The sequence below is a fragment of the Tessaracoccus aquimaris genome, from assembly GCF_001997345.1.
Classification (GTDB): Bacteria; Actinomycetota; Actinomycetes; order Propionibacteriales; family Propionibacteriaceae; genus Arachnia; species Arachnia aquimaris.
This window is the reverse complement of sequence record NZ_CP019606.1, coordinates 2,106,603-2,163,509: the sequence shown is the minus strand read 5'-3', so window position 1 is coordinate 2,163,509 and position 56,907 is coordinate 2,106,603. Positions and strand designations below refer to the sequence as shown.

At 70.4% G+C, this 56,907-nt stretch carries 47 protein-coding genes, 2 pseudogenes and 1 riboswitch (2 of these 50 running past the window's edge); of the genes and pseudogenes, 27 read left to right on the top strand and 22 right to left on the bottom strand.

Going from position 1 to position 56,907, the window contains the following annotated elements:
- The 10 genes from BW730_RS10090 to BW730_RS10045 all read left to right on the top strand — a co-directional run.
- Nucleotides 1-1,980 carry the 3' portion of a DEAD/DEAH box helicase gene (locus BW730_RS10090; protein ID WP_077686133.1) on the top strand. It extends 219 nt beyond the left edge of the window, so only the last 1,980 of its 2,199 coding nucleotides appear in the window; the start codon falls outside the window, past its left edge; it ends in the stop codon at nucleotides 1,978-1,980.
- A 13-nt stretch (nucleotides 1,981-1,993) separates the two neighbouring features.
- Nucleotides 1,994-2,914, top strand: a complete 921-nt coding sequence (gene tsaE / locus BW730_RS10085; RefSeq protein ID WP_077686132.1) for a tRNA (adenosine(37)-N6)-threonylcarbamoyltransferase complex ATPase subunit type 1 TsaE — start codon at nucleotides 1,994-1,996, stop codon at nucleotides 2,912-2,914.
- On the top strand, nucleotides 2,911-3,555 hold the full coding sequence (gene tsaB, locus BW730_RS10080) for a tRNA (adenosine(37)-N6)-threonylcarbamoyltransferase complex dimerization subunit type 1 TsaB (protein WP_077686131.1): 645 nt from the start codon (nucleotides 2,911-2,913) through the stop codon (nucleotides 3,553-3,555). The genes tsaE and tsaB overlap by 4 nt, the downstream gene beginning before the upstream one ends.
- On the top strand, nucleotides 3,552-4,037 hold the full coding sequence (locus BW730_RS10075) for a GNAT family N-acetyltransferase (RefSeq protein WP_158522590.1): 486 nt from the start codon (nucleotides 3,552-3,554) through the stop codon (nucleotides 4,035-4,037). Before tsaB ends, BW730_RS10075 begins: the two co-directional genes overlap by 4 nt.
- Entirely contained in the window at nucleotides 4,030-5,073 is a 1,044-nt protein-coding gene (gene tsaD / locus BW730_RS10070; RefSeq protein WP_077686129.1) for a tRNA (adenosine(37)-N6)-threonylcarbamoyltransferase complex transferase subunit TsaD, read from the top strand. Before BW730_RS10075 ends, tsaD begins: the two co-directional genes overlap by 8 nt.
- Nucleotides 5,074-5,221: 148 nt before the next feature.
- On the top strand, nucleotides 5,222-7,087 hold the full coding sequence (locus tag BW730_RS10065; protein ID WP_077686128.1) for an ABC transporter family substrate-binding protein: 1,866 nt from the start codon (nucleotides 5,222-5,224) through the stop codon (nucleotides 7,085-7,087).
- 162 nt (nucleotides 7,088-7,249) lie between these two features.
- Nucleotides 7,250-8,770 (top strand): ABC transporter permease, encoded by a 1,521-nt coding sequence (locus BW730_RS10060; protein WP_077686127.1) that lies wholly within the window; start codon nucleotides 7,250-7,252, stop codon nucleotides 8,768-8,770.
- A 9-nt stretch (nucleotides 8,771-8,779) separates the two neighbouring features.
- Nucleotides 8,780-9,760 (top strand): ABC transporter permease, encoded by a 981-nt coding sequence (locus tag BW730_RS10055; protein WP_077686126.1) that lies wholly within the window; start codon nucleotides 8,780-8,782, stop codon nucleotides 9,758-9,760.
- A gap of 9 nt (nucleotides 9,761-9,769) precedes the next feature.
- Nucleotides 9,770-11,494, top strand: coding sequence for an ABC transporter ATP-binding protein (locus BW730_RS10050; RefSeq protein WP_077686125.1), 1,725 nt, complete (start codon nucleotides 9,770-9,772; stop codon nucleotides 11,492-11,494).
- A gap of 577 nt (nucleotides 11,495-12,071) precedes the next feature.
- Nucleotides 12,072-13,190, top strand: coding sequence for a class I SAM-dependent methyltransferase (locus BW730_RS10045; protein WP_077686124.1), 1,119 nt, complete (start codon nucleotides 12,072-12,074; stop codon nucleotides 13,188-13,190).
- On the opposite strand, the gene BW730_RS10040 is transcribed toward BW730_RS10045, so the two are convergent.
- Nucleotides 13,180-13,533, bottom strand: a complete 354-nt coding sequence (locus BW730_RS10040; RefSeq protein WP_145952803.1) for a hypothetical protein — start codon at nucleotides 13,531-13,533, stop codon at nucleotides 13,180-13,182. The genes BW730_RS10045 and BW730_RS10040 overlap by 11 nt on opposite strands.
- A gap of 128 nt (nucleotides 13,534-13,661) precedes the next feature.
- Between BW730_RS10040 and BW730_RS10035 the strand changes: the two genes are divergently transcribed.
- The gene (locus tag BW730_RS10035) at nucleotides 13,662-14,144 is read left to right on the top strand and encodes an NUDIX hydrolase (protein ID WP_077686122.1); all 483 of its coding nucleotides are present in this window, start codon (nucleotides 13,662-13,664) and stop codon (nucleotides 14,142-14,144) included.
- Between the two features lie 235 nt (nucleotides 14,145-14,379).
- On the top strand, nucleotides 14,380-16,005 hold the full coding sequence (locus BW730_RS10030; protein ID WP_077686121.1) for a hypothetical protein: 1,626 nt from the start codon (nucleotides 14,380-14,382) through the stop codon (nucleotides 16,003-16,005).
- A 460-nt stretch (nucleotides 16,006-16,465) separates the two neighbouring features.
- Here BW730_RS10030 and BW730_RS10025 read toward each other — a convergent pair whose 3' ends face one another.
- From BW730_RS10025 to BW730_RS10010, 4 genes are read right to left on the bottom strand one after another with little or no spacing between them, the layout of a single operon-like run.
- A complete protein-coding gene (locus BW730_RS10025) occupies nucleotides 16,466-17,230 on the bottom strand; it encodes an ECF transporter S component (protein ID WP_077687608.1) in 765 nt (254 codons plus the stop codon).
- Nucleotides 17,231-17,259: 29 nt separating this feature from the next.
- Nucleotides 17,260-18,882, bottom strand: a complete 1,623-nt coding sequence (locus BW730_RS10020) for an ABC transporter ATP-binding protein (protein WP_077686120.1) — start codon at nucleotides 18,880-18,882, stop codon at nucleotides 17,260-17,262.
- Nucleotides 18,879-20,042 (bottom strand): CbiQ family ECF transporter T component, encoded by a 1,164-nt coding sequence (locus BW730_RS10015; protein ID WP_077686119.1) that lies wholly within the window; start codon nucleotides 20,040-20,042, stop codon nucleotides 18,879-18,881. Before BW730_RS10015 ends, BW730_RS10020 begins: the two co-directional genes overlap by 4 nt.
- A 5-nt stretch (nucleotides 20,043-20,047) precedes the next feature.
- Nucleotides 20,048-20,797 (bottom strand): hypothetical protein, encoded by a 750-nt coding sequence (locus BW730_RS10010; protein ID WP_077686118.1) that lies wholly within the window; start codon nucleotides 20,795-20,797, stop codon nucleotides 20,048-20,050.
- A gap of 89 nt (nucleotides 20,798-20,886) precedes the next feature.
- A riboswitch (cobalamin riboswitch) is annotated at nucleotides 20,887-21,006 on the bottom strand.
- 57 nt (nucleotides 21,007-21,063) lie between these two features.
- Here BW730_RS10010 and BW730_RS10005 point away from each other — a divergent pair.
- Together BW730_RS10005 and BW730_RS10000 are read left to right on the top strand one after the other, a co-directional pair.
- Nucleotides 21,064-21,885: a LamB/YcsF family protein gene (locus BW730_RS10005; RefSeq protein WP_077687607.1), complete on the top strand. Its 822-nt coding sequence runs from the start codon at nucleotides 21,064-21,066 to the stop codon at nucleotides 21,883-21,885.
- Nucleotides 21,882-23,444, top strand: a complete 1,563-nt coding sequence (locus BW730_RS10000) for a 5-oxoprolinase subunit B/C family protein (RefSeq protein ID WP_077686117.1) — start codon at nucleotides 21,882-21,884, stop codon at nucleotides 23,442-23,444. The genes BW730_RS10005 and BW730_RS10000 overlap by 4 nt, the downstream gene beginning before the upstream one ends.
- Here the strand turns inward: BW730_RS10000 and BW730_RS09995 are convergent.
- Complete coding sequence (locus BW730_RS09995) at nucleotides 23,422-24,141, bottom strand: hypothetical protein (protein ID WP_077686116.1); 720 nt, start codon at nucleotides 24,139-24,141, stop codon at nucleotides 23,422-23,424. The genes BW730_RS10000 and BW730_RS09995 overlap by 23 nt on opposite strands.
- A 251-nt stretch (nucleotides 24,142-24,392) precedes the next feature.
- Here BW730_RS09995 and groES point away from each other — a divergent pair, with 251 nt between their 5' ends.
- From groES to BW730_RS09980, 3 genes are all read left to right on the top strand, one after another.
- On the top strand, nucleotides 24,393-24,689 hold the full coding sequence (gene groES / locus BW730_RS09990) for a co-chaperone GroES (protein WP_077686115.1): 297 nt from the start codon (nucleotides 24,393-24,395) through the stop codon (nucleotides 24,687-24,689).
- A gap of 11 nt (nucleotides 24,690-24,700) precedes the next feature.
- Nucleotides 24,701-26,290, top strand: a complete 1,590-nt coding sequence (gene groL, locus BW730_RS09985; RefSeq protein ID WP_077686114.1) for a chaperonin GroEL — start codon at nucleotides 24,701-24,703, stop codon at nucleotides 26,288-26,290.
- Between the two features lie 553 nt (nucleotides 26,291-26,843).
- Complete coding sequence (locus BW730_RS09980) at nucleotides 26,844-28,856, top strand: ATP-dependent helicase (RefSeq protein WP_077686113.1); 2,013 nt, start codon at nucleotides 26,844-26,846, stop codon at nucleotides 28,854-28,856.
- Between the two features lie 654 nt (nucleotides 28,857-29,510).
- Here the strand turns inward: BW730_RS09980 and BW730_RS09975 are convergent.
- The 5 genes from BW730_RS09975 to BW730_RS09955 all read right to left on the bottom strand — a co-directional run bounded on the left by BW730_RS09975 (nucleotide 29,511) and on the right by BW730_RS09955 (nucleotide 40,018).
- On the bottom strand, nucleotides 29,511-34,172 hold the full coding sequence (locus BW730_RS09975; RefSeq protein WP_145952802.1) for a hypothetical protein: 4,662 nt from the start codon (nucleotides 34,170-34,172) through the stop codon (nucleotides 29,511-29,513).
- A gap of 9 nt (nucleotides 34,173-34,181) precedes the next feature.
- The gene (locus BW730_RS09970) at nucleotides 34,182-37,397 is read right to left on the bottom strand and encodes a hypothetical protein (protein ID WP_077686111.1); all 3,216 of its coding nucleotides are present in this window, start codon (nucleotides 37,395-37,397) and stop codon (nucleotides 34,182-34,184) included.
- A gap of 304 nt (nucleotides 37,398-37,701) precedes the next feature.
- On the bottom strand, nucleotides 37,702-38,784 hold the full coding sequence (locus BW730_RS09965) for a branched-chain amino acid aminotransferase (protein WP_077686110.1): 1,083 nt from the start codon (nucleotides 38,782-38,784) through the stop codon (nucleotides 37,702-37,704).
- A 49-nt stretch (nucleotides 38,785-38,833) separates the two neighbouring features.
- On the bottom strand, nucleotides 38,834-39,598 hold the full coding sequence (locus BW730_RS09960) for an SDR family oxidoreductase (protein WP_077686109.1): 765 nt from the start codon (nucleotides 39,596-39,598) through the stop codon (nucleotides 38,834-38,836).
- 12 nt (nucleotides 39,599-39,610) lie between these two features.
- Nucleotides 39,611-40,018: a carboxymuconolactone decarboxylase family protein gene (locus tag BW730_RS09955; protein WP_077686108.1), complete on the bottom strand. Its 408-nt coding sequence runs from the start codon at nucleotides 40,016-40,018 to the stop codon at nucleotides 39,611-39,613.
- A 198-nt stretch (nucleotides 40,019-40,216) separates the two neighbouring features.
- On the opposite strand from BW730_RS09955, the gene BW730_RS09950 reads away from it, so the two are divergent.
- A complete protein-coding gene (locus BW730_RS09950) occupies nucleotides 40,217-41,125 on the top strand; it encodes a hypothetical protein (RefSeq protein WP_077686107.1) in 909 nt (302 codons plus the stop codon).
- Here BW730_RS09950 and BW730_RS09945 read toward each other — a convergent pair.
- The 3 genes from BW730_RS09945 to BW730_RS09935 all read right to left on the bottom strand — a co-directional run bounded on the left by BW730_RS09945 (nucleotide 41,110) and on the right by BW730_RS09935 (nucleotide 42,332).
- On the bottom strand, nucleotides 41,110-41,385 hold the full coding sequence (locus BW730_RS09945; protein WP_077686106.1) for a DUF1540 domain-containing protein: 276 nt from the start codon (nucleotides 41,383-41,385) through the stop codon (nucleotides 41,110-41,112). The two genes, BW730_RS09950 and BW730_RS09945, sit on opposite strands and share 16 nt — an antisense overlap.
- 163 nt (nucleotides 41,386-41,548) lie before the next feature.
- Nucleotides 41,549-41,683, bottom strand: coding sequence for a hypothetical protein (locus BW730_RS20055; protein WP_257787344.1), 135 nt, complete (start codon nucleotides 41,681-41,683; stop codon nucleotides 41,549-41,551).
- 37 nt (nucleotides 41,684-41,720) lie between these two features.
- Entirely contained in the window at nucleotides 41,721-42,332 is a 612-nt protein-coding gene (locus BW730_RS09935; RefSeq protein WP_077686104.1) for a cyclase family protein, read from the bottom strand.
- A 525-nt stretch (nucleotides 42,333-42,857) separates the two neighbouring features.
- Between BW730_RS09935 and guaB the strand changes: the two genes are divergently transcribed.
- Genes guaB through BW730_RS09920 form a run of 3 tightly spaced genes read left to right on the top strand, consistent with a single transcriptional unit; the run spans nucleotide 42,858 to nucleotide 45,778 of the window.
- Nucleotides 42,858-44,363 carry an IMP dehydrogenase gene (guaB, locus tag BW730_RS09930; protein ID WP_077687606.1) on the top strand — a complete coding sequence of 502 codons (1,506 nt, stop codon included), beginning with the start codon at nucleotides 42,858-42,860 and terminating at the stop codon, nucleotides 44,361-44,363.
- A gap of 9 nt (nucleotides 44,364-44,372) precedes the next feature.
- Nucleotides 44,373-45,473: a GuaB3 family IMP dehydrogenase-related protein gene (locus BW730_RS09925; protein ID WP_077686103.1), complete on the top strand. Its 1,101-nt coding sequence runs from the start codon at nucleotides 44,373-44,375 to the stop codon at nucleotides 45,471-45,473.
- A gap of 2 nt (nucleotides 45,474-45,475) precedes the next feature.
- The gene (locus tag BW730_RS09920; protein WP_077687605.1) at nucleotides 45,476-45,778 is read left to right on the top strand and encodes a chorismate mutase; all 303 of its coding nucleotides are present in this window, start codon (nucleotides 45,476-45,478) and stop codon (nucleotides 45,776-45,778) included.
- A 219-nt stretch (nucleotides 45,779-45,997) separates the two neighbouring features.
- Here the strand turns inward: BW730_RS09920 and BW730_RS09915 are convergent, their stop codons facing one another.
- From BW730_RS09915 to BW730_RS09905, 3 genes are all read right to left on the bottom strand, one after another.
- Nucleotides 45,998-46,372, bottom strand: coding sequence for an META domain-containing protein (locus BW730_RS09915; protein WP_077686102.1), 375 nt, complete (start codon nucleotides 46,370-46,372; stop codon nucleotides 45,998-46,000).
- Between the two features lie 119 nt (nucleotides 46,373-46,491).
- Entirely contained in the window at nucleotides 46,492-46,881 is a 390-nt protein-coding gene (locus BW730_RS09910) for a globin (RefSeq protein ID WP_077686101.1), read from the bottom strand.
- The gene (locus BW730_RS09905) at nucleotides 46,878-47,717 is read right to left on the bottom strand and encodes an NAD-dependent epimerase/dehydratase family protein (RefSeq protein ID WP_226996688.1); all 840 of its coding nucleotides are present in this window, start codon (nucleotides 47,715-47,717) and stop codon (nucleotides 46,878-46,880) included. Before BW730_RS09905 ends, BW730_RS09910 begins: the two co-directional genes overlap by 4 nt.
- Before the next feature lie 91 nt (nucleotides 47,718-47,808).
- Here BW730_RS09905 and BW730_RS20360 point away from each other — a divergent pair.
- From BW730_RS20360 to BW730_RS09890, 4 genes and pseudogenes are all read left to right on the top strand, one after another.
- Nucleotides 47,809-47,946 (top strand): annotated as a pseudogene (locus tag BW730_RS20360) (hypothetical protein); the annotation flags it as partial.
- A 27-nt stretch (nucleotides 47,947-47,973) separates the two neighbouring features.
- Complete coding sequence (locus tag BW730_RS09900) at nucleotides 47,974-48,480, top strand: TetR/AcrR family transcriptional regulator (RefSeq protein ID WP_158522588.1); 507 nt, start codon at nucleotides 47,974-47,976, stop codon at nucleotides 48,478-48,480.
- Complete coding sequence (locus tag BW730_RS09895; protein ID WP_077686098.1) at nucleotides 48,461-49,345, top strand: ABC transporter ATP-binding protein; 885 nt, start codon at nucleotides 48,461-48,463, stop codon at nucleotides 49,343-49,345. Before BW730_RS09900 ends, BW730_RS09895 begins: the two co-directional genes overlap by 20 nt.
- Entirely contained in the window at nucleotides 49,342-50,982 is a 1,641-nt protein-coding gene (locus tag BW730_RS09890) for an ABC transporter permease subunit (protein ID WP_077686097.1), read from the top strand. The genes BW730_RS09895 and BW730_RS09890 overlap by 4 nt, the downstream gene beginning before the upstream one ends.
- A gap of 25 nt (nucleotides 50,983-51,007) precedes the next feature.
- On the opposite strand, the gene BW730_RS09885 is transcribed toward BW730_RS09890, so the two are convergent.
- The gene (locus BW730_RS09885) at nucleotides 51,008-51,562 is read right to left on the bottom strand and encodes a hypothetical protein (protein WP_077686096.1); all 555 of its coding nucleotides are present in this window, start codon (nucleotides 51,560-51,562) and stop codon (nucleotides 51,008-51,010) included.
- A gap of 153 nt (nucleotides 51,563-51,715) precedes the next feature.
- Entirely contained in the window at nucleotides 51,716-52,645 is a 930-nt protein-coding gene (cysK, locus tag BW730_RS09880; protein WP_077686095.1) for a cysteine synthase A, read from the bottom strand.
- A 131-nt stretch (nucleotides 52,646-52,776) separates the two neighbouring features.
- On the opposite strand from cysK, the pseudogene guaA reads away from it, so the two are divergent.
- A pseudogene (gene guaA, locus BW730_RS09875) lies at nucleotides 52,777-54,326 on the top strand (glutamine-hydrolyzing GMP synthase).
- Nucleotides 54,327-54,384: 58 nt separating this feature from the next.
- Here the strand turns inward: guaA and BW730_RS09870 are convergent.
- The 3 genes from BW730_RS09870 to BW730_RS09860 are packed head-to-tail and all read right to left on the bottom strand — an operon-like array spanning nucleotide 54,385 to nucleotide 55,960.
- Nucleotides 54,385-54,645 carry a PspC domain-containing protein gene (locus BW730_RS09870; protein ID WP_077686094.1) on the bottom strand — a complete coding sequence of 87 codons (261 nt, stop codon included), beginning with the start codon at nucleotides 54,643-54,645 and terminating at the stop codon, nucleotides 54,385-54,387.
- Nucleotides 54,642-54,839: a hypothetical protein gene (locus BW730_RS09865; protein ID WP_077686093.1), complete on the bottom strand. Its 198-nt coding sequence runs from the start codon at nucleotides 54,837-54,839 to the stop codon at nucleotides 54,642-54,644. Before BW730_RS09865 ends, BW730_RS09870 begins: the two co-directional genes overlap by 4 nt.
- Entirely contained in the window at nucleotides 54,836-55,960 is a 1,125-nt protein-coding gene (locus tag BW730_RS09860; RefSeq protein WP_077686092.1) for a PspC domain-containing protein, read from the bottom strand. Before BW730_RS09860 ends, BW730_RS09865 begins: the two co-directional genes overlap by 4 nt.
- Nucleotides 55,961-56,074: 114 nt before the next feature.
- Here BW730_RS09860 and BW730_RS09855 point away from each other — a divergent pair, with 114 nt between their 5' ends.
- Nucleotides 56,075-56,907: the 5' portion of an ATP-binding protein gene (locus tag BW730_RS09855; RefSeq protein ID WP_077686091.1), read on the top strand. 421 nt of this gene lie beyond the right edge of the window; only the first 833 of its 1,254 coding nucleotides appear in the window; it begins with the start codon at nucleotides 56,075-56,077; its stop codon lies off the right edge, out of view.

The following is a 56,907-nucleotide window of genomic DNA, read 5'->3' as shown; positions in this document are numbered from 1 at the left end:
GACCGTCGTGACGACCGGGGCGAGCGCGACGGTGGACGCGGCGACGATCGCCGTGGCCGCGACGACCGCTACTCGAGCCGCGGTCGCGACGACCGGTTCTCGGGTCGTGGCCGCGACGACCGTTTCTCGCGCGACGACCGCGGCCGTGGCCGCGACGATCGCTCCTCCGGGTTCCGCGACGACCGTGGGCGCGATGATCGCTCCTCCGACAGCAGGGGCCGTGACGACCGGTTCTCGGGTGGTCGCGACGACCGCTACTCCAGCAACCGGGGCCGCGATGACCGCTTCCAGGGCCGCCGCGACGACCGTAACTTCGACGACCGCCGCCGTGACGACCGCTTCTCGGGTGGTCGCGACGACCGCTACTCCAGCAACCGGGGCCGCGACGACCGCTACTCGGGTGGCCGCGACGACCGGTACTCGGGCAACCGCGATGACAGGTACAAGCGCGATGACCGGTTCCAGGACCGTCGCGAGGGCGGCGACGACCGCCGCGAGGGCGGCTACCGCCACGAGCGTGGCGAGCGTCGCGCCTCCGACCGTCCCCGCTTCGACACCCGCCGCAACCACGAGCCGCGCGGTCGCGAGGACCGCCGCCGCGACGACCGCAGGGGCAACGACTTCGAGGCGCAGGGCTTCGAGTCCGAGGCCGACCAGATGAGCTGGAGCGCCACGACCGTCGAGGGCGTCCAGGGCGACGTCGCGTCCGGCTTCTTCGAACTGGGTGTCGCCGAGCCGCTGGTGCGCGTCCTCGCCAGCCAGGGCATCACCGAGCCCTTCCCGATCCAGTCGGCCACCATCGGCGACGCGCTCGCCGGCCACGACGTGCTCGGCCGCGGCCGCACCGGCTCCGGCAAGACGCTCGCCTTCGGCCTTCCGCTGCTCACCAGGCTCGCCCAGGGCACCGCCGTCGGCTCGCCGCGCGCCATGATCCTGACGCCGACCCGCGAGTTGGCCCTGCAGATCGCCGACAACCTTTCTCCGCTGGCCGCCGCCGTCGGCATCGACCTGACGCTGATCGCCGGTGGCATGTCCTACGGCCCGCAGTTGCGCGCCTTCGAGCGCGGCGTCGACGTCGTAGTGGCGACCCCCGGTCGCCTGATCGACCTGCTCGAGCAGGGTGCCGCCGACCTCAGCCAGGTCGAGATCACCGTGCTCGACGAGGCCGACCACATGGCCGACCTCGGCTTCATGACCGACGTCCGCACGCTGCTCGACGCCACCGGCGAGGGCCAGAAGCTGCTGTTCTCGGCGACCCTTGACGACGCCGTCGACAAGCTCGTCAGGCAGTACCTGCACGACCCGGTCACCCGCGAGGTCGACTCCGAGAAGGCATCGGTGACCACCATGGTGCACCGCCCGCTGCTCGTGAAGCCGCACCACAAGAACCAGGTCACGGCCGAGATCGCCAACCGCGAGGGTCGCACCGTCCTGTTCGCCCGCACCCAGATGGGCACCGACCGCATCGCCGCCCAGCTCCGCGAGGCGGGTGTGATGGCAGGCGCGCTGCACGGCGGCCTGACGCAGGGCGCCCGCGCCCGCATCCTGACGGCGTTCCGCGAGGGAAGCGTCCCCGTGCTGGTGGCCACCGATGTCGCGGCCCGCGGCATCCACGTCGACGACGTGACGCTCGTGCTGCAGGTCGACCCGCCGCACGACTCGAAGGACTACCTGCACCGCGCCGGCCGCACCGCCCGCGCAGGCCACGAGGGTGTCGTGGCGACCGTCGTGCTTCCGCACCAGCGCAAGCTTGCCCGCCGCCTGCTCGGCCAGGCCGGGGTCGGCGCCGAGCCGATCGACGTCGAGCCGGGCACGCCCGAACTGCGCGACGCGACCGGCGCCCGCCCCACGTCGGGGGTCTCGATCGCCGAAGAGGACTACCAGCGCCTGATCGCCCCGAAGCAGCAGCAGCGCCGCCGTCCCGACGGCCAGCGTGGCCGCGGTGGTTACCGCCCGCAGCGCAGGGGCCCGCGCTACTAAGATCGCGTGCGCTATGGAATCTGCTGAACTCACCGTGCGGGTGGCAACGCCCGCCGACGCCGCCGAACTGCTGCGCGTCATCCGGGAGGCGTTCTCGGCCCGCAGGCCGGTCGACCCGCCCGCCGACGCGCTCTCCGACGAGGTCGCCGACATCGAGCGCGACCTCGTCGAGGGCACGGGCGTCGTGGTGGAGGCAGACGGCAGGATGGTCGCAGGCGTGCTGCTGGAACTCGACGGCGACACCGTCACGCTCCGCAGGGTGTCGGTGGTGCCTGAGGCGGCCGGCCACGGAGTCGCGCGCGACATGATCGCCTCGGCGCTCACCGTCGCGGCCGACCTGGGCGCCCGCCGCGCCAGGCTCGTCGCCAGGACCGAGTTCCCCGAGCTGATCGGCTGGTGGACCGAGCACGGCTTCGAGGTCCTCGAGCCTGCGCCCCACGGGGTGTGGATGGGCCGGGACCTGCCGGTCGTGCTCGACGTGCCAACCGCCGACGACATGCGCGACCTCGGCCGTCGGCTGGCGGGCCTGCTGCGCGCCGGTGACGTGATCGTCGCCACCGGCGACCTCGGCGCAGGCAAGACGACGCTCACGCAGGGCATCGGGGAGGGGCTCGACGTGCAGGGCCCCGTCATCTCGCCCACCTTCGTCATCTCCCGCGTCCACCCGCCCAAGGCTGCTGGTCCTGCGCTGGTGCACGTCGACGCGTACCGGCTCGGCGCCGCCTCCGAACTGGCCGACATCGACCTCGACGCGTCGCTGTCCGACGCCGTCACCCTCATCGAGTGGGGAAGCGGGCTGGCCGAATGGCTGGCTGATGACCGGTTGGAAATCGACATCCTGCGGGGGCAGAGCAGCGACGAGCGCACCGTTTTCCTGACCGGCGTGGGCCCACGCTGGGCCGGGGCGCTGGACGACCTGAGGAGGCAGCCGTGAGGTGGACCCTTGGCATCGACACGAGCCACTACGTCGCCGTCGGGTTGGCACACGGCGGGAAGATCGCCGCGCGCGAGATCGTCGCGGACACCCGCGCCCACGTCGAGGAACTGCTGCCGCTCGTGCTCAAGGCGTGTGACTCCGTCGGCATCGCGCTGACCGACATCGACGAGTTCGCCGTCGGGATGGGCCCAGGCCCGTTCACGGGGCTGCGCGTCGGCGTCGCCACCGCCTGGACCCTCGCCTACGCCGCGGGCCGCACGCCGCACGGCGTCTGCTCCCTCGACGTCGTCGCCCGGCAGTTCGCCGACTTTGGCGCCCCCGAGGCCTTCGTGGTCGCGGCCGACGCGCGCCGCAAGGAGTTGTACTGGCGCAGCTACTCGGCCGACGGCACGCCGCAGGGCGCCCCGCAGGTCAGCGCGCCCGAGGCGCTGCCGAAGCTTCCGGTGGCGGGCGCCGTCCCCGAGGCCTACCGCGGCCTGTTCGACCTGCAGGGCCCCGATGCGCTCGACCCGGGCGTGCTCGCGTCCCAATGGAGCAACCTGGAGGCCGCGGGCGACGAGCCCTACTATCTGCGCCCCGCCGACGCGGCGGTGCCGGGCAAGCCGAAGTCGGCCCTGCCGCGGTTGCGGGCGCGATGATCGTCGAGCCCGCGAAGGTCTCCGACCTCGCCGCCATCCTCGATCTCGAGTCGAGCTTCGACGTGCGCTGGTCCGACGAGTCGTGGCGCCGCGAACTCGAGGGCGACGGGCGGTTCGTGCTGATCGCCCGGCGCGAGTCGGGGGAGACGGTAGGCGTGGCCTGTTTCCAACTGGTCGATGACGTCGCCGACCTGCACCGCATCGTGGTCGCGCCCGATCAGCGTCGCCTCGGCTTCGCCCGCGTGATGCTCGTGTCCGGGCTGCAGTGGGCGATCTGCAAGGGTGCCACCCGGATGTTGCTCGAGGTCGAACACACCAACGAGCCCGCCATCACGCTGTACCGCGGCTACGGCTTCCGTGAGGTCGCCCGCCGCGCCGACTACTACGGCCCCGGGGCCCACGCGCTCGTGCTTGAGCGCTGCCTCGAGGGCGTCGACGCCGACTCCGTCGGCATGTGGGACATGGAGGACATGGATGACTGAGCCGCTGGTTCTCGGACTCGAAAGCTCCTGCGACGAGACGGGCGTCGGCATCGTGCGCGGCCGCACGCTGCTCGCGAACGAGGTCGCCAGTTCCGTCGACCTGCACGTCCGCTTCGGGGGCGTCGTTCCCGAGGTCGCCAGCCGCGCCCACCTGTCCGCGCTGGTGCCTGCCCTCGAGCGCGCCGCGGCGACCGCGGACGTCGACCTCGCCGACCTCGACGCCGTCGCCGTAACGGCCGGTCCCGGCCTGATGGGGGCGCTCGTCGTCGGGATCGCGTCCGCGAAGGCGCTCTCCGCCTATCTCAACAAGCCCCTCTACGGCGTCAACCACCTCGTCGGGCACGTCGCCGTCGACCTGCTCGACCACGGGCCGCTGCCGATGCCGTCGCTCGCGCTGCTCGTCTCGGGCGGCCACACGTCGCTGCTCCACGTCGAGGACATCGCCACCAACATCACCGAGGTCGGCTCGACCATCGACGACGCGGCGGGCGAGGCCTACGACAAGGTGGCCCGCATCCTCGGCCTTCCCTACCCGGGCGGCCCGGTGATCGACAAGGCGGCCACCGACGGCGACCCGACGGCGATCCGCTTCCCACGTGGGCTGACGGCCCGCCACGACATGGAGAAGCACCGCTTCGACTTCTCCTTCTCCGGCCTCAAGACGGCCGTCGCCAGGTGGGTCGAGCAGCGCCGCCTCGACGGCCTGGACGTGCCGGTCAACGACGTCGCGGCAAGCTTCCAGGAGGCCGTCTGCGATGTCCTGACGGCCAAGACGGTCGACGCCGCGCAGCACCTCGGCGTCAACTCGATCCTGATCGGCGGGGGAGTGGCGGCCAACTCCCGGCTCCGCGCGCTGCTCGAGGAGCGCGCAACTGCGGTGGGCATCGAACTGCGCCGCCCGCGCCCCGCGCTCTGCACCGACAACGGCGCCATGATCGCCGCAGTGGCCAGCGAGGCGATCGCCTCCGGCGTCGGTCCTTCCGGGGTCGGATTCTCGGCGAATTCTGGCCTTCCAGTGTCGACGATCGTCGTCTAGCACGACCCCTGGTCGGGCAACAACTCGGTAACGATATGGTGTCAAATCGCCTGAGCCCTTTCGGATTTGAACGTGAACTCGCTAAGGTCCAGAATCACGATGGCCCGTTGAGTGGCCCCTTTCCGTCGGTCTACGACAAGGAGATTCAATGAAGTTCAGGCGAACGAGCGCAGGACTCGGCCTCGTGCTGAGCAGCGCGCTGCTGCTGGGCGCATGCACCAGCCCTGAAACGGACGACACCCCGGCTCCCGGCAACTCGCCCGCCGCGACCCAGAGCCCCACCGGCGGCGGTGGCGGCGAGGCCGCAGGCCCCGCGTCCTGCCTCCAGGACGTCGGCATCACCGAGACCAAGGATGGGGATATCGGCTACACCGGTGGCCCCGGCGACTGGAACGGCTACAACTCGGTCACCTCGAAGACCTACTCGACGTACAACTCGGGCGTTGCCGCCCACATGTTCTCGAGCTTCATCTACTTCGGCACCGATGGCACCATCTGCGACAACACCGAGTTCGGCTCCTACAAGGTGACCTCTGAGGACCCGCTGACCGTCGAGTACACCATCTCCGATAAGGCCGTGTGGTCGGACGGCACCCCCGTCACCATCAACGACTACCTCCTCGACTGGGCCGCCCAGAACCCCGAGTTCCTGGCCCCCGGCTACGCCAACGGCGAGAACCCCGACGCGGCGCCGGTCTTCGACCACGTCTCCTCGTCGTTCGCCGAGTTCGTGCTCGAGGGCCCCGAGGGCGAGGTCGGCTCCAAGACCTTCAAGGTCGTCTACAAGGAGAAGTACCCCGACTTCAAGCTGCTGATCGGCTCCGCCCTTCCGGCACACGTCGCCGCCACGAAGTCCGGCCTCGAGCCCGATGCGCTGGCCAAGGCGATCCTGGATCGCGACGCCGCCACCGTCAAGAAGGTCGCCGAGTTCTGGAACACCGGCTGGATGTTCGAGGGTGGCCAGCTGCCCGACGCCTCCGAGATTCCCTCCTCGGGCCCCTACAAGCTGAAGGAAGGCGGCTGGCAGGCCGGCAACTCCCTCACGCTCGAGGCCAACGACAAGTTCTGGGGCACCCCTGCGGGCACCAAGAACCTGATCTTCCGCTTCATCGAGGACGCGCAGATGGCTCAGGCCCTGCAGAACGGTGAGGTTCAGGTCATCGGCCCGCAGCCCACCGTCGACACCCTCGGTCAGCTTCAGGCCATCGGCGACACCGTCAAGGTCGAGACCTACGACACCCTGACCTGGGAGCACCTGGACTTCAACTTCCGTCCGAACAACGTGTTCTCCGACGGTGAGGGCATGGGCGGCCTCGCCCTTCGCCAGGCGTTCGCCTACTGCGTTCCCCGCCAGGAGATCGTCGACAACCTGATCAAGCCGATCAACGAGAACTCGGTCGTCATGAACGCCCGCGAGGTCTTCCCGTTCCAGGAGCCCAAGTACGACGAGGTCGTCAAGGCTGCCTACAACGGCGAGTACGACAAGGTCGACATCGAGAAGTCCAAGGCCAAGATCGCCGAGTCCGGCGTGAAGACCCCGATCGACGTCCGCATCGGTTACCGCGCTGGCAACCAGCGTCGCGCCGACCAGGTCGCCCAGATCGCGGCCTCCTGCAAGGACGCCGGCTTCAACGTCATCGACTCCAACTCGGCCACCTTCTTCGACAAGGAGATGCCGAACGGTGACTACGAGGTCGCGCTGTTCGCTTGGGCTGGCTCCGGCCAGATCGCCTCGGGCCAGAACATCTACGCCACCAACAAGGCGCAGAACTACGGCGAGTACTCCAACAAGACCGTCGACGAGGCGTGGGGCAAGCTCGCCGCGACGCTCGACGAGAAGGAGCAGACCGAGCAGACCAAGATCATCGAGAAGGAACTGTGGGACACGCTGTTCGGCATCCCGCTGTTCGCTCACCCGGGTCTGTCGGCCGCTGACGCCAAGGTCCAGAACATCCGTCCCACCTCGACGCAGGACCAGATCGTCTGGAACGCGCCGCAGTGGGTGATGAGCTGATCTCTGACTCCATGAGTCAGTGACACGCGTGGGGGCAGGTGGCACGAGCCACCTGCCCCCTCGCGTTTCGGCTCGTCACCTCACCTCACCTGGCGTATGATCGGCCAACGATTGGCCTGCCGCTAGCCGTGGGGCCGTCTTCTGTTATCCGAAGGACCACTAGTGATCAGATACATCGCGAAACGCCTGGGGATCTCCTTGTTGATCCTCGTGCTCGGCTCGCTGTTGATGTTCGTGCTCACGATCAACTCGGGCGACCCGCTCGCCGAGTATCGGGAGTCGAACGCCCCCAACCGCGACAACCTCATCAAGCAGCGCATCGCCCATATGGGCCTCGACAAGCCGTGGTATGAGCGCTACTGGGATTGGCTCAGCGGAGTCGGCAAGTGCTTCACGGGCAGTTGCGACCTCGGTCAGGACATCAAGGGTCGCAACGTCGGCGACCTGGTGCAGCAGGCGGCAGGCTCAACGCTGAGGCTCGTCGTCATCGCCACGATCCTCGCGATCGTGATCGGCATCTCGCTCGGTATCCTCACTGCGATCCGCCAGTACAGCGGCTTCGACTACGCGGTCACCTTCATGGCCTTCGTGTTCTTCTCGCTCCCAGTCTTCTGGGCTGCGGTGCTGCTGAAGCACTACGCGGCCATCGAGTTCAACAACTGGATCGTCAAGGCCCAATTCACACCATTACAAGTCATCGGCATATCGGTCGTGCTGGCGTTCATCCTCGCGGCCGCGGCAGGTGGCTCGTGGAAGCGCCGTCTCGCAAGCTTCGGCATCGCCGCCGCCGTCTTCGCGGGCGCCCTGTTCTACTTCTCTGCCGTGCAGTGGTTCCGGCGCCCGATGCTCGGCATTCCGCTGTACGCGGTGCTCGTGATCGCCGCGGCCGTCATCGTGCTGATGCTGACCTCAGGCCCGCAGAACAAGCGGGTCCGCAACGCGATCGGCGCGACAGCGATTGTCGCCATCGCCGGCTACGCCATCATGCGGGGCTTCCTGATGAAGACCCCATCCACCCCGATGCTGCTGCTGTGCTTCCTCGCGGCCATCCTGCTTGCGGTCGCCTGCGGCCTTGTATTCGGCGGATTCTCCAGGAAGCAGGCGATCACCGCCTCCGTCGCAGTGGGGATCATCGCCTCGGGTGCAGGCATCGCGGACCTGATGCTCAGCAACTGGAACGCCTACCTCAAGCAGATCTCCCGCCCGATCCCCACGATCGGCTCGGTCACCCCGAACTTCGACTCGACGTACTGGGGCCACTTCATCGACGGCGCCACGCACCTGATCCTCCCGACGATCGTGCTGACGCTGATCTCGGTGGCCGGGTACACGCGCTACACCCGAGCCTCGATGCTGGACGTCCTGAACCAGGACTACATCCGCACCGCGCGCTCCAAGGGCGTCTCGGAGCGCAAGGTCATCACGCGCCACGCGTTCCGTAACTCGCTGATCCCGCTCGCCACGATCGTCGCGTTCGACTTCGCGGCGCTGATCGGCGGTGCGGTCATCACGGAGTCCGTGTTCGGCTGGCAGGGCATGGGCAACTTGTTCAAGGTCGGTCTCGACGCGGTGGATCCACCACCCGTGATGGCGTTCTATCTGGTGACAGGAACGGCGGCAGTGCTGATGAACCTGGTAGCGGACATCGCCTACGCCTTCCTCGACCCGCGGATCGCGCGATAGGAGCCGGCCATGAGTGATCCAAATAACACGATGCCCTCCATCGAGCCCGATACCGACAAGATGTTCTCCATCGAGGACGACGTCGAGACCACCAACACGAAGTCGTACTCGCAGGGCCAGTTGGTCCGCAGGCGCTTCGTGCGCCACAAGGCCGCGATGGTGTCGCTGGTCATCCTGATCTTCATCATCCTGCTCGCCCTCACGTCGATCGGCTACGGGCCGATCCCCGGTTGGTGGGGCAAGACGTTCGTCGACACCTACCCGAAGATCGGCAACGGCGAGCCGACCATCACGTTCTGGCCGCCGTCGATCGGTGAGCACCCCTTCGGGCAGGACACCACGGGCAAGGACTACTTCGCGCTCGTGATGCGCGGGGTGCAGCAGTCGCTGCTGATCGCCTTCACCGTCGGCATCATGGCCACCGTCATCGGCACGTCCATCGGCGCTATCGCGGGCTTCTACCGCGGCATCACCGAGGCCTTCCTGATGCGCATGACCGACCTGTTCATCATCATCCCGACGCTCGTGCTCGCTGCGGTGCTCGGCCGGATGACCGGCGGCAACATCGTGATGCTTGCCGTCGTCCTCGCGCTGGTGTCCTGGACGGGTCTCGCCCGCCTGGTGCGTGGCGAGGTGCTGTCGCTGCGCGAACGCGAGTTCGTGATGGCGGCGCGCGCGCTCGGCACGCCTGGCCCGCGCATCATCGTGCGCCACATCCTGCCCAACGCGCTCGGCACCATCGTCGTCAACGCGACGCTGCTGATCTCCGCGGCGATCCTCACCGAGACGGCCCTGTCGTTCCTCGGGTTCGGCGTGAAGGCCCCCGACACGTCGCTCGGCCTGCTCGTGAGCACCTACCAGACGGCGCTGACGGGCCGCCCGTGGCTGTTCTGGATCCCCGGCATGTTCATCCTCGTGTTCTCGCTGTGCATCAACTTCATCGGTGACGGCCTGCGAGACGCGTTCGATCCCCGTCAGCAGATGGACTGAGGTTCCGACATGACTGAACAGAAGATCTTCACCGGGGAACACCCGGCGCTCAAGTTCGACAACCTCGACGTCCAGTTCAAGACCGAGTTCGGCACCGTTCACGCGGTGAAGGGGCTGACCCTCAGCGTCGAGCCCGGCGAGGTCATGGCGCTGGTCGGCGAGTCCGGCTCCGGCAAGTCCGTGACGGCGACCACCGCGCTCGGCCTGCTGCCCAAGACGGCCCGGATCACCGGCGAGACCGTTGTCGACGACAAGGTCGTGGGCGACCTCTCCGGCCGTGAACTGCGCGCCATCCGCGGCCGCCGCGTCGCGATGGTGTTCCAGGAGCCGATGACGGCGCTGAACCCCGTCATCAAGATCGGCGAGCAGCTCACCGAGTCGATGGAGGTGCACGGCGTCGCGTTCGGTCGCGAGGCGTGGGCACGAGCCATCGACCTGCTGGCCGCCGTCGGCATCCCGGCGCCCGAGCGTCGCGTCAGCCAGTTCCCGCACGAGCTTTCCGGCGGCATGCGCCAGCGCGTCGTGATCGCGATGGCGCTGGCCTGCGACCCCGAGGTGATCATCGCCGACGAGCCGACCACGGCCCTCGACGTGACGGTGCAGGCCGACATCCTCGACCTGCTGCGCTCGCTGAAGGACAAGCTCAACACCGGCATCCTGCTGATCACGCACAACATGGGCGTGGTCGCGGACATGGCGGACAACGTCGCCGTGATGTTCAAGGGCAACGTCGTCGAGCGCGGCCCGGTCACCGACGTGCTGCTCAACCCGCAGCACCCGTACACCAAGAAGCTGCTCTCGGCCGTCCCGCACCTCGGTGAGGGGCCGGGCCAGTTCGGAGTTCCGCCGGCGCCGGTCGCGGAGGGCGCCGAGACGGCGCTCGAGGTGCGCGACCTGATCGTCGAGTACAAGCGGGCGGGCAAGAAGCCCTTCCGTGCCGTCGACGATGTCAGCTTCGACGTGAAGCGCGGCGAGATCGTCGGCCTGGTGGGCGAGTCCGGCTCCGGCAAGTCGACCATCGGCCGGGCGCTGCTCGGGCTGATCCCGTCGCACTCGGGGGCGGTCGACGTGCTTGGCGAGGACCTGCTCGCGATGCGGGGCGCGGAGATGAAGGCGTTGCGCAAGCGCATCGGCGTCATCTTCCAGGACCCCGCCGCGTCGCTGAACCCGCGTTTCCCGATCGGCGACGTCATCTCGGAGCCGCTCAGCGTGCACGGGATCGGCACCAAGAAGGAGCGCGAGAACCGCGTCCACGAACTGCTCGAGGCCGTCCAGTTGCCGCGCAGCGCCTACAACAGGTACCCGCACGAGCTCTCCGGCGGCCAGCGTCAGCGCGTCTCCATCGCGCGCGCGTTGGCGCTGCGTCCCGAGATCCTGATCGCCGACGAGCCCACCTCGGCGCTTGACGTGTCCGTGCAGGCGTCGGTGCTGGCGATGTTCACCGAGTTGCAGCGCGACTTCGGGTTCGCGTGTCTGTTCATCTCGCACGACCTGGCAGTCATCGACGCCCTCGCCCACCGCGTGGTCGTCATGCAGTACGGCAAGATCGTCGAGCGGGGCACCCGCGACCAGGTGCTGCTGAACCCCCAGGAGGAGTACACCAAGCGCCTCCTGGCTGCGGCCCCCGTCCCGGACCCGATCGAGCAGAAGACCCGCCGCGAGGAGCGCCACGCGCTGCTCAAGTCGCTCGGCGACACGGTGGTCGAGCTCGACACCCGCGAGTTGGGTCAGTAAGCAGTCCCGAATCGGGCGCCGACGGTCACCGTCGGCGCCCGATTCGTCTGTCTCGATCTTTGAGCGGGGCCGCCGACGGAGTCGTGCGCCGGTCCCCGTTCCCTGAGCAGGGCGACCGACCGAGTCGTGCGCCGGTCCCCGTTCCCTGGGCAGGGCCGCCGACGGAGTCGTGCGCCGGTCCCCGTTCCCTGAGCAGGGCCGCCGACGGAGTCGTGCGCCCGTGTCGAAGGGTCCGATTCCGCCCAGTGGTCTCGGACGTCTCGACAGGCTCGACGAACGGGGGTCGCGGAGGTCGTGCGCCGGTCCGTTCCCTGAGCAGGGATGCCGAGGACGTCGCGTCTGGTCCGTTCCCTGAGCAGGGCCGCCGACGGAGTCGTGCGCCCGTGTCGAAGGGTCCGAAACCGCGCAATGGTCTCGGACGTCTCGACAGGCTCGACGAACGGCGCCACGGCTCGACGAACGGCGCCACGGCTCGACGAACGGCGCCACGGCTCGACGAACGGCCACGGCTCGACGAACGTCCCCCTGACACAGCAGCGGCGATGCGAGGCCGGCCCGTCGCGCTAGGGTGACGCGCATGGGTTTCCGGGACGAGGCGCTGGCCGCGGCGATGCGCGAGCCCGACCCCGGTTCGCTTGCGGCGGGCGAGCGGCTGAGGCGCGACTTCGGCGTCGACGACGCCGCGTGGGCGCTCGGACAGGTCGCCCTGCGCAGAAAGGGCCGGTCCAAGTTCTCCCGCGCCGACGAGATGCTCTTCACCCGCGACGGCCTCGAGCAGGCCAGCCGGCAGGCGGTCGCCCGCTGGCGCGCCGCACGGTTCGTCGCAGCGGGGGTCACGGAGGTCTGGGACCTGGGCTGCGGCATCGGCGCGGACTCGATGGCGTTCGCGGAGGCGGGCCTGCGCGTGGTCGCCGTCGACGCGGATCCCGCGACCGCGGAGGTCGCTGCCCACAACCTGGCGCTCGTCGGCGGGGGAGAGGCCCGCGTTGGTCTCGCGGAGGAGCAGCGCCTTCCCGACGGCGCCGCGGTGTTCCTCGACCCGGCACGCCGCACCGCGCGGGGCCGGACGTGGCAGGTCGCCGACTTCACCCCGCCCTGGGAGTTCGTGCTCGACGCCCTCGCATCGGAGCGGTTCGTGTGCGTCAAGCTGGCCCCCGGAGTCCCGAAGGAGCTGATCCCGCAGGGAGCGCGCTCCGGGTGGGTCAGCGAGCACGGCGACGTGGTGGAGGCAACACTCTGGAACCGGCTGCCCGTCGGTGTCGAGGCCGTGGTGCTGCCGCACGAACTCGAAGGGCCCGCCGAGCGGGACCTGGACGTCGCGCCGGTCGGCGGTTACGTCATCGAGCCGGACGGGGCCGTGATCCGCGCGGGGCTGATCTCAGAGGTCGCGCCCGGCCAGCCCCTGTGGCTGCTCGACCCGCACACGGCCTACCTGAGCTCGGACGAGCCCGTCGACTCGCCGTTCGCGACCACCTTCGCGGTCGACTCGGTGCTGCCCTTCGACGTGCGGGCCGTGCGCCGCTACGTCGCAGAAGGCGGGATCGGGACGCTGGAGATCAAGAAGCGCGCCATCGACGTCGACCCCGCGGCGCTGCGCAGGCAGTTGAGGCCGAAGGGCAAGGCCGCCGCGACGCTGATCCTGGCCCGCACCGTCGAGGGCACCAAGGCGATCTTCGCCCACCGCGTCAGAAGGTAGCGAACACCGCGTTCGCCTGGAAAAGGACCGCAATGATGGCAAGGATGAGCCCGCCGATGGCCATCCGACGACCCCGGTCAAGGACGATCGCGACGATCGACACGGCCATCGCGACGTTCCCGAGGACTTCAGCGATGCTGACCAGGGGCATCCAGATGCTCAGGCCGAGGGGTGGATCGAACCCCATGGCGCCCTCGGCGGCCTGAGCGGCGAGCGAGGCGACCATGGTGACCCCGAAGAGCATCCCCAACGCCGAGACGACGCCGAGGGCAAGGCCGACCGCGCCGAGCGCGCTGGGTAGGGCCTCGCTCACGGCCGCGGGCGGTCGAACCGGTTGCGTCACGATGTCCTCCTGCGGCCGGCTCCGGGGAAGCGCCCCGTGCTGCGACCAGTTAACCGGCTTGACGTCGCCAGGGTGGGGAAGGGTGGCGAACCTGGTCGAAAGGTGTGCCCGCCACTATCGTCGCTGGCATGGCCTTCGCACCCGAACTGACGACGCTCGCCTACGTTACCGACCCGGAGCGCCGTCGGGTGCTGCTCGTGCACCGGATCGCCCGCGACTCGGACGAGCAACTTGGCAAGTACAACGGGCTCGGCGGGAAGGTCGAGAGGGACGAGGACGTCGTCGCCGCGATCCGCAGGGAACTCCGCGAGGAGGCGGGCATCGAGGCCACCGAACTCGAGTTGAGGGGCACCGTCTCCTGGCCTGGGTTCAACGGCAGGGACGTGTTCGGGTTCGTCTTCCTCGTCACAGGCTTCACCGGCGAGATCCCCGAGGCCAACGAGGAGGGCACGCTCGCCTGGCACGACGTCGCCACCATGATGGACCTTCCCATGTGGGACGGTGACCGGCACTTCCTGCCGCTGGTCTTCGACGAGGAGGTGCGCCAGTTCCACGGCGTGATCCCCTACGACGGCGGGAACAGCACCGGCTGGCAGGTAACGTTCCTCTGACAACGTTCGAAGGAGCCCCGCGTGTCCCAGTCGCCACCCGCATTTCCCCGTGTGATCGGTGGCCCACCAGGCTGGAGTTCGCCGTTGTCGACGCTCAGCGACCCGACGGCCGCGCGACCGAAGGCGACGTTGCCCAGCGGGGGCGCTGAACGGCGCCTGGGTCGGCTGGGGTGGAGGGTTCGGGCCGGCCGTCCCCGCGGACCACTGGCCGCTGACCGCGGGGACCGGACGGCCCATGATGCACGTGGCGACCACGGCGCTCCCGCCCGAGGCGGGCATCGGGCACGACGGGGTCGCGATCTTCCAGGGCGACGACGCCCTGACGCTGCACCAGGCGCGCGTCGAGGCGGGCGTCGAGGAGATGGGGCAGCGCGGCTGGATCGTGCGGGATCGGCTCGCCGGCGAGTTCGCGGTGCTGTTCGTGAGCTCCGAGCAGCTCGCAGAGGGCGCCGTCGAGCCGCCCGCCGACGCGCTCGAGCCGCGACAGATCGCCGAGATCGACACCTTCCCGGTGCTGCCGCTGATCGGGTTCGCAGAGCCCGACGACGAGAACCCGGGGATCGCGCCCGGCGACCCGGACAGGGTCTCCCCCTACCGTCCCGTCCGGGACCCGGGCGCCGAGCCCGAGCTGAAGAGCTGGGCTAGGTACCTCTCCCCGAGCCACCTCGGCGGAACCACGAAGGCAACCCCGCCACCCGGCCCGGAGTTCTCGCCCACCTACCTGGAGTTCGAGGAGTTGTTCGGCCTCAGCATCGCTGACGGGGCCCTGCTGATCGACCTCGAGGGCCCGCGCGTCCATGTCGCCTTCCGCACCGGGCTACCCATGCGGCGCCGCTCGGCGGTCGCCTGGTCTGAGGCGAACGGGCACCGGGCCGACGGCTGGGACGACCTGCTGTCGCCGGACGAGGCAGCGTCCTTCCGGGCGCTCACGGCGCGGGTCGAGGCCGAGGCGGCCGCAGAGGCGGCGCGGGTGGCCGCCGAGCGGGCCGAACTGGAGTCGGCCCGCGCGGAGGAGGGCCCCGACGCCGAGACCGCGCGCCCGGCCGCCGAGCGCGCGGGCACCGCCTGGGACCTGGTGTTCGAGGGCGACGACGATGGGTTCGGCGAGTTCGGAAACGGCGACCAGAGCGAGGTCGAGGGGGAACCCGCGGGCTGGATCGGGTCGCCCGGGCCTGGAATCGCGTGGGAGAACTGGCCGCGCTCCGAGCACGCGGGCTTCCCGATGCTGCACGTGTGCACGCTCCGGCTTCCCGAGGAGTACCAGGCGAAGGGGCCCGAGTATCCGGGCATCTCGCTGTTCATGGGGGAGGGGCAGTTCGGCAACCGCAGGCTGGTCGGCGACCCGTCCTCCGACGACCCGTACCTGGCCGACCTGGGTCGCGCGGTCCGGCACCCGATGGCGCTGGTGCGCGAGGACGAGATCGGCGGCCAGTATCAGCTCGTCTGGCTCACCGAGGCGGAGCTGTCGGCTGGTCCGACGGCGCCGCACTCCGACGTGCGCCGTGACGGGTCACCGGAGGACGACAGCGAGGGCGCCAACGCCTGGGACGACGTGGAGCCGCTGCGCCGGGTCTGGCTGGTCGAGCGGGACGACCCGAACGCCGGGGAGGCACCGGTCGAGGCCCGCGGCGGAAGCTACCTGCAGCCGTTCAACACGGTGACGTCCAGGTTCGAGCCGTGGGCCGAGGCGTTGTTCGGTCGCTGCCACCTGGGCGGCACGGCCTTCCCCGTCCAGGGGATGCCCGGCGGCTTGACCCCGACCTACCTGGAGTTGGGAGAGATCTCCGGCCTGAACCTGGGCGGGGGAGGCACGCTGCAGATCGACCTGTCCTCGGAGACCTTCGACTGGGCCTGCGGATAGGGCTCTGCCGGGCGTCCGTCGTTCCGGAGTCTGGGCGAGGGGACGGTCGTTCCCCGAGCCTGTCGAGGGACGATCGTTCCCCGAGCTTGTCGAGGGGTCCGGAAGTGGGCTGGTGACGCCGTTCCCAGAGCTTGTCGAGGGGTCCGAGGGTGGCGCGCCTTGTCGGAGGTTCAGGGCTGTCGTGTGGCCGCAGGGAGGCCGGTGGTTGCGGACGCTTCGACAGGCTCAGCGAACGGTGTTCCCCGAGCTTGTCGAGGGGTCCGAGCGGTTGTTGCGACGCTTCGACGGGCTCAGCGATCGTTCCCCGAGCTTGTCGAGGGGTCCGGAAGTGACGCCTTGCCGGAGCTCTGGAGCTGTCTTGTGGTCGCGGGCTTGGTCGGTGGTTGCGGACGCTTCGACAGGCTCAGCGACCGTTCCCCGAGGTTGTCGAGGGGTCCGAAGGTGGCGCCTTGTCGGAGGCTCAGGGGGTCGACGTCGCCGTGACCGGGCGGCGGACCTCCTCGAACGATCCGCGCCGGGCGGCCCTGCGCAGGATCCGCAGCAGCGGCCGGCCGATCAGCACCAGCGTGACGATCGTCGTCACCGCGCGACCCAGGTTCCAACCCATCGACGTCGCCAGGTTGAACACCGCGAACCGGTGCAGGTTCTCCAGGATCGGGGCGCCCGCCACGTAGCTCGCCTCGGTGCCGAGCCCGAGGTTGAACGGCCAGAACGACAGGTCCACGAGGATGCCGTAGGCGAACCCGGCGACCGCGGCGTAGCAGCTCAGCACCGCGATCTCGACCCAACCCTTCGCCCTCGGCAGCAGCCCGGCACCCAGCCCGACGAACGACGCCGCCAGCAACTGGTACGGCAACCATGGGCCGACGCCGCCGGTCAACAGGGCGGACGTGAACAGGGTGGTGCTGCCGAGCAGGAACCCGAACGTCGGCCCGAACACCCGTCCGCCAAGGATCAGCGGGACGAACACAAACTCGATGCCAGCGGTCCCAGCGCCCAGCGGACGCGCCAGGGCGCCCAGCGCGGAGAGCACCCCGAGCATCGCGAGGCTCTTCACGTCGATGGTGCCCCGGCTCAACTCGGAGACCACGATCCCGAGCAGCACCGGAAGCAGCGCGGCGAACACGAACGGCGACTGCGTGTTGCCGTCCAGGCTGGCCGACGGCACCACGATCAGCGGCCAGCAGAAGGCCAGCGCCCCCGCAAGCGCGGCGAGGCTGAGCATCAGGACCGAGACGAGGTCCGTGCGACCCCTCACGAGACGAGCCCCTGGACCGCGATGGCCTCGCGGACCTCGGCGACCGTCAACACATCGTGCGGGTGGAAGACCTTCGCGACCTGGGGGGAGAAGGCGGGCGACGCGCAGCACACCGTCCGCGTCGGCCCGTCCGCGACGATTTCGCCCTCGGCGAGGATGACGCACCGGTCGGTGGTCAGCGCCGCGAACTCCACGTCGTGGGTGGAGATCACGACGCAGGCGCCCGCGTCGGCGAGCGACCGCACGATGCCGCTCAGCTCGGCCTTCATCCGGTAGTCGAGGCCGCGCGTCGGCTCGTCGAGGCAGATCACCGCCGGGCGGGCGGCCAGTTGGATGGCCAGCACCAGCGCGAGCCGCTGCCCCTCCGACAGATCGCGGGGGTTGCGGTCCTCCGGGAGGTCGGCCCCGAGGTCCGCGAGGATCCGGCGCGTGGTGCCGGGCGCCGCGTCAGACTCGCGGTCGGCCTGCGCCAACTCCTCGCCGACGGTTGGCAGGTACAGCAGGTCGGACGGGGTCTGTGGCACCAGGCTGACGAGCTTGCGCGCCTCCGCGTCAGCGACCGTGCGCGGGTCGGCGCCGTCCACGGTGAGCGTGCCGGTGCTGGCGACCGCGCCCTGCAGCGCCCACAGCAGCGACGACTTGCCGGAGCCGTTGCGGCCCATCAGCGCGACCACGGTTCCCGCGTGCAGGTCGAGGTCGACGCAGACGGCGCGCAGGTCGCCGTAGTGGACTGCCAGCCGCTCGGCCCGGGCGACCGTGGTGAGCCCGTCGGTAAGCCAGGACACCGACGCCTCCGGCAGGTCGGGCAGCGCGACATGCGGCCCCTCGGCGGTGACCTTGCGGCGCGCGTCGCGCACGCTGGTGGCGACGGTTGGCCACCCGAGCGCCTCGGAGAGTTGGGCCAGCGGTGGCTTGACGTCGGACAGGCCGAGGACCTCCGCGGTCGCGCCGAACACGGCCCTCCCGTCGCCTGGCAGCCAGATCGCCGAGTCGGCGGCGTGCATCACGCGCTCCAGGCGGTGCTCGGCGAGCACGACGGTCAGGCCGACGTCGTGCACGAGCGTCGTGATGGCCGCGAGGACGTCCTGCGCCGCGGTCGGGTCAAGGGCCGAGGTGGGCTCGTCCAGGACGAGGACCCGCGGTTGGGCGGCGAGCACCGCGGCGATCGCGACCCGCTGCTGCTGCCCGCCGGAGAGTTCGACGAGCGCGCGGCGACGCAGGTCCGCGATGCCCATCAGGTCGAGGGTCTCCTCGACGCGCTTGCGCATCGTGACCGGGTCGAGGCCGAGTTGTTCCATGCCGTAGGCGATCTCGTCCTCGACGACGTCGGTGACGAAGCCGCTGAGCGGGTTCTGGCCCACGTAGCCGATCAGGTCCGCCAGATCGCGGGGGCGCCTGCCGGTGACGTCGACCCCCGCGACGCGCACCGTGCCTGCCATGCTGGCGCCGGTGGTCATCGGGACGAGCGCGTTGATGGCGCCGAGCAGCGTCGACTTGCCCGTGCCTGTGCGACCGACGATGACGCACAGGTCGGACTCCCGGATCACGCCGGTCACCCCGGACAGGACCGGTGCGGTCGCGTCGGGCTGGGTGATGGTGACCTGGTCGAACTCGATCATCTGCGCACTCTCGGGTCGGGGGTCGCGAAGGCTGGCGCGACGAAGGCGGCCGCGGCGAGGATCGCCAACGGGGGCAGCGTCGGCAACTGCATGGGGATCTGCCTGGCGTTCATCTCGGACGGCGCCCCGTAGGAGGAGATCAGCCACAGCACGACGGCCAGCCCCACGACGCCGCACGCGAGTGTGACGTACTCCGGGGTGCCCCAAGGGGCGGGCCGGTAGCGGGTCACGCCCAGTTGGGTGGCCGAGGCACGCATGCCCCACACCGCGAGGCCGACGGCGACGCTGAGGATCGCGACGGCCAGCCAGGTAGCCGTGCTGAGCCCGAACGGGCCGGGGGTGGTTCCCGGGACGGCGAGCAGCACGTAACTGCCGAGCAACACCCCGAGCAGGGCGGTGAGCAACTGCCAGGTGCCGCGTCGGGGCTCGTCGGCGTCGCGGGTGCGTCCGTAGCCGCGGGCCTCCATCGAGGTGGCCAACTGCAGCGACCCTTCGACGGCGTCCTCGATGACGGGGAGCAGGGTGCCGGGGATCGCCTTGAGGCCTCGGGTGCGACCGCCGCGCAGTCGCTGCCCGCGGCGGACCCGGTGGATCGAGCCGATCAGTTGCGGGACGAGGGCCAGCGCGATGACGACGGCGGTGGAAATGTCACGCAGCGCGGCGGGCACCGACTTCAGTGCAGTGCGGGGGTTCGCGAGCGAGTTCGCGGCGCCGACGCACAACAGCATCACCGCGAGCCGGATCGCGTCGAACAGGGCGAAGGCCAGCCCGTCGAGCGTGACGGGGCCTCCGAGGGTGATGCCCGCGGCCCAGTCGGGAAGGGAGATCGACGGGAGGACGAACAGCACCGTGCCGGTGCGCATCCCGCCGATGGTGATCTGGAAGAACAGGCGCATCGCCACGATGATCTCGGCGAGCATCAGGTAGACCTTCAGGGACCGCGCCCATGGCGCGTCCGGGCGTCGACGCAGCACGACCGTGACGACGGCCGCGGCGATGAGCGCGATCACCAGCGGATTGGTGGTGAGGCTCACCGCCGCGCTCGCGCACAGTGCCCACCCCCACCAGGCCCATGGGTGCACGGACCTGAGGTCGCGCCCGACCGGGTCCTGCGCGGCGGCAGGCCCGGTCGGTGCGACCCGGGGGAGGAGACGGGGCATTGAGGTCAGCGTCCGCCGACCGCGCCCTTGCCGCTACCGCGGGCACGCAGCCACAGCACCACGCCGACGATGACGGCGAGCGCCGCGACGCCGCCGATGATCCAGCCCCATGGGGCCGATCCGGTCGGCTCAGCGGGCGCCGGGGTCTGGCTCGCCTCGGCCGTGGGCTGCGCCGTCGGGCTGGGGCTTGCCGCCGCGCCGGTGAGCACCAGGTCGACGGCGGTGGTGCCCGCCGGGGGAGCGACCTCGGTGCCACCCTGGACGATCTTCAACTGCGGAGGCGTGCACTCCTTGTTGTCGGTGGCGTAGCACCACGCCTCGATGGTCCCGCCGACCGGCTTGGCGTCGGCCGGGCCGACCTGCGAGTAGGCGTATTCCTTGCCGGGGGCGCCCTGGTAGTAGGCCCAGTAGGCGCCCGCGAAGGTCTTGGGGCACTCGGCGGGGTGGCCGCCAAGGGTGCAGATCATGTTCATGTCGCCGAGCACGACGGGGACCTTTGCGTTGGCGATGGCCTCGTCACCGGTGGCGGGGTTGCCGACGCACTCGTTGGCGATCACCTCGTCGGTCTCGGTGGTGATGAGCAGCCAGACCTTGTCGGCGGAGAGGCAGGCCCCCACCTCGTTGTCGGCGCCGTCGGCGTGGGCCGGGGCCGGGAGCGCCGCCATCAGCGCCATGAAGGTCAACGCGAGCAGCGCCGTCAGGCGTGCCAGGACGCCGCGACGGGCGGTCGTGCGGGTGGATTCTGTGAGAGACATGGGCCTCTTACCCTTTCTGCCTCGGGACTGCTAGAGCCAGGCCGAGGAAGATGGCCCGGACCCATCCGTAGTCCGCGACGGATGCAAATTACCTGTGGTCTGTCAGGGTGAGTTCCCGGCTTCGGCGATGCCGTCACGGTTGCGGGTCAGCGCCGGAATCACACCGGCTTCCTCTCACTGACGCGGTCACTCTAACACTGCTGAAGGGGTCCGCGACCCGCCTGAGCGGGTGCCTCGTCAAGGCCCTAGCCGATAGGCTCGGCGCCATGATGATCGACCTCAACGCGGACGTCGGAGAGTCGTTCGGGCGGTGGCGGCTCGGCGACGACGAGGCCATGCTCGACGTCGTCAGCAGCGCCAACGTGGCATGCGGTTTTCACGCCGGGGACCCGCTGACGCTCACCGCCACGTGTCGCCTTGCAGCGGAGCGGGGCGTGGTCGTGGGTGCCCAGGTCAGCTACCGCGACCTCGCGGGCTTCGGGCGCCGGTTCATGGACGTGGCGCCCGCGGAACTGACGGCGGACGTGGTCTACCAGATCGGTGCCCTGGAGGGGATCTGCCGCCGCTTCGGCACCCGGGTCGGCTACGTCAAGCCCCACGGGGCCCTCTACAACGCCGTCGTGCACCACGACGCCCAGGCCGCCGCCGTCGTCGATGCCGTTCTCGCCTACGACAGGCGGCTTCCGGTCGTCGGGCTCCCCGGGTCGGCCCTGCTGCGGCGCGCCGCGGAGGCGGGCCTGCGCACCGTCGCGGAGGGTTTCGCCGACCGCGGCTACCGGGCGGACGGCACGCTGGTGCCGCGCTCCGAGCCCGGCGCGCTGGTCACCGACCCGGGCGAGGTCGCCGAGCGGGTGCTGACGATGGTGACGCAGCGCCGCGTGGTCGCCGTCGACGGGACGCGGGTCCAGATGCGCGTCGAGTCGGTCTGCCTGCACGGCGACACCGAGGGCGCGGCAGAACTGGCCCGCGCGGTGCGCGACCGCCTCACCGCGGCAGGCGTGACGATCGCGCCGTTCGTAGCCCTCCCCACCGAGCAGGGGCAGACCCCAGGGGAACGCCCGTCGTCCCCTGAGACGGTCGACGGGTGAGACTTCTGGCCTGTGGCGAGCGCGCCCTGCTCGTCGAGTTCGCCTCGCTCGATGAGGTGCTGGCCGCCGAGCCGGTGCTGCGAGCCGCCGCCGCTGCCACGCGGGGACCGTGGGCGTCGGTCACCGACGTCATCCCCGCCGCGCGCACCGTGCTGGTCGTGGGTGCGCCGGCCGCCGAGGGCGGGCCGGCGGTGGCGGCCCTGCTGTCGGGTCCACGCGTCGCCGCGGCCAGCGGCACGCCGCGCGAGGTCGTGATCCCGGTGCGCTACGACGGCCCCGACCTCGCGGCGGTCGCGGACGAGACCGGGCTGACGGTGGCCGAGGTCGTCAGGGCTCACGTCGAGACGCCGTGGCAGGTCGCCTTCGGGGGGTTCGCGCCCGGCTTCAGTTACCTGGTCGGCGGCGACCCGAGGCTGCGCGTCCCTCGGCTCGCCTCGCCGAGGACGCGCGTCCCGGCGGGCTCCGTCGGGCTGGCCGACGAGTTCTCCGGCATCTACCCGACGTCGTCGCCCGGCGGATGGCGGCTGCTCGGGACGACCGACGTCACGCTGTTCGACCCCGGTGCCTCCCCGCCCGCGCTCCTGACGCCCGGCACCACCGTCCGCTTCGAGGCGGTCCCGGCGGGTCGCACCTCCACACCCGCCAGAGGCGCAGAGCGGGCCGCCACGCCTCCGACCGCGACCGTGGCGCACGCGACGAAGGCACTGATCGTCGAGAGCGCGCTGCTGCCGGTCACGGCCCAGGACGAGGGGCGGACGGGGCTGGGCGCCGTCGGCGTCGGGGCCTCCGGGGCGGCGGACCTCGGGTCCTACCGGCTGGGGGAGCGGTTGGTCGGCAACCCCCCTGGCGGCGCCGCGCTCGAGATCACGCTTGGGCAGGTCGTGGTGCGGGCGGTCGGCGACCACACGGTCGCGATGACCGGGGCGCCCTGCCGTGCAGAGGTCGACGGGCGTCCCGTCTCGCCCGGCGTCGCGTTCGCGCTGCGTGACGGCGAGCGGTTGACGCTCGGCCCCCCGGCGGTGGGGCTGCGGTCCTACCTGTCGGTGCGCGGCGGGGTCGCTGTGGAGGAGGTGCTCGGGTCCCGATCGACCGACACGCTCGGCGGGCTCGGCCCGGCGCCGCTGACCGCTGGGACGGAGGTCCCGGTCGGTGAGGCTCGCGCCGGCTGGTTGGCTGCCGTCGACTGGACGCCGGTCAGCGCTGAGACCTCCGATGTCGTCGAGTTGCGCTACCTGCAGGGGCCGAGGGCGGAGTGGGTCGAGGGGCTGGACGGCTCGACGTGGGTCGTGGGCGGCGCCGTCGACCGGGTCGGGGCGCGCCTGACGGGCGAGCCGTTGCGCCGCGCGCCCGGCGAACTGCCCAGCGAGCCCGTGGTGCGTGGCGCCATCCAGGTGCCGCCGTCGGGTGAACCGGTGCTGTTCCTCGCCGATCATCCAGTCACCGGTGGCTACCCCGTCGTCGGGGTGCTCACGCCGCAGGCAGCAGACAGCGCCGCCCAGTTGGTGCCCGGGCGGCGCTGTCGGTTGGTGCGGGAGGCTAGACCACGCTCTGGCGGTTGACGTCAGAGGAGACCCCGACGCCCGCCGCCGCCAACTTCTCCGCGAGGTCGCCGCGGGCCGCGGCCCCGCCCTCGACGATGTAGGCCGTCTCGGCAGGGGTGATGACGGTGACGGGGATCATCCGCGCCGACACGCCCTCACCCAGGTCGACGCCCGCCGCGCGACCCGGCGCGTCGAGGCCGATGAGCACGCCGACGGTCCCGTTGGGCGTGACCATCTGTGCGGGGATGCCCTCAGGCGCGGGAAGCTCCATCGAGACCACGCCGTAGTTGTCGAGGTGGCCGGTGATGCCGCCGAGCTCGGCGACGTTGGCCGCGAAGTTCTGCAGCGCGTCCAGTTCCCAGCTCTCCTGGATGGCGGAGAAGTCCGCCCCCACGAGCCCGGGCGACTCCAGGTAGACCTCGCCGCCGAAGCCGTTCGCGGGGCCGGAGGCATCCCGGTCCGGGTCGGTCATGCCGTCGGAGGCGATGATCGTCGTCGAGTCGGTGCGCGTCACGCTGTAGGCCTGACGGGTTGTCGGCCACGGGGGAGCGCCCATGAACTCGGGGCTGACGAGGTAGGCGATGACGTCGGCGTCGAGTTTCCCGATGCCGTTCCAGTAGCCATTGCGCGCGTCAGCCCACTGTTCCCAGCGGGGATCGTCCTCGATCTCCTCGGGCGCCTGCGCCTCTTCCTTCTTACGCTTGAACCAAGCCATCCGTACCTCCCCTTGTCGATGTGGCTCGCAGCCTATGAGGGGTTCGGCTCACTTTCGGATGCCCCGAGGTAGCCAATGGGCAATCTTTGGTTGGCACTCGGCTTGATTGAGTGCTAATCAAGCGATAGCTTTGTGATTGGCACTCGACCACCTCGGGTGCTAACGGCCAGGCGGCACCCGCGACGACGCCCAGCCACCTAGACAGCACACTGAACCGGGCAACCGGAATCGAAGAGAGAAAGGTGTTTGACGTGGCAACCACGATCAAGCCGCTTGAGGACCGGATCCTCATTCAGCCCCTCGAGGCCGTTCAGACCACCGCCTCCGGCCTCGTCATCCCCGACACGGCCAAGGAGAAGCCCCAGGAGGGCAAGGTCATCGCGACCGGCCCCGGCCGCATCGACGACAAGGGCAACCGCATCCCCCTCGACGTTGCCGAGGGCGACGTCGTCATCTTCTCGAAGTACGGCGGCACCGAGGTCAAGTACGACGGCCAGGAGTACCTCCTGCTGAACGCCCGCGACATCCTCGCCGTCGTCAGCAAGTAAGGAACCGATTCATGGTTAAGACTCTCGCTTTCGACGAGGACGCCCGCCGCGCGCTTGAGCGCGGTGTCGACGCCCTCGCCAACACCGTCAAGGTGACGCTCGGCCCCAAGGGTCGCTACGTCGTCCTGGACCAGAAGTGGGGCGCGCCGACCATCACCAACGACGGCGTGACCGTCGCCAAGGAGGTCGAGCTCGAGGATCCGTACGAGGATCTCGGAGCCCAGCTGGCCAAGGAGGTCGCCACCAAGACCAACGACGTCGCAGGTGACGGCACCACCACCGCAACGGTCCTGGCTCAGGCCATGGTCCACACCGGTCTGCGCGCGGTCGCCTCGGGCGCCAACCCCGTCGGCCTCAAGCGCGGCATCGACAAGGCCGTTGAGGCCGTCGTCAACCGCTTGGCCGAGAACTCCCGCCCCGTCGACACGACCGCCGACATGGCGTCGGTCGCCACCATCTCCTCGCGTGACGAGCAGATCGGCGAGCTGATCGCCGAGGCGTTCGACAAGGTCGGCAAGGACGGCGTCATCACCGTCGACGAGTCGAACACCTTCGGAACCGAACTCGAGTTCACCGAGGGCATGCAGTTCGACAAGGGCTACCTGAGCCCGTACTTCGTCACCGACGCCGACCGCATGGAGGCGATCCTCGACGATCCGTACATCCTCATCAACAGCGGCAAGATCTCGTCGATGAACGAGCTGCTCCCGCTGCTTGAGAAGGTCATCGCCGCCAAGGGCACGCTGTTCATCGTGGCCGAGGACGTCGACGGCGAGGCTCTGTCGACGCTCGTGGTCAACAAGATCCGCGGCACGTTCACCTCGGTCGCCGTCAAGGCCCCCGCGTTCGGTGACCGTCGCAAGGCCATGCTCGAGGACATCGCGATCCTCACCGGCGGCCAGGTCGTCGCTCCCGAGGTCGGCCTCAAGCTCGACCAGGTCGGCCTCGAGGTGCTCGGCCGCGCTCGCCGCGTCGTCGTCACCAAGGACAACACCACCATCGTCGACGGCGCTGGTGAGTCCGATGAGGTCAAGGGGCGCGTCGCTCAGCTTCGCGCCGAAATCGATCGCACCGATTCCGACTGGGATCGCGAGAAGCTCCAGGAGCGGGTCGCGAAGCTGGCCGGCGGCGTGTGCGTCATCAAGGTCGGCGCCGCCACCGAGGTGGAGCTGAAGGAGAAGAAGCACCGCATCGAGGACGCCGTATCCGCGACGCGCGCCGCGATCGAGGAGGGCATCGTCGGGGGTGGCGGTTCCGCGCTCATCCACGCCGGCGCCGCCCTCAAGGACGACCTCGGCCTCACGGGTGACGAGGCGGCCGGCGTCCAGGTGGTCGCCAAGTCGCTTGTCGAGCCGCTGCGCTGGATCGCCGAGAATGGCGGCCAGGCTGGCTACGTCATCACGACGAAGGTCGCCGAGATGGAGGTCGGTCACGGCTACAACGCCAAGATCGACGAGTACCAGAACCTCATCGAGAACGGCGTCATCGACCCCGTCAAGGTGACCCGTTCGGCGCTCGCCAACGCGGCCTCGATCGCCTCGCTGCTGCTCACCACCGAGACCCTCGTGGTGGACAAGCGCGAGAGCGACGACGACAAGTGATCGTCTGATCTCTGCAGGGAAGCCCCGGGCCGTTACGGTCCGGGGCTTTCTTTGTGCTTGGGGCGGGATGCTCGTTGAGCAGTAGTCGGGGTTCGATCGGCCCGGGAGGGTTCGGGCTCGGCGGGTCGCGCGTCGACCAGTGAATGCTGCTCAAGGCTCGCCCAGCCCGCCAGCGCGAGCCTCCCTGGCGTGCAGGCGACCGAGGGGCTCGGGGCGGGTTGGTGGTTGAGCAGTAGTCGGGGTTCGATCGGCCCGCGACGGTTCGGGGTCGGCGTGTCGCGCGTCGACCAGTGAATGCTGCTCAACGCTCGCCCAGCCCGCCAGCGCGAGCCTCCCGCCTGCAGGCGACCGAGGGGCTTGGGGCGGGTTGGTGGTTGAGCAGAAGTCGGGGTTCGATCGGCCCGCGAGGGTTCGGGCTCGGCGTGTCGCGCGTCGACCAGTGAATGCTGCTCAAGGCTCACCCAACCGCCGGCGCGCGAGTCTCCCGCTCAACGGGGGACATGGCGAGCTGGTCGGCCCGGTTTCGTCGGAGGCGACGATTAGGGTCCGAGCCATGAAGGACGTGGATTACGTGGCAGACCTGGACGACGCGCAGCGCGAGGCGGTGGAGCATGACGCCGGGCCGCTCGTGGTCGCCGCCGGCGCCGGGACGGGCAAGACGCGCACCCTGACGGCGAGGGTCGCGCGGCTGATCGACTCGGGCGTGGCGCCCGAGCGGATCCTGCTGCTCACCTTCACCCGCCGGGCCGCCGCCGCGATGACCAGCCGGGCAGCAGCCCTGTGTTCCGATCCATCGGTCACCCAGCGGATGTGGAGCGGCACCTTCCATGCCGTCGCGCACCGGCTCGTCGCGGAGCACACCCAGCACCTCGGCCTGGAGGACGTCACGGTGCTCGACCCGGGCGACGTCACCGATCTCATCGACCTGCTCCGCGAGGAGCACGGCCTCACGGGCACCTCGAACCGGCTGCCCACCTCCCAGTCGCTCGCCGACATCTACTCGCGCGCCGTCAACACGGGCGTGCCTACCCGTACCGTGATGAGCGACCAGTTCCCGTGGTGCCTCGACCACGCCGACGCCATCAATGCGCTGCTCAAGTCGTACGTCGAGCGCAAGCGCGCCCGCGGCCTGCTCGACTTCGACGACCTGCTGCTCAACCTGCGGGCGCTGCTCGCCGACCCTTCCGTCGGTGACAGGCTCCGCGCGCGCTGGGACTGGGTGCTCGTCGACGAGTACCAGGACGTCAACCAGATCCAGGTCGACATCGTCCGCCTGCTCCGCCCCGACGGGGTCGGCCTGACGGTGGTCGGCGACGACGCGCAGGCCGTCTACGGCTTCCGCGGCGCCACCGCCGAGCACCTGCTGCGGCTCCACGACGACCTGCCCGGATCGACCCTGGTGCGGCTGGAGCGCAACTTCCGTTCCAGCCAACAGATCCTCGACCTGGCCAACGTGGTCCGGCCGGGCGACCTCCGCCTCGACCTGATCGCCGACCGCGGCGCGAGCGGCCCGAAGCCGGTCCACGTGCAGTGCGCCAACTCCGATGACGAGGCGCGCGAGGTCGCCGAGGCGGTGCTCGCCGCCCACCAGGAGGGCATGGACCTGCGCGACCAGGCCGTGCTGTTTCGCACCGGCACCCACAGCAACCAACTCGAGATCGAACTGCGGGTGCGCAACATCCCCTTCCACAAGTACGGCGGCATCGGCTACCTCGAGACGGCCCACGTGCGCGACCTGATCGCCGCCTTCCGCGTCAGCCTCAACCCCTCCGACGAGATCTCGTGGTACCGGCTCCTGACGCGGCACCGCGCGATCGGGAAGGTGTCCTCCCGGACGCTCGCGGCCCGGCTCGTCGAGGGTGCGAGCCCCGACGAGGTCGTGGCCGAGGCCCCGGCCAAGGCGCGCACCGCGCTGGCGACCACGCTCGAGTTCATCGGGGCCGCGAGCCAGACCCGGGTGCCGGCACTGATGGTCGAGGCCTGCCACGCCGCGGTCGAACCGCTGCTTCGCCAGCACTACGTCGACTGGGGGCGACGTGCCGCCGACGTCGAGGGCGTCGCGCAGGCGGCGGCGCGGCAGCGCGACCTGCGCTCCTTCATCGCGGAGGCGACCATCGACCCGACCTCGGTCGCGGGGGACTGGGCGAAGAAGCCGCACCTGGACGAGGACTTCCTCGTGCTGTCGACCATCCACTCCGCCAAGGGCCTCGAGTGGCGCAACGTCCACCTGCTGCGCGCCTCCGACGGGGCACTTCCCTCCGACATGGCGCTCACGTCGAAGGAGGGCCTGGAGGAGGAGCAGCGGCTGTTCTACGTCGCGGCGACGCGCGCCCGCGATTCGTTGCGCATCTACTCGCCCCTGCGGCTCCCGGTGCACCCCACGAGCATGAGCTCGCGGCACGTGCTCGCCAAGCCGAGCCGATTCCTGACGGAGCAGGCGGTCGCCGTGATGGACCAGGTCAGCTCGGCAGGCCTGCTGGCCGCGCCCGTCGTCTCTCCAGCGGGCGTGACGCGTCCTGCGGCCTCGCCGGTGACGGTCCCGAGCCTTGACGCGCTGTTCGGCTAGTCGTCGGCGCTGGGCCAAGTCTCTGGCCGATGGCCCCGTCGAGTCGGATCTGGTTGAGCCGGCCGCGGCGACGCAGTCGCCTGCTGCTGCGCCGAAACTCCTGCTGATAGTTGGGGACCTGTCTCCAGTTTGCCCTTGAGCGCGAGGGGGTTTCGACCGATGAAGGTCGCTTCGCGCCGTTCATGGCTCAACCAGCGGCGGGGCCAGCCGCGTCGGATCGCTGGTTGAGCCAGCCGCGGCGACGCAGTCGCCTGCTGCTGCGTCGAAACCCCTGCTGATAGTCGGGGACGTGTCCCCGGTTTCGCCCTTTGAGCGCGAGGGGGTGCACGGACCGTCCCCAGTCCGACTTTGAGCGCGAGGGGGTTTCGACCGATGAGGGTCGCTTCGCGCCGTTCATGGCTCCAACCAGCAGCGGAGCCGGCCGCGTCGGATCGCTGGTTGAGCCAGCCGCGGCGACGCAGTCGCCTGCTGCTGCGTCGAAACCCCCGCTGGTAGTCGGGGACGTGTCCCCGGTTTCGCCCTTTGAGCGCGAGGGGGTGCACGGACCGTCCCCAGTCCGACTTTGAGCGCGAGGGGGTTTCGACCGATGAGGGTCGCTTCGCGCCGTTCATGGCTCCAACCAGCAGGCCGCCTCACACCGTCGACGCTGAGGCGTCACACGGCGACGTGATCGGCGTAGACCAGGCGTCCGATCAGGCGCTCCAGGCCGTCGGTCGAGTCCGCGTCGAGCAGTTCCTGCTCCTCGACGACGACGCGCCAGGTCGACTCGGGACCGCCGGGGCGGCGCAGGTCGATGGGCGTCGCGTCAGGGATCCGGATGGTGCCCGCCCAGGTCGCCTCCTGCGTGCGTCCCTCGTCCACGTGCACCGGCACCAGAGCCGCCGAGGCGACCGCCGACCAGTCCAGGTCGCCCGTGCCGTCGGGCCGGTGTTCCAGCCGGGCGAGCATCGTGCGGGACCGCAGCAGTCGGGCCGCTGCGGCCGCCTCCTCGCCGGTCGGCGCGTCGGGGCCGATCAGGCCGCCCGGCAGTTCCCGGACATCGTCGCCGGGCCGCAGCCTGGCCGTCACTCCAGAGACGGTGACCTGCACGCTGGCCGCGTCCGGGCGACTGACGCTCAGCCGCCGTTCCGGCAACGGCTGGGTCCAGCCCGTCACCGCGACCCCCGACACCTCGCAGCCGGGCAGCGAGTTGGGCTGCCAGCGCACGACCGCCAGGCGTAGGAACGGCGAGGCGACCGGCGCGTTCTGCAGCGCGATGTCGACGAACCACCGGCGCGTCTCCGGGTCGAACTCCGGCTCGTAGCCGATCACCCGGACGGTGGGGGAGCCGTGCACGTCCCGCAGGACAAGTTCGGGCGAGGCCGCCACCGGCAGCCCGGCGCCGCGCGGCCACCCGTCGGCGCTGCCGCCGATCACGGGTGGCTTGATGCCGAGCGGGCCGGCCCACAGCGCGGACAGGGTATCGAGGAGCACATGCTCCCTGCCGAGCAGCGGCGGCACCGTCGCCCCGGAGGTGCTGCCCCCGCGCTGCTGGATCGGGTCGACGGCCCACAGGCTGGTCGCCTCGTCTGGCGGTTCGGGCACGTTCGGCCCGCTCACCCACCCGCCGCCTTGGCGCACCGCGTGGGTCGGGTCGAAGACGACCACCCCGAGCAGTTCCCCGTCGCCCGAGGAGAACCAGGGCCGGTCCAGCCAGACCCGCACCCCCGAACCCCTGGTGCGCAGCCAGCCGAACGGCGTCGCCGGCTCCGCCTCGGCCTCCCAGCGCAGCAGCGGAACCGAGTCCAGCACCGTCGGGGCCGCGGGCCGTGCCGATGAGGGGATGTCGAGGGTGACCGGCTCGCCGGTCTCGGGCTCGGTGGGCAGTTCCTCCGGCGCGAAGTACTCGGCGTACCTGGTGCTGCCGCCCGGGTGGTAGGTCACGACGCGGCGGTGCGTGTCGGGGAAGTTCTGGATCGCGCGGTGGAGGGCCAGCCCGGCGCCGCTCGGGTCGCTCCAGTCGATCAGGTGCAGCACGCCGGTGCGCTCGTTCTCGGGGACGCCGGAGCGCACGACGATGTCGGAGCGGGTCACCGTCTCCGGTGCCGGCTGCGTCGGGTCGTCGACGCGCTCGGTCCAGTCCGCCCGGACCACGAGTTGGTCGGTGCTCGGGCCGTGCACCTCGACGACCCCGGCGAGCGCGACCACGCCCCGGTCCTTCGGACGGGCCAGGATCCGCAGGTCCCGGAACTGTGGCACCCGCGCGGGGGCGGGGATCGCGTGCACCAGACGCAGCGGGGTTCCCGGCGTGAGCCACCACAGCCAGCCCGAGGTGGCGGCGCGTTGCAGGCGCACCAGCGTCGTCAGTTCGTCGGTGGTGTACCCGTCGGAGTCGTCGACGCTTCCCGCGAGGATCGAGCGCCACAGCCCGAACAGCTTCAAGGCGTCCTGGGGGAGCGTCGACGCCAGGGTCGCCCGGAACTGCTCCCCGGGCGGCAGGGTGACCCGCACCGCGGTGCCGTCGGCCCGCGCGTCGAACGCGTCGCCGCGCTCCAGCACCAGCCGCAGCGGTTCGCGGCTCGGCCAGACGCCGGGATAGGGCAGCCGGAGGACCTGCAGCGCGTTGGGGTCGTCGAGGAGGTGTTCCTCGCCCGCCCGGTAGAAGACCAGCGAGGCGCCGTCGGCGAACGGCTCGGGCAAGTAGGGAAGGGTCAGTTGGTCGACGTCGTGGACGACGTACTGGCCCTCGGCGAGTGGCCTGCCGCGGTCGGCGGCGAGGTCGTCGAGACTCGGCTGGGCCGGGTCGGCTCCCGGCCTGCTCGCGAGCCGCATCTGGGGCTGCTGGGTGAGCACGTTCGGGTCTGTGAGGCTAGGCCGATGGGAGTCGAGCAGCGTGCCCCGCTCGGCGAGGGCGACCGCGAACAGGCGACGGATCTCGGCCGCATCTCCCGTGCCGATGGCCGCGTCGAACAGACCGACGGTCTCCGCCTCGAACTGCGTCGCCTTCGGAGGCGCCAGGTGACGCTCCGACCGGTCGCGCTCGCCAGGGCCGGAGCGCACCACGAGGACGGCCAACTGCTCGCCCGGATCCAGTTCGGAGCGCGCCACCACCACGGGTGAGCCGACGGGCTCCCAGCGCAGATAGGGCCTCGGCAGCGTCACCGTGACGGCCGGGTCAGGCGGAGCGCCCGGGGGCTCCGGTTCGACCACGGGCGGGTCGTCCACCGGGTGACGGCCGGGAAGCTTGCGCTTGAGCTTCCTGCCCAGTTTGTCCAGTTGCGGTCGCACCCGGATCGGCCGGTCGCCGGGCACCTGGGGCAGCACGATCGCCCTCTCGTGGACGGAGGCCACCGGCCCGACGGCGCGGAACAGGGCGCCTGTGACGGCGTCGATGTCGCGGTCGCCGGTGCCGAGGGCGCGCTCCAGGTCGTCGAGGTCGACGCCTTCCGCCGCCCGTGCGGGGCGCGACCTGCGTAGCTTGTCGGCGACGCCGCCGCGGTCGAGCCGCTCGAACTGGTCGCGGAGCCGCTTCAGGTGTCCGGGGAGCTGTTCGGGTGGGAGGGGCTCGACCACCGGGGTCGGCTCGACGATGGGGTAGGAGTTGCCTGCCAGGTCGACGGCCAGCACGCGGAAGCTGTAGGAGGTGCCGTAGCGCAGCCGGGGCAGTGACCCTGGCTCGACGCGGCTGACGGTGCGGGCACCGTCGAGCGGCGCGTCGCTTGGGGTCCCGACCATCCGCTCGGTCGCCTCGCCGGGTTCCGGGTCGGTGACCCGCTCGGCGATCAGGCCCGGGCGCGGCGCGGACAGGGACCAGCCGTCCCATCCGGCGATCACCTCGTGCAGGTACAGGTCGTCGCTGCCGTCGCGGCGGTTGAGGCCCGAGGCCTGCAGGAAGCCGACGTCGGGGGCGTCGGTCAGCACGGCTGAGCCGTCGGGCGCGGTCACGTCGACGCGGCGGCGGTGCAGGCTGTGCCAGGCGTTGGTCGCGTCGTCCCAGACCTCGACGCGGTAGCCGCGCACCACGTCGTCGAGCAGCAGCGCCCGCCCGTCGGTCGGCAGGGCCTCGGCGGCCTGCAGGCGTTGGCGGGCGACGTCGGCGCGGTTGCTGCGCGCGATGGCGAACCCGGTCGAGCGGATCGTGGCGGGCGCCGCCGTCGCGGGGTCGCCGTTGAGTTCCGAGGCCAGTTGGCGAGGAAGGTCGCGCAGGTACTGCTCAAGCTTGAGGCCGCCCGCGTCGGGGTCGGTGTCGAGCAACACCCAGTCGGGCTCGCCGAGCGGAAGCGCGCCGCGGGTCCAGGCCGCACTCGACGCGGCGCGGAACGCGTCCCCGTCCACCTCCACCTTGGTCGGTCGGGCGGGGGTGACCTCGACGTCGTCGGGCATCCCCTCGAGGGCGACGCTGATCTCGGTCGCCTCGGTGAGCGCGAGCGACGCAGCCTCGTCGGCGAGCGTCACGTCGACGACCAGACCGAGGGTGCGCAGCAGCGCGGGGGTCGAACCGAAGGAGGCGACGCGCGCGTGGAAGTCGTGTTGGGGTGGCTCGGGACGCGACCCGGCAGCGGGCGCCGCGGGGCCGGGCTCGTAGTAGCGGCCCATCGCGTGCGCGTCGGCGAGCAGTCGGAGTTCGGGCTGGCCCGTCAGGTCCTGGCCGAGCAGCGCGTCGAGGGCGGCCGAGACGCGGCGGTCCGCGTCAAGGTCACCGAGCAGGCCATCCAACGCGGACTCGGGGGCCAGCGGCTGAACACCGTGAGGCTCCTCGTGGCCACGCTCCCGGCCGATCGTGACGCCGTCGAGCGGGCCGATGGTGGCCAGCGCGTCCGCGACGCGTCGCGCCAGCAGCGACTCGTCCCCGCGTCGCCTGGCTCGGCGCAGCAGCCCCGCGACGGGGCCGTTGGGGTCGAGCCCGGCGATGGCGTCGATGACGGCCTCGGCCAGTGGGGTGCCCCACACCCTCGGCCGGAGCCCCGGGGAGGCGTTGATGGCCGCGAGCGTGACGTCGACGGCGTGCTCGCTCATCCGGCTCGCCGGGTTGCTGCGGATCGTGGCGGCGGCGAGTTGGGGCGCCGGGAACGGCGCGACCGGGACGCTGCCGGGCAGCAGCGACCGCCAGGCCGAGGGCTCGGGAGCGGAGACGACGTGCAGCGTGGACGAGTATCCGCCGATCGCCAGCGTGAGCCGCGCCCCGGCGAGCACGTCGACCCAGTTCAGCGCAGATGGGTAGTCGGCAAGCGTCGTCCCGTCTCCGGTGAGCTTGTGGGTGAAGAAGACGCTGAGCTGGAACGGGGCGTCCTTGGCGAGGGAGTACGGCAGCGCCGTCGCCATGACTGTTGTTGGCATGGTGTCCTCCTAGAGGGAAGCGAAGGCGTTGCAGTAGGTGGCCCAGTCGGCGTTGTCGCCGGCCGCGTCGGGTGGCAGCGTGTCGCGCATGGTCGGGTCGCCGCGCGAGCCCGCCAGTTGCCGCTCGACCACGATCTCCACGGAGGCGGAGAAGAAGAACACCTCGACCTCGACCATGAGCGAGGCGCGGCCGTGCAGTTTGTCGGTTGCGAAGTCGTAGGTGAGGGACAGTTCGAGCGTGATGGAGGCGGAGATCAGACCGAGCACGTCGACCTCTCCCCGGATCCGGAAGTAGGCGGTGAACTTGCCCGCGTCGCCCTCGAGCCTCAGGTAGGCGCCGACGGCGATGGAGACCGATCCGGAGGCGACGCCGAGATCCACCGACAGGCTGGCGGCGGCCTCGAGGCCGAGTTCCAGCAGCACCAGCCCCTTGGGGGCGGCCCGCAGCACCAGCCATCCGCCGCCCCCGACGCACATCACGGTGAGCCGGAACGGGGCGTCCTTTGAGCAGAAGTGGAAGCCGACGGTTAGTGCGTCGCCGAGGAACGGGACCCGCGCGTCCGCACCGAGCGTGATGTTCTCCAGGCTGAAGACGCCGACCCCGACGTTGGGCAGGGCAAGGTCGAAGCCTGCGGTGACGCCCTCGGGTTTCACGTCCACGAAGGGAGGGTCGGAGAAGCCGTCGAACGGGATCAGGGAGCGGAGCGTGTCGACGAAGGCGAGCGGCCCGAGGAATGCGATGCCGCCGAAGACGACGTCGACCTCCGGCTTGCCCGCGGACCCGGCGTGGAACCCGATCCGCCGGAACTTGAGTTGCATCAGGCCCGAGTCGCCTGCTCCGATCAGGTTGAGGTTGAAGTTGGCGATCTCGGCGGTCACGTCGACCTTGGGTGCGGCGTCGGTGAAGGCCTGGACGACGACGTCGATCCTGAGCCCTCGCCGGTCGACGGGGTCGAAGATCCGCTCGATGCCGCCGATGCCCCACGGCAGGATCTCCGGGTTCCACTTCAGGCGCGCCGTGACGCGGCCCGCCGCCGCGTCGCGCATCAGGGCGGCGACATCGGCGGCGGTGGCGAGCGGGGGTCGCAGGGCCTCGAGCGCCCCGGTGAGGCGGGCGCGGACGGCGGCCGGGATGCCGGGAAGGCCGAGCGAGCCGGCGACCCCGTCGAGCGCCGCGATGAGGGCGGCGGCGTCGTCCGGGACCGCGGCGGCGGTGCCGGGGAGACCCTCGAGGCTGGTGCGCAGCGCGGCCACCGCCGCGGTGACCGGCGCGGCCTGCGCGGCGAGCGCGTCGCGTGCCGCGGTCGCGACCGCACCGGCGCCCGCGTGGGCCGCGTCTGCGACGTCGCCGTCGATTCGGGCGCCGGCGTCGTCGAGTTCCTCCGTCAGGGCGGTCAGGCCCGACGTGAGGGTGGTCAGCGCGCCCGCAGCGTCCGAGACGAAGGCGGGCACCTCGCCAAGCCCGGTGACGGCCAGGATGTCGGTGAGGTTGAACAGGCCGAACAGCCGCGGCAACAGCGTCGGCCCGAAGAACTGGGTCGGGTTGAAGGCGCCGTTCGCAAGCCCATCGGCGTCCGCCCCGACAGTGCCGAGCGAGCGGGAGAGCCCCTTGACGTCGAGGCTCGGGGACACGAAACCGCCGGAGCGCTCCGATCCCGAGCCGAAGTCCATGGCGGCGCCCGAGACGAGGTCGAGCAGCACCTCTCCGGCGTTGCGGCCGGCGACCGGCGGCTGCCCTGGTGCGCGGTCTGGCAGCCCGTCGGCCAGGAAGTGGGGGGAGTAGCGCATCGTGACGGTCGGGGCGGAGGGGCTCAACTGCCGCATCGGCGGCAGCACGCCCCTGACCTCGGTCATCTTGGGGCGCGACGTCGGGCCGTCGATGTCGCCGTCGAAGGTCATGGTGGCGACCTCGACGCTGGTGTCGCCCCGCTTCACGGGCCGGGCGAGCGCCACCGACTGGCCGCGGCCCAGGATCTCCCGCACCGGCGCGTAGGTGCCCGAGGCCAACTCCGGGTGCAGCGGGAAGATGAGGTCGGTGCCGGGCTCTGCGATGACCTGCACGAACACCAGGGGCGCGGCCCAACTCTGCGTCGCGCCCGACCGGTCGGTGCTGGTGAGCGTGAACGGGTAGGGCTCACCGAGTCGTTCGACGATGAACGGGTAGGACGGGTCGTCGGGGGTGTTGATGTTGGGCGTCACGGGCGGGCCGACGGTGACCTCGGCGAACGGCAGGTCGCGGTGGTCCTCCGGGTAGCTCCTGGTGGGCTCGCGGATGATGATGAACCAGCGCTGCCAGAGGTAGGCGACCGGCTCGTCGCGGTGCCGGACCTTGCGCTCGGTGATCTTGACGAGCAGGCACCGGTGCCCGAACGGGAACAGGAAGCCGGGGTAGGCGACGCGCACGTAACTGTCGCGGCCCATCTCGGCCTCGTGCCGGTAGGACATCACGTTGACGGCGCCGTCCCAGAACCCCGCCCAGGTCAGCCAGGCGCCAAGGGTGGAGAGCGCGAGTCGGGTCACCTGCAGCGGAGTGTCGGCGAACCGGTCGTCCGACTGGGTCTGCGTGACGATCGCCCGCCTGTCGAACGGGGTGAGCGACTGCTCGAAGCCGGGGTCCTGCGCGCCAGGGTCGTCGTCGCGGGTCCACCTGGCGCGCACCACCGGCGGGGTGCCGTCCGGTCCGGCGACGAGTTCGGTGCGCCACAGTTCGGATCGTCCCTCAGGGCCGCGCGGCGCGACAGCGTGCCGGAACCTGCTGCCCCGCGACGGCGAGACCACCAACCGGTAGGGCGCCTCGATGGCGGTCTCCAGTTCCTGCGGCGGCTCCGGGCCGCTGCCGGTGACCTCTCCCGCCGGGCTCGCGCCGCGCGGGACCACCAGGTCGAGGTCGGAGATGGCCGCGAGCACGCCGTCGACGTGCCAGTCGATCCGGGTACCGGGCGGGACCGCGAAGACCAGCCTGCTCGGCTCGGCGCTGCGGTGCCGCGACGGGCCGTGTGGCGGCGGTGCCTCGACCTTCGAGCCGGGCGGGATCAGTTGCCAGACCTCCTCGCCCACGTGCTGCGGGGGGATGCCGACGACCAGGAGCGCGTCGTCGTCGGCGACCAGCACCCCCGTCGGGTCGCCCGGCTCGAGGTGGCAGCCGTAGGCGGCCAGCGTCAGGTCGATCAGGTCTTCGGTGCGGAGCAGTCTCGCCTCAACATCAGGGCGCTGCGGTTCGGGCATGGCGACTCCTTTGCTCGGCCCGCGCCCCCCGCGGGCCGATCCCCCAGAGCCGCATCATCTCCCCGAACCTGGGGCGGCACAAGACGCTGTCAACTGCCCACAGCGCGACACGCCGAGACTGCCGCCGAAGTCAGGCCCCCGCCGCGGCTTGGGCGTGGGTCTGGCGTTGAGCATGTTTGGTAACTCGTTGCGCGGCAGAGCGCGTTTGAACGATCACATCGGCAACGAGCAACCAAACATGCTCAAACTCCCAGCCCAGCCGCGCCTTCGCCAACCGGGCCGAGGGCTAGGGGCGACCCCGAGGTCAGACGATGCGGTGCATCCAGCCGTGCGTGTCCTCGGCGAGGCCGTACTGGATGTCGGTTAGGCGTTGCCTGAGCGCGAGCGTCGTCGCGCCCGGCCGACCGTCCCCGACGACGTGGGCGCCGTCTGCGTCCTTCAGCGTGCCCACCGGGGTGATGATCGCGGCGGTGCCGCATGCGAACACTTCCGTGAACAGTCCGGAGTCGATGCCGTCGACCAGTTCCGTCAGTTCGAGGCGACGCTCCTCGACGCTCAAACCCGCGTCGCGGGCCAACTGCAGCACCGCGGAGCGGGTCACGCCCTCCAGGATCGTGTCGGTCAGTTCCGGGGTGACGACGGTGCCGTCGGAGGTGACGGCGAACAGGTTCATGCCGCCCAACTCCTCGACGAAGCGGTGCTCGACGGCGTCGACGAAGCCGACCTGTGAGCAGCCGTTCGCCTCGGCCTCCTGCTGCGCCACCATCGACGCTGCGTAGTTGCCTCCGCACTTGGCGAAGCCGGTGCCGCCTGGGGCGGCGCGCGAGTAGTCGCGGGTGAACCAGATGTCGACCGGCGCGACCCCGCTGCCGCCGAAGTAGGCGCCCGACGGGCTGGCGATCACCGCGTACGTGACCGACGTGGAGGGCTTGACGGCCAGGATCGGCGAACGGGCGAACATGAACGGACGCAGATACAGGCTCTGCTCCGCCCCCGTCGGCACCCAGTCCCGCTCTGCCGCGACCAGTTCGTCGACGCTCGCGAGGAAGTCAGCCGCGCTCAACTCGGGCAGGCCGAGCCGTCGGCAGGAGCGGCGGAACCGCTCGGCGTTCACGTCGGCGCGGAACCGCCAGATCGAACCGTCGGCGTGCGCGTAGGCCTTCAAGCCCTCGAACGCCTCCTGCGCGTAGTGGAAGACTGCGGCCGCCGGGTCGAGTTCGAAGGGGCCGTACGCGACGATCCTGCGGTCGTGCCACCCGTCGGCGGCCGTCCAGTCCGCGACCGCCATTCGGTCGCTGAACTGGGCCCCGAAGCCCAGGTCGGACAGCACGGAGGCTCGTTCCTCGGCGGGGCGGAGCGGCGCGTCGTGGAGGGTGAACTGGGTCATGTGGATGCCTTCTTCGAAAGGGTGTCGGGTCGAGCTTGGGCAGGGAGGGTCAGATTGAGCCGCCGCCGGCGACGTCGATGCTTGCGCCGCTGATGTAGCTTGCCCGGTCGCTCGCGAGGAACGCGACGATGCCCGCGACCTCGTCGGGCTCGCCGAAGCGGCCGAGCGGGATCGCGGCGGACTGGTCGGCGAAGAACTGCTCCTCGCTCTTCTCCGGCGCCCGCTTCGCGTGGATGTTGGCCCACTGCGGCGTCTTGACGCTTCCGATGTTGACGACGTTGACGAGGACGCCGTACTTGGCCAGTTCCTGCGCGAGCGTCCTGGTCAGGTTCAGGCCTGCGGCCCGGTTCACGCTTGTCGACAGGAAGCGGTAGTCGGGATCCTCGGCGAAGACCGAGCCGATGTTGACCACCCGAGCCGCTTCGGAGGCCTTGAGCCAGGGCAGCGCGTCCTTCACGGCGCGGAACCAGCTCAGCACCTTCACATTGAAGTCGGCGACCAGAGCGTCCTCGGTGAGCGTCTCGAACGTGCCGGGGTGTGCCCCGCCCGCGTTGTTGACCAGGATGTCGATGCCGCCCATGTCCTCGGCGGCCCACTCGACGAACTGGGCAAGTTGGTCGCCGTCCCGCACATCGACCGCGCGGCCGGCGGCCCCGTCACCCAGCGTCGCGACGGCGGCCGCCACCTCGTCGGCGTTGCGGGCGCAGATCCGCACCTGGGCGCCTTCGGCGATCAGCTCTGCGGCGATCGCGAGGCCAAGCCCCTTCGATCCTCCGGTGACGATCGCGCGGCGACCTCCCAATCCGAGCTCCATCTCAGTCCCTCCTCAGGCGAACGCCTCGTCGACCGGGACCTGCAGTCCGATCGCGAGCCGGTTGGTCTTGTTGGCGGCGGCAACGACGGCGTGCAACTCCGCGAGCTGCTCATCCGTGGCTCCCTTGCCGCGGGCGGCCGCGGTGTGTGAGCGGACGCAGTACGTGCAGTTGTTGACGGTGGAGACGGCCACGTAGATCAGTTCCTTGACGAGCGGATCGAGCGAGGTGCCTGCCGCCATCACCTCCTTGAGCTCCGCCCAGGTGCGCTCAAGGTTGGCCGGGTCGTTGGCAAGCACCCGCCAGAAGTTGTTGACGAAGTCCGTCTGCCTGGTCGCGCGGATGTCGGCGAACACGGCCGCCGCCCGCGGGTCGAGTTCCTCGTCGGTGAGGGCGGGCAACATCGGGCTGAACTGCTCCATCGCTGATGCTCCTAACTGAAGGTGGCGCGTCGTCAGCAGCCTAGCGCCGCGTGCCGCGCCCGGGCTTCCTGCTGCCCGTCTCATGGACGGGACCTGAGTTGGAGAGCGGGAATCCATCGGTTAGGGTTGCCTCATTCGCATTACCGCAAGCAAAACGTTCTCTAAATCCGAGGCGGGGTGCGAGGACGGAGATTCCGCATGACCATGTCGTTCGAGGCGTCGAGGATCCAGACCCCGGAGCGCGCGCAGTCGCTCGCCCGTCGCGTGCTCGGCGGCGCAGGGTCGGCCGGTCTCTTTGCCTATCGACTTGGCGAGTCGCTCCCGTTCGTCGCGCACGGCCTCGCGGCCGACGGCTCGCTGGTGATCGCGGCCCGACCGGAGGGTCTCCTGTCCGCGACCGCCCCCGGGTTCGGCATCGACGTGCGGATGGACGTGGTGCTGCACTCCGCCGACCCGACCGTCAGCATCGTGGCGGCATCGGTGCATCTCCTGGGCGAACTCACGTGGGTCGGCGACGCTGAACTGCGACGGCTGCGCGAGACCGGCCTCCCGTCGATGCTCGCCGATCTCGCCGATGAGCCCGGCATGCAGGTGGGCGTCATCGAGATCGAGCGCGCCGTGCTGCATGACCTCGACGGCGCCACCGTCGTCGACCTGGACGAACTCGGCATCGCCTCGGCCGTTGATGACCTGGCCGCCCAGGGTGCGGTCGCCCGCCTCGGGCAGGACGCACTCAAGGACCTCTGCTGGGCCGTGATGGTCGGACGACTCGTGGGCCAGGTCCGCGTGGCCGACGCTCCGCCTGCCGCCTGCGCCCACACCAAGGGCCGCGTGTTCTGCGTCGACGCGGACCTTGGTGGCGTCACCCTGATGCTGGTCTCGCCGGGGAGGCGCAGGTCGTCTATGCCGCGTTCCCGCATCCCGTCGCGTCGGCCGCCGCTCTGGACGGTGCGCTCGCGGGCCTCGTCGAGGCTGCCGCCGCCGACCTGGCGGCCTGAGGCACCTGTCGCGCCGGGGGTGGCGCGAAGACGGCGACGGCACGCGGGTAGAGCCCGCGCGCCGTCGCTTGATCGTTGGGTCGGGTGTGCCCCTCAGCGCACCTCGTAGGTGAGGCAGTTCGCGGAGTCGGAGATGTCGACGCCCGCGGCCGTGCACATCAGGTCGGCGTTGTGGACGCACTCGAGTCGCTGGCATGCCCCGACGTGGCCGTCGGCCACCGGGAGTCCGCCGCGAGCGTCGAGCGTGATGAACGTGGCGCAGGTGGCCTTGTCGGCGCCCGCGATCGTGACGGCGAACGCGGTGCATCCGGAGTCGTTGTAGGCGCACGATGTGGTGGCGCATGACGTGATGGCGGTGACGGTGCTCATGGCGGGTTCCTCCAGGTGATGTGCCGTTGTCTATTGACGACAATCCTAGATTTTTCGCCGCCCTTTGGCAAGCCTTGCAAATGCGTCTGACAAGGGGCGATGTAACGACTTCTGCAGGGTTTGCGTCAGCGGAAAGTTGCCAAATTTATCGTTGCGTTAATCCTCAGTCGCGCGAGACGAAGGCGAAGACGCGGGTCGGGAAGCCGGTTCCGCCGACCACCCGGGGCACGCCGACCGCGATCACGGCGCCCGTGGGAGGCAACTGGTCGACGTTGACGAGGTTCTCCAGGTGCCACACGCCCGCCGGGTGGGAGACGTGGCGGTGTACGGGGAAGTCAGGCTTGTCGCCCGGGTCGATGCCAAGCGTGTCGACGCCCAACCCGACGACCCCGCGGGCCACGAGCTCCGTGGTGCCTTCCACGCCGAAGCCGGGGAACCTTCAGGTCGGTCGTCGACTCGGTGCCCGCGTAACTGAGGGCGTCCTGCTTGCGGTGTGCCCAGCCAGAGTTCATCAACACGGCCGAGCCTGCCGGGATCGTGCCGTGCTCCGCCTCGAACCGTGCGATGTCGGCGACGTCGACCGTCGCGTTGGGGTTGGTCGACGCCCGCTCCGAGATGTCGATCACCACGACGGGCACCACGAGGTCGTCGATCGGGATCGAGGCGGTGTCAGCCCCGCCTGGGACGAAGTGCTCCGGCGCGTCGAAGTGCGTTCCCGCGTGCTCGAAGGTCGTGATGATGCGGGCGTGGTACCCGCCGCCCTCGTGTGTGACGGCGTCGGCGATCTCCAGGGCGGGGGCCCCCGGCCACAGCACGGTCTCGGGCCCGAGGGCGTCGCTCAGGTCGACCAGTCGGAAGCCGCCCTTGAAGGCGGCGAACGCTGCATCGCGCGCCGCCACGACGGTGGCGGTCGTGGCGGAGTCCTGGGGATTGGTCTCGAGGCTCATGGCGGTTCCTTCGTCTGTCGCGCGCCGCCTCTGTGCGACGCCTAGCCAAACACTAGGGAGCCGACCGCGCGCCGAGGTGGGGTTCCGGCACTTTCCTGCCTGCTTCGCTGACAGCGAAGGTCGCGCGGTCCGGTGAGCGGTGGGGGCATGGCGTTGAGTAGTATCGCGGCCTCGACCGCAGTGCGAGCGCTAACACGGCCTCGTCGGCGCGACGAACACGCAATGCTGCTCAAGGCCGAACCCGCGCGGAAACCCGCCCGTGCCCTGTCGGCGTGACGGGTCGGACGTCCCGGAGGTCTCTGGTGACGATGCTGCGCTCTGAGCGAAGCGGCGGCGCCGGTGCCAGTCGTCCAGGGTGCGGGGGAGCGGGTCGGCGCGCTTGTGGGAGCGCCCGACGGGCCCGAACGGAGGGTGCGCAACGCGCCGTCCAAGGGTGATCGTCGGGATTGGGGTGCCCCGGCATCCGGCGATAGACTGGCCGCGCTGAGCCGACCCGACCCGAGAGGTGCCAGAGTGCAAGACGAGCTGACCGGATCCGGGGTTCCCGCCCCATTTGCCACGTTGGGCCTGACCTTCGACGATGTGCTGCTCCAGCCCAATCAGTCGGATGTCATCCCTTCCCAGGTCGACACCGGCACCCAGCTCACCAAGCGGATCCGGCTGAACATCCCCCTCGCGTCTGCCGCGATGGACACCGTCACCGAGTCGCGGATGGCGATCGCCATGGCCCGCGAGGGCGGCATCGGCATCCTGCACCGCAACCTGTCGATCGCGGACCAGGCGCACATGGTCGACCAGGTCAAGCGCTCCGAGGCCGGGATGGTCTACGAGCCCATCACCGTCAGCCCCGACGCGACGCTCGGCGAGGTCGACGAGCTCTGTGCGACCTACCGGATCTCCGGCGCCCCCGTCGTCGACTCCGAAGGCACGCTGCTGGGCATCATCACCAACCGCGACATGCGCTTCGAGGACAACCCGAAGCGCCCGGTCCATGAGGTGATGACCACTGCCCCGCTGATCACGGCCCCGGTCGGCGTGACCAACGAGGACGCGCTGGCCCTGATGGCCAAGCACAAGATCGAGAAGCTTCCGATCGTGGACGCCAGTGGCAAGCTGAGCGGCCTGATCACCCTCAAGGACTTCGTCAAGGCCGACAAGTACCCCAACGCCGCGAAGGACGATCAGGGCAGGCTGCGCGTCGGCGCCGCCGTCGGCTTCTTCGGCGACTCGTGGGAGCGCGCCATGGCGCTCGTGGAGGAGGGCGTCGACGCCATCATCGTCGACACCGCCCACGGGCACAGCCGCGGAGTGGTCGACATGATCAAGCGGCTCAAGGCCGATCCGGCCGCCGCGGCCGTCGACATCATCGGCGGAAACGTCGCGACCTACGCGGGCGCCAAGGCGCTCGTCGAGGCAGGCGCCGATGCCGTCAAGGTGGGCGTCGGCCCCGGCTCCATCTGCACCACCCGGATCGTCGCGGGCGTCGGCGTCCCGCAGGTGACGGCGATCTACGACGCCGCCCGCGCCGCGAAGCCCGCTGGTGTTCCCGTGATCGGCGACGGTGGCCTGCAGTACTCCGGCGACATCGCCAAGGCGATCGTGGCGGGCGCCTCCACCGTGATGCTCGGCTCGCTGCTCGCCGGCTGCGAGGAGAGCCCGGGAGAGCTGGTGTTCATCAACGGCAAGCAGTTCAAGAGCTACCGCGGGATGGGCTCGCTGGGCGCGATGGCCGCCCGCGGCCGCAAGGCGTCCTACTCCAAGGATCGATACTTCCAGGGCGACGTCACCTCCGACGACAAGCTGGTGCCCGAGGGCATCGAGGGCCAGGTCGCCTATCGCGGCCCGCTCGCGGCGGTCGCCTACCAGTTGGTCGGCGGGCTGCGCCAATCCATGTTCTACTCGGGCGCCGGTACGATGGCCGAGCTCCAGGAACGGGGTCGATTCGTCCGCATCACCGCCGCAGGGCTGCGAGAATCCCACCCACACGACATTCAGCTCACCGCCGAAGCGCCCAACTACTGGTCGCGGTAAGGAAGATCCATGTACGAGCTCGGACGCAGCAAGCGCGCCAGTCACGCCTACTCCTTCGAGGACGTGGCGATCGCGCCCACCCGACGCACCCGCTCTGAGAACGAGGTCGACCTGAGCTGGAAGATCGACGCCGTCACGTTCGACATCCCGATCGTGGCCGCCCCCATGGACTCGGTGATGTCGCCCGCGACCGCCGTGCGGATGGGCGAGCTTGGCGGCCTGGGCGTGCTGAACCTCGAGGGGCTCTGGACCCGCTACGAGGATCCGCAGCCCCAGTACGAGTTGCTGACGCAGGAGTGCGATCAGGTCACCGCGACCCGCCGCCTGCAGGAGATCTACGCCGAGCCGGTCAAGGGTGAGCTGATCCGCGACCGCCTCGCCGAACTGCGCAAGGCCGACGTGCCCGTAGCAGGGTCGCTGTCGCCCGCGCTGACGCAGGAGTTCGCCCCACTGCTGGAGCAGGCGGGCATGGACTTCTTCGTGATCCGCGGCACCACCGTCTCGGCCGAGCACGTCGGCGGCGAGGACACCTTGAACCTCAAGGAGTTCATCTACCGCTTCGACACCCCCGTGCTGGTCGGCGGGGTCGCCACCTACCGCGCGGCGCAGCACCTGATGCGTGCGGGCGCCGCGGGCGTGCTGGTCGGCTTCGGCGGCGGCGCAACGCACACCACCGCCGACGTCCTCGGCATCGAGGTGCCGATGGCCTCCGCGGTCGCCGACGTCGCAGAGGCGCGTCGCGACTACCTGGAGGAGTCGGGCGGCCGCTACGTCCACATCATCGCCGACGGAGCCGTCGGCAAGTCCGGCGCCATCGCCAAGGCGATCGCGTGCGGGGCGGACGCCGTCATGGTCGGTTCGCCGCTTGCCCGCGCCACCGAGGCCCCCGGCCGCGGCTGGCACTGGGGCGCCGGCGCCTGGCATCCGACGCTTCCCCGCGGCGAGCGCTCGTTCTTCGAGCAGGTCGGCACGCTCGAGGAGGTCGTCCTCGGCCCGTCGCGCGTCCCCGATGGCACGATGAACCTGGCAGGCGGCCTGCGCAAGGCGATGGCGCTCACCGGCTACACCGACGTCAAGTCCTTCCAGCGCATCGACCTGATCCTGCACTGATGATGACGCAGGACGAGGCGAGGGCGGAGCTCCGGCGGCTGCGCGGGAGCATCGACAACATGGACTCGGCCCTCGTGCACCTGCTCGCCGAGCGCTTCAAGGTCACCCAGCGGGTCGGCGAGTTGAAGGCCGCCGCAGGCCTACCGCCCGCAGATCCGGACCGTGAGGCCGCCCAGATCGCCCGGCTGCGGGCGTTGGCGGTCGACGCGGACCTCGACCCGGAGTTCGCGGAGAAGTTCCTGACGTTCATCGTCACGGAGGTCGTGCGGCATCACGAGCAGATCGCGGCCGAACAGGGCGAGTAGCCCCAGGCAAAGGGCGCGTGTCCGCTGGTTGAGCCGGGCAAAGGCGCGCAGCGCCGCAGCCCGCGTCGAAACCATCTGGGGCCGGTCCGCCTTCTGACACGAGTCGGTTTCGACCGACGTGGTCCGCTTCGTGTCCCACGTGGCTCAACCAGCGGTCATCCCACGTGGCTCAACCAGCGGTCATCCCACGTGGTTCAACCAACAGTCGTCCCACGTGGCTCAACCAACGGCGGCCTCGGTCTTGGTCAGCCGACCGACCTCGGAGCCGTCCTTGCCGAAGATCGCCATGGTCTCCCCGTCGATCGTGCCGGTCTCCAGGCCGCTCAGCCAGACGTCGACGCCCTCACAGAACTTGGCCGTCGAGGCGATCTGGATGAACGTGAGCGAGTCGCCGTCCTGCTTCCAGGTCCCCATCAGGCGGTTGCAGCCGTCGGTTCCCGCGAGGCGGCCGTCCTGCTGAAGTTCGAGGCTCGGGGCCTCCTGGCCGTTGCCCTCGCCCGTCCAGGTGCCGACGGCGGTGGGAGCGGCCGGTGCGCAGGCGGCGAGCGCGCCGACGATCGTCAGGGCCGAAGCGAGCGCGAGTCGTCGCAGCATCCTTGGTCTCCGTTTCGTTGCTGGGGGAGCCACATTACCCGTGCGATCCCGGCGCAGAATGGGCGGGGTGTCGGCGGTCGGCGACGCGCCTTGTCACGTGTGGGAACCGGCCGGCGGCCTCAGATCAGAGGCTCGTCCGCGTTGATCATGAAGGCGGCGGCGCGCACCAGGTACTCCCGCATCGTGGCGTCCTGCCCCTCCTCGAGGGCGAGCGTGTCGACCGCCGCGAGCATGTGGTGCAGCCACCGGTCCCGCTGCGTCGGCGTCACGGCGTAGTGCACGTGCCGCATCCGCAACCGCGGATGCCCGCGCTGTTCCTGGTAGGTCTTCGGGCCGCCCCAGTACTGCTCGAGGAACATCCGCAGCCGATCCTCCGCAGGCCCGAGATCCTCCTCGGGGTACAGGTCCCTGAGCGGCGGATCGTCGGCGACGCCGCGGTAGAACTCGTGCACCAGTCTCGCGAACACCGGCGCCCCGCCGACCTGGTCGTAGAAGGAGGCCTCGCTCATCCGGCGGCCACCTCGTCGCGCCACGAGTGCCGTGGCCGGAACCCGATCGCCCGCTTGGCGGCCTCATTGCTGAGCAGGGTGCCGTACTCGCCGACGGAGCCGGGCACCTCCAGTTCGGGGTGGATCGCGGCGAGGGCCTCGCGGGTCGGCACGTCGAGGATGGTGTCGTCGGCGGCGATCACGAACGCGTGCGCCCCGCTCAGGTGGGCGCCCAGCGCGTCCTCGCACGACTGGGCGACGTCGCGGGCGTCGATGTAGCCGAACAGGTTCCAGCGCCGCGCCTCGGGGTCCCGCGCGAAGCCAGGCTGGGCCGCGTAGTCCGCGACGGTGAAGATGTTCGACAACCGCAGCCCGACGAACGGGATGCCCGCCCAGCGCGACACCTGCTCTGCCATCGTCTCGGTCATCACCTTGCTGAGCGAGTAGGTCGAGTTCGGATAGGGGTAGTGGCCCTCGTCGACCGGGACGTAGTTGACCTCGTCGAAGGGCAGCCCGAGCGTCGTCTCGCTCGAGGCGTAGACGACGCGCTGCAGCCCCAGCTTCCAGGCGGCGAGGAACACGTTGTCGTTCATGGCCAGGTTGGCGTTGAGGGTCTGCGAGTCGGTGTGGATCGAGTCGGCGGGGATGTTAGCCAGGTGGATGACGGCATCCGCGCCGTGCAGCACCTCGACGGCCTCCCCATACTGCGTCAGGTCGGCGCGGAAAAACGCGCCCTGATACCAGGCGGGCCGTGCGGCGACGTCTGTGGCGATCACCTCGTGTCCGGTGTCCTCGACGAAGTGCCTCAGTGTGGCCTGCCCTGCCTTGCCACTTGCCCCGGTGATCACGATCCTCATGATCGGCATCGTAGAGCGCCAGGGCCCGCTCCGCGCCCGTCCCAGGTGGTGGTCAACGTCCGCCAATCTGGACCCCTATACAACCGTATAGATTCTGATACGCTCGTATGGTGACGGACGATCGAACCGCCAAGGCGCGACTCAGGGACTCGGCGATGGAACTCGTTGCCGAGGGGGAGTCAAGGCGCTCACGGCCAGGGCAGTAGCCGACCGCTCCGGGCTCTCGCAGGGCCTGATCCGGCACCACTACGGCTCGATGGCCGAACTGCTGCGCGCCTGCGACGCCCACATCGCCGAGGTGATCCGCGCCTCCAAGCGCGAGTCGATCACTCCGTCGCCGAGCTTCGACGCCATCGGCGCGCTCCGGTCCATCGGCAGTGACCATGTGCTGGCCTACCTCACCCGCAGGCTCGGCGCCGACAGCCCGGAGATCGACGGACTCATAGACCTGCTCGTCGCGGACGCGGTCGGCTACCTGCGCGATGGCGTTGACGCGGGTGTTGTCACTCCCACCTCCGACCTCCCCGGAAGGGCGGCCCTCGCGACCATCGTCGCGCTCGGCTCGCTCACGATGCACCGCCACCTCGCACGCTACTTCGAGGTCGACGTCCGCTCCGAGGACCTGGCGAGCCAGCCAGGATTCGCGCGCTACGTGCGCGCCCAACTCGACCTGTTTTCAGGAGTCGTCGAGCCCAAGGTGCTCGACGAGTATCTACCTCTGCTCGAAGAAATCGAGGAGCACCATGAACCCCATCCAGACTGAGCGGTTGACGAAGCACTACGGCTCGTTTCCGGCCCTGATCGACTTGGATCTGGAGGTGAGGCCGGGGGAGGTATTCGGCTTCCTGGGACCGAACGGCGCGGGCAAGTCGACCACGATCCGCGTCCTGATGGGTGAGTTGAACCCCACCTCAGGGTCGGCCTCCGTCCTCGGCGCCAAGCCGCGCGACGTCGCGCACCGCAGGCGGCTCGGCTACCTGCCAGCCGACCTCGCGCTCTGGCCCGCCATGACCGGCCGCGACACCCTGAAGTTCTTCGCCAAGCTGCGCGGCGGCGTCGACTGGTCGAACGTCGAGACGCTCGCCGAGCGGTTGGACGCCGACCTCACCAAGCGCGTCGGCGAACTGTCGACCGGCAACAGGCAGAAGATTGGCCTGATCTCCGTGTTCATGCACACGCCCGACCTGCTGATCCTCGACGAGCCGAACGCCGGCCTCGACCCGCTCGTCCAGCACGAGTTCTGGGCCATGATGCGGGAGGTGGCCGACGACGGTCGCACCGTCTTCCTGTCGAGCCACACGCTGTCCGAGGTCGAGCGCGTCGCCGACCGCGTCGGGATCATCCGCAAGGGCCACCTGATCGCCGTCGAGGAGGTTGCCGCCCTGCGACGCAAGAAGATGCGCCACATCGAACTCGACATCGACGGCCTGGTGACCGAGGCCGACCTGGCTGAGGTGCCTGGCGCCAGGGACATCGAGATCCACCCCGACCGGGTCGAACTGAACTTCGACGGCGACATGGCACACCTGCTCGCCGTGGTCTCCGCCAAGGCACGGCTGCGCGACCTGCACACGCAGGAGGCCGACCTCGAGGACATCTTCCTGACCTACTACCAGGACGCGGCATGAGCACCGCGGTCTTCGGACGCGGCCTCGCCGAAGGGTGGCGGGGCCTGACGATCGCGGCCGGGTCGGTCGCGGCGATGCTCGTGCTCGGCCTTGCCGTCTACCAGGACCTGGACCTGTCGATCTATGAGGGCCTGCCCGACGTCGTCCGGTCGCTGCTGGGCATCCCACAGCACGCCGACGCGTCGCTGATGGCCTACAACGAGATGCTCGCCGCGATTGGCGCGCTCGCCTTCGTCGGCGTCGCGATCGCCATCGGCGCGTTCGCGGTTGCGGGCGAGGAGGCCAACCGGACACTGTCGATGGTGTTGGCCGCACCGGTGTCACGGACCCGGTTCGCCCTCTCGAAGGCGGCGGCCATGCTCGCGCTGCTGATCGCGAGCGGTGCCCTGCTGTGGGGGGTCGCCGCGATCGCCCCGATCGCGCTCGGAGTGGAGGTCGGCCAGGCGCACGTGTTCGCGCTGATGCTCCACCTTACGGCCAACGCCATCTTCCACGGCTCGCTCGCGTTCGCCATCGGCGCCGCCACCGGTCGCAAGGGCCTTGCCGCAGGCGTCGCCGCAAGCGTGATGGTGCTCGGCTGGCTCGGCACGGGCCTGCTGCCGATCTGGCGTGAGAACGCGGCCGACTGGATCCCCTGGTACTGGTTCAACGGGTCCAAGCCGCTCGTCAACGGCATCGACGGCGGCCAACTGGCCCTGCTGCTGGTGGGCGCCGCCATCCTGATCGGGCTGGGAGTCCTCGGCTTCCGGGGTCGCGAGGTCCGGCTGTTCCAGTCGGGCTCCAGCCTGCTCGACCGCGCCCGCGCCGTCCCCGCGCTCGCGAAGGTCCTGCAGCCGACGGGAAAGGGCTCGTCCCTGTTCGGGTTGCGGCTTGCGGCTCAGCAGGTGCTGGTCTCCTACGTGGTGTTCATCCTGGCGCTCGTGATGGGCGTGGCGATGCCGTTCATGTACAAGGGGCTCGCCTCGATGATGACGCAGTTCTCGCAGTCCTTCCCGCAGTCGATGGCCGACCTGTTCGGGGGCGGCGACCTCGCGACGCCGCCTGGGTTCCTCCATCTGGAGACGTTCGGGATGATGGCCCCGATCGGGGTGATCCTCGTCGCGGCGGCGGCGGCCGCGTCCGGCATCGCGGGCGAGGAGCGCGCCAGGCGGATGTCGACGCTGCTCGCCCAGCCGATCTCGCGCACCCGCGTCTACCTCACGGTCGCCGCGGCGACGGCGGCTTATGTCGGGATCGTGGCCGGGTCGCTGTTCCTCGGCACCTGGGCCGGCATCGCCATGTCGGGGATGGACGTCGAGATCGCCAACCTGGCCTGGGCCTGCGGGCTGCTCGCGCTGCTCGGGCTGTTCTTCGGTGCGCTCGCGCTGCTGATCTCGGCCGCAACAGGCAAGCCGTCGCTCGCCGTCTGGGCGACAACGGCGATCGCCGTGGTCGGCTTCTTCGGCTACACGTTGCTGCTCGCAGCGGGGAAGGAGGGCTGGGGCTGGTGGTCGCCGTTCCGCGCGTACCTCTACGGGCCTCCGCTGCAGGACGGCGGCACCTGGTGGCAGCCCACGTGGCTGGCCGTCGGTGCCGTGCTGCTCGTGGCGGCGGGGCTACCGCTGTTCCTGAGGCGCGACGTGCGCAGCGGATCCTGAGCCCCGCCAGCGCCCGCGGACCGGCTCAGGCGTCGGGCGTCGGCTCCGGGTCGGGCTCGGGAGCGAGCCGTGCCTGACGCGACTCGATCTCATCCTGCACCTCGCTCAACGGCTCGACGAGGGCGCGGGCATAGAAGTGGCGCGCGGTCTTGCCCGGATGGCTCAGCGCCAGGATGTCCTGCTTCGTGACGCGAACCTGGCGCACCAGCGTGCCCTCGAGTGGCCAGGTCTCCTCGGGATCCTCGAAGGACTCCGGGAAGTGGATCTCGGTGTCGCTGACCGACAGGGGATACGGCCCGTGCTCAGAGACCTCCGCGTCCGTGGTGCGGGCGATGCTCCGCCGGTTGGCGTCGGCCTTGCGGAACATCAGGACGGCGGCGCCGGTCATGATGATCAGGCCCGCGAGCAGTTGCAACTGCAATTGGCGGAGTTGGACAAGAGCGATGAGGCAGGCGACGGCGAGGATCGCGAGCACGACCGTCATCGCGTAGCCCATCAGCATCAGGCGACGCTTCTGGTCGACCTGCACCGCCGGCCGCTGCTTGACCCAGTCGGTGTAGCGGAACTCCCGTGTCTTCATGCGAGCAAGGGTAGGGCCAAGGGGGAGGTGCCGGCGTCGGGGGCACGCCTTCTCGCCGGGCTGCGGGCCTCCAGGGGATGAGGTGCAGGCCCAGACAGCAGGAGACGACGGCACCAGTGGGGGGTCCTGATGCCGTCGCCTCGTCCAGTGGGTTCAGTTGTCGAGAAGGCCCTCGAAGAGCACGGTCGACAGGTACCGCTCGCCGAAGTCGGCGACGATGACGACGATGGTCTTGCCTGCGTTCTCCGGACGGTTGGCGACCTCCACGGCGGCGGAGATGGCGGCCCCCGCCGAGAGCCCGACCAGCAGGCCCTCCTGCGTAGCGGCCTTGCGCGCGTACTCCACGGCCTGGTCGATGTTGCGGGGGAGCACCTCGTCGATGACGTCGCGGTTCAGGATCTCCGGCACGAAGTTGGCGCCGATGCCCTGGATCTTGTGGGGGCCGGGCTGGCCGCCGCTGAGGATCGGGGACTCTGCGGGCTCGACGGCGACGATCGTGACGTCGGGCTTGCGCTCCTTGAGGACCTCGCCGACGCCCGTGATGGTGCCGCCGGTGCCGATCCCTGCGACGAGGATGTCGACCTTGCCGTCGGTGTCGTTCCAGATCTCCTCGGCGGTGGTCCTGCGGTGGATCTCGACGTTTGCCTGGTTGGCGAACTGGCGGGCGAGGACGCCGCCGCGCTCCTTGGCGATCTCCTCAGCCTTCTCGACGGCGCCGCGCATGCCAGCGGGGCCGGGGGTCAGCACCAGTTCGGCGCCGAAGGCGCGCAGCAGGGCGCGACGCTCGAGCGACATGGTCTCGGGCATGGTGAGGACGACCTTGTAGCCGCGGGCAGCGCCGACCATTGCCAGCGCGATGCCGGTGTTTCCGGAGGTGCCCTCCACGATGGTGCCACCCGGCTGAAGCTCGCCCGAGGCCTCAGCGGCGTCCACGATGGCGACGCCGAGACGATCCTTGACGGAGTTGGCGGGGTTGTAGAACTCCAGCTTCGCGAGCACCGTGGCGTTGTCGCCTGCGATGCGGTTCAGCTTGACGAGGGGCGTACGGCCGATCAGGGCCGTCACATCGGGGTAAATGCTCATGTCATCGGCAACCCCGCGACTTTCGTCGATATTCCCGCCATGGGGATGTTTTTTCACCCAGGCGTCGGACGGACGGTGGACGGCAGGCTCGGCATGTGGTGATTGACGCGAGATTCAATAGACTCAGCCGCATGACTGCCCATCAGACGGTTCTCGTCGTCGACTTCGGCGCCCAGTACGCGCAGCTGATCGCCCGCCGCGTGCGCGAGGCATTGGTCTACTCCGAGATCGTCAGCTCGAAGATGCCCGTGGAAGAGATGCTTGCCAAGGAGCCGGCCGCGATCATCCTGTCCGGCGGACCCTCGTCCGTCTACGCGGACGGCGCACCCCAGGTCGACCCGGCGCTGTTCGCGGCAGAGGTGCCGGTGCTCGGCATCTGCTACGGCTTCCAGGTGATGGCCCAGGCGCTCGGCGGCACCGTCAACAAGACGGGCCAGCGCGAGTACGGGCGCACCTCGCTGTCGATCAACAACGGCGGCACCCTGCTCTCCAGCATGCCCAACACGCTCAACGTGTGGATGAGCCACGGCGATGCCGTCTGCCGCGCCCCCAAGGGCTTCCAGGTGCTCGGCCGCACCGCCGGCGCCCCGGTGGCGGCGTTCGAGGACGTCAACCGTCGCCTCGCGGGCGTGCAGTGGCACCCCGAGGTGCTCCACACGCAGTGGGGCCAGCAGGTGCTCGAGCAGTTCCTGTTCGACATCGCGGGCCTGTCGCCCAGTTGGACCCCCGAGAACATGGTCACCGAGGCCATCGAGGAGATCCGCGCGAAGGTCGGCGACCGCCGCGTGCTGTGCGCGCTGTCCGGCGGCGTCGACTCCGCCGTGGCCGCGGCCCTCGTGCAGCAGGCGATCGGCTCGCAGCTCACCTGCGTGTTCGTCGACCACGGCCTGCTGCGGCAGGGCGAGGCGGAGCAGGTCAAGAACGACTTCGTCGGCGTCACCGGGGTCGACCTCGTGGTCGCAGACGAGACCGACCGCTTCCTCGGCGCGCTCCAGGGCGTCAGCGACCCCGAGGAGAAGCGCAAGATCATCGGCCGCGAGTTCATCCGCACCTTCGAGGCCACCGCGCGCGACCTGGCGGGCGAGCGCGGCATCGACTTCCTCGTCCAGGGCACGCTGTACCCCGACGTGGTCGAGTCGGGGGCGGCGAGGGCGCCGCGAACATCAAGAGCCACCACAACGTCGGCGGCCTTCCCGACGACCTGCAGTTCACGCTCATCGAGCCCCTGCGCCACATGTTCAAGGACGAGGTCCGCGCCGTCGGGCAGCAGCTCGGCCTCCCGGAAGAGATGGTCTGGCGTCACCCGTTCCCCGGCCCCGGACTTGCGATCCGCATCGTCGGCGAGGTGACCGCCGAGCGACTCACGACCCTGCGGCAGGCCGACGCCATCGCCCGCGAGGAGCTCACCGCGGCCCGCCTCGACCGCGAGATCTGGCAGTTCCCCGTCGTGCTGCTCGCCGACGTCCGCTCGGTGGGTGTCCAGGGCGACGGTCGCACCTACGGTCACCCGATCGTGCTTCGCCCGGTCACCTCTGACGACGCCATGACGGCCGACTGGGCGCGGCTGCCCTACGAGGTGTTGGAGAAGATCTCCAACCGGATCACCAACGAATGCCCCGACATCAACCGCGTCACGGTCGACATCACGAGCAAGCCCCCGGGCACCATCGAGTGGGAGTGACGAGACGACCCGGCCCCGCAGGAGATCTTCCTGCGGGGCCGGGTCGTTGTCTGACGGGTCAGAGGGTCGAGTCGCCGCCGTTTCGACGGTTGTCGTACCAGTCACGGGCCTTGTTCATGCCGTCCTCGGCGAGCGTCTGGTCGTCGCCCTCCTTGGGGATGACGGCCCACAGGATGAGGTAGAGCAGCACGCCGCCTCCGGCGAACAGCGAGACCAGCACGAACGCCAGCCGGATCAGCGTCGGGTCGAGCTTCAGGTAGGTGGCGACGCCGGCTGCGACGCCTCCGATCATCCCGTTGCGGCTACGAGTGAGCTTCATGTCAGTTCCTTTCGGGTCTTCTTCTTGGTGCTTCGGCCACGGGTGAGTAGTAATCCGATCGTGCCTGCTGCGGCCAGAATCAGGGCAAGAATCGGTTGAATCGCGGGTGTTGCGATGTGTTGCGAGAGCAGGAGCACGAGGCCGAAGCCGACGGCGACGAGCCCGAGCGAGATGGATGCGACGTCGAGTCTCATCGGCCCTCCCCGACGCGGATGGTCACGCTCGAGGCGGTGGCGTCGACCACGACCTTCTTGCCTGCCCAGACGGTGGTGCCCGCCTTGTCGATGTGGACCGTGCTGAACCGTTCGGTGGTGGCGATGCCGCCGTCGGGGTTGCCAGGCAGCAGCACGTCGACGGTGGAGGCGACGGCCACGATCTCGACGGTGTCGACCTCGGCGAGGTTGGCGCCGGTGAGGTCGAGGGTCGTCGTGGTGGCGAAGTACTTGACGGCGTGCGTCGCGTCGGTGTGTGTGACCGCCTGGGTCTCGAGCAGCGGGTCGGCGCCGGTACTCAGCCATCCGCAGGCGACGATCGGCACGAGCACCGCGGCCAGGAACGGTCGGGGCAGCCGCTTGGCGCGGGAGACGGCGGCGAAGATGACGGTGCCGACGCCGAGAGCGAGGGTGCCGATCGCCAGGGCCGTGACGGCCGACAGGCCGACCATGACGGAGCCGGCCCCGGCGGCCGCGGCCACCAGGATCAGCAGGAGCGACGCGGCCCACGCGGTGCGGGGGCGCGCGGTCGGCTCCGGCACGGCGATGGGGGCGTCCAGGTCGATGACGGGCAGCGGCGCGACCCAGTCGGAGTGGTGCCCGGTCGCGGCGGACATCCGGCGCCGCCACTCGTCGATCAGCTCGTCCTCGTTGGCCGGCTCGGCGAAGGGCTCGCCTCCGACGCTCGGGAGGCGCACGGCATGGTTGCGGCGCAGGTACCAGGCCATCAGCACGACCGCGAGGATCGCGAGGCCCCATGGCAGCGACGTCGTCGCGGCTACGGTCGCGACGAGACCGATGGAGGTGCCGATGATGAGCGCCAACTGGGCGCCGCTCGGCCAGCCACGGAAGCTGCGGATGGTGCCGTCGACGGGGCGCTTTCCCTCGGGGCCCTCGGTGAGCAGCGTCCCCCACGCGTAGAGCGCGAGGCCGAGGCCGGAGCAGAAGGTCAGGACCACGAACGCGACCCGGACGATGACGACGTCGACGCCGATCCGCTGCGCGATCGCGCGGCTGAGCCCGGAACCGAAGCCCGAGGTGTCGCGACGCTGGACGCTCTGCAGGCTCTCGTCGAGCCAGCTCCGTTCCAGGTCCTTGTGCATGTCGTCAAGTCTGTCGTGACGCGGGCCCCGCTGCCATCGGGTGAGTCCCTGAGCCGTCCCTGGTGTTGGCGTCGGTGACTGGCCTGAGGGCGGGGCGCGTGTCAGGCTGGACGCATGAGCCAACTGCCCGTGACCCCGGACGCGCCCGCACGCGCGCCCCTGCGGCGTCCGGCCCAGGGACGCATGATCGCGGGTGTGGCCGGCGCATTGGGGGCTCACCTGGGGCTGAGCGTCGGGCTGATCCGGTTGGCCTTCGTGATCGCGGCGCTGTTCTCCGGCCTCGGGATCGTCGCCTACGGCGCGCTCTGGGTGCTCATCCCGCGCGAGTCCGGGCGGGCGCCCGACGCACCCGGGCTCGAGGCCGCCAGCCGCAAGGGGATGAGGCCCGCGCGGGCGAGCATCATCAAGCCGGACGACGGGGTGCTGATCTCCGGCGGCCTGATCGTCGTCGGCCTGCTGCGGCTGTTCGTCTCGGGCGGCACCGTCCCGTCCGGGCTGTTCTGGCCCGCCGTCATCGGCGGCGCGGGTGTGATCGTGATCTGGCTGCAGGCGGACGAGGGCTCCGAGTCCGGGCAGGCCGCCAAGGGCAGCCTGTGGCATCGGCTGACGCGCGGCGGCGGAATGATGAGCATCATCCGCCTGGTCGGCGGTCTGGTGCTCGTGGTCGCGGGCATCAGCCTCATCCTCGCCACCCAGGTCGGCATCGCCCAGTTGCCCGGCGTGCTCGGAGCCTCGGCCGTCCTGATCGCTGGCCTGCTCGTGGTCGCGGCCCCCTGGCTCTACCAGCAGCGCGCCCGGGTGCGGCGTGCCGACGCTGACCGGTTGCGCGCCGAGGCCCGCGCCGACATGGCGGCCCACCTGCACGACTCGGTGCTGCAGACGCTTGCCCTAATCCAACGGCAGGCGGACGACCCCGTCACCGTCGCCGGCCTGGCCCGCAGGCAGGA

Coding starts and splice junctions, on each gene's coding strand:
- BW730_RS09915 (WP_077686102.1), bottom strand. CDS start 46,372: ATGCTGCGACGACTCGCGCTCGCTTCGGCCCTGACGATCGTCGGCGCG.
- BW730_RS10015 (WP_077686119.1), bottom strand. CDS start 20,042: ATGCCCCGTCTCCTCCCCCGGGTCGCACCGACCGGGCCTGCCGCCGCG.
- BW730_RS09865 (WP_077686093.1), bottom strand. CDS start 54,839: ATGAGACTCGACGTCGCATCCATCTCGCTCGGGCTCGTCGCCGTCGGC.
- BW730_RS09925 (WP_077686103.1), top strand. CDS start 44,373: ATGTACGAGCTCGGACGCAGCAAGCGCGCCAGTCACGCCTACTCCTTC.
- BW730_RS10035 (WP_077686122.1), top strand. CDS start 13,662: ATGGCCTTCGCACCCGAACTGACGACGCTCGCCTACGTTACCGACCCG.
- BW730_RS09945 (WP_077686106.1), bottom strand. CDS start 41,385: ATGAGCACCGTCACCGCCATCACGTCATGCGCCACCACATCGTGCGCC.
- BW730_RS10065 (WP_077686128.1), top strand. CDS start 5,222: ATGAAGTTCAGGCGAACGAGCGCAGGACTCGGCCTCGTGCTGAGCAGC.
- BW730_RS09895 (WP_077686098.1), top strand. CDS start 48,461: ATGAACCCCATCCAGACTGAGCGGTTGACGAAGCACTACGGCTCGTTT.
- BW730_RS09900 (WP_158522588.1), top strand. CDS start 47,974: ATGGCCGAACTGCTGCGCGCCTGCGACGCCCACATCGCCGAGGTGATC.
- cysK (WP_077686095.1), bottom strand. CDS start 52,645: ATGAGCATTTACCCCGATGTGACGGCCCTGATCGGCCGTACGCCCCTC.
- BW730_RS09935 (WP_077686104.1), bottom strand. CDS start 42,332: ATGAGCCTCGAGACCAATCCCCAGGACTCCGCCACGACCGCCACCGTC.
- BW730_RS09975 (WP_145952802.1), bottom strand. CDS start 34,172: ATGCCAACAACAGTCATGGCGACGGCGCTGCCGTACTCCCTCGCCAAG.
- BW730_RS09995 (WP_077686116.1), bottom strand. CDS start 24,141: ATGGCTTGGTTCAAGCGTAAGAAGGAAGAGGCGCAGGCGCCCGAGGAG.
- tsaD (WP_077686129.1), top strand. CDS start 4,030: ATGACTGAGCCGCTGGTTCTCGGACTCGAAAGCTCCTGCGACGAGACG.
- BW730_RS09910 (WP_077686101.1), bottom strand. CDS start 46,881: ATGAGCGAGGCCTCCTTCTACGACCAGGTCGGCGGGGCGCCGGTGTTC.
- BW730_RS10010 (WP_077686118.1), bottom strand. CDS start 20,797: ATGTCTCTCACAGAATCCACCCGCACGACCGCCCGTCGCGGCGTCCTG.
- BW730_RS09885 (WP_077686096.1), bottom strand. CDS start 51,562: ATGAAGACACGGGAGTTCCGCTACACCGACTGGGTCAAGCAGCGGCCG.
- BW730_RS09890 (WP_077686097.1), top strand. CDS start 49,342: ATGAGCACCGCGGTCTTCGGACGCGGCCTCGCCGAAGGGTGGCGGGGC.
- BW730_RS10045 (WP_077686124.1), top strand. CDS start 12,072: ATGGGTTTCCGGGACGAGGCGCTGGCCGCGGCGATGCGCGAGCCCGAC.
- BW730_RS10025 (WP_077687608.1), bottom strand. CDS start 17,230: ATGCTCAGCCTCGCCGCGCTTGCGGGGGCGCTGGCCTTCTGCTGGCCG.
- BW730_RS09980 (WP_077686113.1), top strand. CDS start 26,844: ATGAAGGACGTGGATTACGTGGCAGACCTGGACGACGCGCAGCGCGAG.
- groL (WP_077686114.1), top strand. CDS start 24,701: ATGGTTAAGACTCTCGCTTTCGACGAGGACGCCCGCCGCGCGCTTGAG.
- BW730_RS10005 (WP_077687607.1), top strand. CDS start 21,064: ATGATGATCGACCTCAACGCGGACGTCGGAGAGTCGTTCGGGCGGTGG.
- BW730_RS09955 (WP_077686108.1), bottom strand. CDS start 40,018: ATGGAGCAGTTCAGCCCGATGTTGCCCGCCCTCACCGACGAGGAACTC.
- BW730_RS09950 (WP_077686107.1), top strand. CDS start 40,217: ATGACCATGTCGTTCGAGGCGTCGAGGATCCAGACCCCGGAGCGCGCG.
- BW730_RS09920 (WP_077687605.1), top strand. CDS start 45,476: ATGACGCAGGACGAGGCGAGGGCGGAGCTCCGGCGGCTGCGCGGGAGC.
- BW730_RS09860 (WP_077686092.1), bottom strand. CDS start 55,960: ATGCACAAGGACCTGGAACGGAGCTGGCTCGACGAGAGCCTGCAGAGC.
- BW730_RS09965 (WP_077686110.1), bottom strand. CDS start 38,784: ATGACCCAGTTCACCCTCCACGACGCGCCGCTCCGCCCCGCCGAGGAA.
- BW730_RS10020 (WP_077686120.1), bottom strand. CDS start 18,882: ATGATCGAGTTCGACCAGGTCACCATCACCCAGCCCGACGCGACCGCA.
- BW730_RS09905 (WP_226996688.1), bottom strand. CDS start 47,717: ATGAGGATCGTGATCACCGGGGCAAGTGGCAAGGCAGGGCAGGCCACA.
- BW730_RS09970 (WP_077686111.1), bottom strand. CDS start 37,397: ATGCCCGAACCGCAGCGCCCTGATGTTGAGGCGAGACTGCTCCGCACC.
- BW730_RS10075 (WP_158522590.1), top strand. CDS start 3,552: ATGATCGTCGAGCCCGCGAAGGTCTCCGACCTCGCCGCCATCCTCGAT.
- BW730_RS09960 (WP_077686109.1), bottom strand. CDS start 39,598: ATGGAGCTCGGATTGGGAGGTCGCCGCGCGATCGTCACCGGAGGATCG.
- BW730_RS09870 (WP_077686094.1), bottom strand. CDS start 54,645: ATGAAGCTCACTCGTAGCCGCAACGGGATGATCGGAGGCGTCGCAGCC.
- tsaE (WP_077686132.1), top strand. CDS start 1,994: ATGGAATCTGCTGAACTCACCGTGCGGGTGGCAACGCCCGCCGACGCC.
- BW730_RS10030 (WP_077686121.1), top strand. CDS start 14,380: ATGATGCACGTGGCGACCACGGCGCTCCCGCCCGAGGCGGGCATCGGG.
- BW730_RS10055 (WP_077686126.1), top strand. CDS start 8,780: ATGAGTGATCCAAATAACACGATGCCCTCCATCGAGCCCGATACCGAC.
- BW730_RS10050 (WP_077686125.1), top strand. CDS start 9,770: ATGACTGAACAGAAGATCTTCACCGGGGAACACCCGGCGCTCAAGTTC.